The following is a 45,076-nucleotide window of genomic DNA, read 5'->3' as shown; positions in this document are numbered from 1 at the left end:
ATTACTTCTCCCTTAAAGGAAGAGGATTGAATAAAAGGAAAATTTTTTCTTGTTTCTCTTTTAAATGAGAGGAATTTCACCTTAATTATTCGGTGAAATCTTTTAGTTATCCCAGTTATTGATAACATTCTTTTTTCATCCTTGGTATAAGGAGACTAGAATTAATTGAAGGATAAGAACCAGGATAATAGTTTTTGTCTTCTCAGAGTCGATGATTTGTTAGACCTAAAAAATCCAAAATTTGTTTGGGTATTGCTGCGGGGTTTTCATATATTCACTTTTCGAGATTAAAAATTGTTCTCTGGGAAAAATCTTGATTTACTTTTGAATAAATATATTCTAGAGTAGTCAGTCCTCTGGAGTCTGGAGTCATAATGAATGGCTTTTATACTATTTTTTAGATTGAAAATTATCTTTTTAGTTAAAGGGATATCTCCTTTGAATAATTGATAATTGATAATGGATAATTGATCATTACTTCTCCCTTAAAGGAAGAGGATTGAATAAAAGGAAAATTTTTTCTTGTTTCTCTTTTAAATGAGAGGAATTTCACCTTAATTATTCGGTGAAATCTTTTAGTTATCCCAGTTATTGATAACATTCTTTTTTCATCCTTGGTATAAGGAGACTAGAATTAATTGAAGGATAAGAACCAGGATAATAGTTTTTGTCTTCTCAGAGTCGATGATTTGTTAGACCTAAAAAATCCAAAATTTGTTTGGGTATTGCTGCGGGGTTTTCATATATTCACTTTTCGAGATTAAAAATTGTTCTCTGGGAAAAATCTTGATTTACTTTTGAATAAAATATAGATATTAACCAATACTTACAGCACTTTTTAAGATGGTAAGGTACAGTTCAATATTAATCTCTATCTCCTCTTTACCGAAAAATTGTGCTTTAAAGCCTCCCCTTTTAAGCTATCCCTTATAAGGAACTCCTGAAAACCTTGTGGGAAGCAGGGGAGTAGGGGAGCAGGGAGCAGGGGAGAAAGGAGAAAGAATCATAGTAGATAGGAAAAATTACTTAAGTTATCAAAATAATGTACTTTTGAATACACTTTTTCTCTGACAAAAACCTTTTAAAGACTCGTACATAACTTGTCTATTTTGTCAATTTTTATGTTAAGAAAGATGTTTATAAAGCCTCCCCTTTTAAGGGGATAATAAAGAAAAATTTTCATGATTAGTCAATCCTCTTCTTTTCAAGGAGAGGTAATTGTTAATTATTAATTATTAATTATTAATTGTTGAATACTCCCTATTCCCAGTTAAACTTCATACCTAAATATGCTTCAAGTTTTTGATTATAGGGTTGAAAATAATTACTTAGACTTTCGTGAATTGATTGGGGAAGAGTAGGATAATAACCAGAATTTAATTTCTGATAATTTTTGAGTTGATGTTTGGGTAAATCTAGAAAGTTAAAAACTTTTTCCATGATAGTTGCTGGGTCTTGATAAAAGTCTTCGCTTCTTAAAATGAGGAATTGTTTTCTGGGAAAAATAGCCATCCATTTTTTGATAAATTCTACATAAACTCCATAACTTATATAGTAAGAGATATGATTCCAGTAAGCTTGCTCAAGGGTAGATTCAGACATTTGCTGAAGTATTTCTAACTGGGAATATATTGCTTCTGATAAAGATTTATTTTCCATCTTCGATCTGACTTCGTGATAATAGTGAGAAATTGCTCTATCTACTGGGTTTCGCAAAATTATAATCAACTTTATTTTGGGGAAAATACTAAATAGTCGTGTCGGGGTCTGCCAACTATTAATATAGGTAGGAGTTGCTTCTCCTGTTATAAATTTTGTTGCTTTTGGAATGGGAGGAAAATGAGCTAAGTACCAATTTATTCCTTTGTCAAAATGTCTCGACCAAAAATATATTTCTTTTTTAATGGCAGGTAAAACTTGGGGATGTTGAGTGAGATAGTTATATAGAGAAGTAGTGCCACTTTTGCCAGTGCCAATAATTATAAAGTTAGGATTTGTTACTTGTTCTTGATGCCAATATTTTTTCACGAAATTGGGATTATATTTTAAAGTTTGCTCGTAACAACCAGTACGATAAGAGGTTACTGCTGCGTCAATTTTACCTTGCTCGCTGAGAACTTCTCCTAGGTTTAAGTGAGATAAAACGGAGTGTGGTTTATTGTGAATAATTTGATGGTAAAAACTGACTACTTCATCAAGCTTATCGGACTGTTTTAAGTAATTCCAGAAACGATTATAAGACCAGTTAATTTCTGGGTTTAACTTGATGGCTTTGAGGAAAGCTAGACTTGCTTGTTCCAATTCTTCTTGTCGAGTCAGAGTTATGGCTAAATCATAGTAATATTTAGAAGATTTTGGGTTTTGTTCGATAGCTCTACGATATCTTTCTACTTCTAGTTTTAACTGTAATTTTTTCTCTAAAGTTTTCTGAAGTTGATTTGTAATTTCTTGGTCATTTACTTTCAGTTGCAGAGCCATATTATAAATAATGATTGCCCCTTTATATTTTTCTTTTTTGCTGAGGGAATTTCCTAAATATAGATATAAATCTGGATTTTGCGGTAAATGAAGCACTAATTTAGAATGAATTATCTCTGCTCTATCATTTTGAAGTGCAGAACAATAATAGTTAATTTTATCTTCTAAATTACTTTGGGATATTTGTGCGAATGCTTCTCCTAGTGTCTGATATATCCAAGGCATATTTTTTTCCAGATTTAAGGCAGTCAAAAAGGTGAATATTGCTTGATTCCACTTTTTTAATTCCATTAAAATTTCCCCGATATTGTTATAAGACCAAGGTACATCTGGTTTTAATTTTATAGCTTCTATATAACTATCAACTGCTGCTTCTAATTTTCCTTGTTTTTGTAATATATCTGCTAATTGATGATAATTTTCTCTTTGATTTGGTTGAAGTTGGATTAAGGTTTCATAACAAGCGATCGCTTCTGGATAAATCTCAATTTCTCTGTTTTTTTCTACTTCAGTTAGCTTCACTAATGCTGCTGCTAATTTACTATAAGCCAAATAAGAGTTAGGGTTAATTTGAACAATTTGACGGTAGACTGCTACTGCTTCTGACCATCTTTCAAGTTTGACTAAAGCTTCACCTAAATTATAGTAAGCCACATCTATATTAGGTTCTATTTCTATTACTCGGCGATAAGCTTTTACTGCTTCCGACCATTTTGATAATTGCATTAAAGCATCCCCTAAATTTTTGTGAGGCAAATATAAATCTGGCTTTAATTCAGTAGCACGACGATAAACTTTAACAGCTTCCTCCCATTTTTCTAGCTGCATCAAAGCTGTGCCTAATTTTTGGTAAGACCAAGGAAAATCTGGATTTAGTTCAATAAATCTGTTGTAGGCAATGACAGCTTCATCCCATTTTTTTAATGTCAGGAATGCTTCTCCTAATTTATAGTAAGACCAGGGAAATTTTGGATTTAGTTCTATAGTTTTTTGATATGCAATGACAGCTTCATCCCATTTTTCTAATTCTAGGAATGCTTCCCCTAATTTATGGAAAGACCAGGGAAATTTTGGATTTAATTCTGTAGCTTTTTGATATGCAATGACAGCTTCATCCCATTTTTCTAATTGTAGGAATGCTTCTCCTAATTTATGATGAATTTCTGCTTGGTTTGGGTTTAACTGAATTGCTCGCTCGTAACTCTCAATTGCAGCTTGCCATTGTTGTTCTTGGGTAAATAAATTACCTAAATTAATATGAGCTTCTACTAAGTTAGAATTTATGGTGATTGCTTGTTGATAATTTTGTTTTGCTAAGTCTAATTTTTCCATTGCTTGTAAAACTTTTCCCAGAGTATTATAGACAGGATAAAAATTTGATTGTATCTCTATTACTTGGTTACATAAATGGTGTGATGTTTCTAATTCTCCTCGTTCTAGATATAATTCTGCCTGTTGATATAAACCCAGTGCAATTTTTTTTGTATTCATTTTATTTATAGATACTTTCTAAATTTATGCTAACTCTAGAATTTTTAATACCCGTTTAATATTAACAATAATATCTGGTCTCCACTGAGTTTTATAAGTGGTAGTGTAAACTGTTTGCGAAGTATTCCGTAGGAAATGCTTACCTTTGAAATTGCCAATATTGCCTAAATTAATTCAACTTCTGCAAACTTCATCATTTTTTTTAACCTTGTTAAATTTACAATAATATCTGGTTTCCAAGGAATTTTACCTGAATTATCATCTTCAAAATTTTCACCTATTAAGTAATAGTGTGACAACCTACATAAATTGCTAATTTCCCAGTAAAAATTAGTAATATACTTTGGAGAAAAAATCTCAATCACTTTTGTTCCTGGACTACAAAATACGAGGTTTGTCAGTCCACCTCCATGAGGTGCTACTATCACTTTTGCAGCTACCATATATAATGCTTGTTCTGCAATAGACATTGATTCTAGGGAAAGACTAATAAAACCAAATTTTTCTAACAAATTAACTACTTCTTCTTCATTAAGAACTCGTCGCCATGATGCAAACTTTCGACTTATATATATTCGTTCTGGCTTACTAGATGATTTTATGATAGTTTGTGATTTGATAAATAAACTTCGCAAAAACTCACAACCCCATTTGCTGACTCTCAGATTTCCTTTCTGAGATTTATAGGAAGAAGGTACAACTAATTTCTGAGCTTTTATATGAGGAAAAAATCGGCTTTCTATGATTTGAGATTGTTTAATTCCCAGAGCAGCAATGGTTTCTATTTGAAACTTTTTATCACATCTGGTAAAGACAAATTTATCTATTATTAGGTTAGTTCGACGCAGCAAATCTATCCGTGTAACTACATCAAACATCCAGTGGAAATACATGAATCCTCCCCACTTTGCTGATAAAAATGCCACTGTACCATCTATATAATTAATCGGAGGTAATTCCTCAGAAGATATAATCACTTCAGAACAACCTGTAGAAACATCTCTTACCAACTTATTGTCTGAAGTAATAACTGCACTTGTTGCTAAATCAATACTACCTCTACCTTCGGGAATTACTACTACAAAAGCTTCCGCTGAGTAGGATTTTTTATCTAGGAAATAATGATGTTTTTTTTGCTCTATTGTTTGAGATGATAACAGATTAAATTGAGTACTTGAATAGATGTTTATCCGAGTAATATTTTTTTGTGCAGACTCAGAAGTAATTTCCCAATCTTCTGTTAAGTTTAAAAACTTTCTTAGCCAATTATGCGGTAATTTTTGGTTAGTTTTCCAGAGGTGAGCTTCTTTGTGGCGTTCTTGTTTTTTGAGAATAAATTCTATTTTTTTATGAACATCGTAATAGTCTGGTCTAATTTTTAGAGCTTGAATTAAACATGGTATAGCTTCTGATAAATTCTCTAGTTGAAGATAAACATTTCCTAATGCTGCATAGTGCCAACAAGATTTTGGATTAATTTCTATGGCTTTTTGATAATTATAAATTGCTTCATCTAATAATCCTTTTTCTTGTAAAGCGTCTGCTAATCTTCTGTGAAATAAATGATTATTTGCTTCTAACTCTATAGCATGACGGTAAGCAATTATTGCTTCATCCCACTTGGTTAATTTCCTTAGTGTTTCTCCTAAGTTGTAATATGACCAAGAAAAATTTGGATTAATTTCTATGGCTTTTTGATAACTAGAAATTGCTTCATCTAATAATCCTTTTTGTTGTAAAGCGTCTGCTAATCTTCTGTGAAATAAATGGTTATTTGCTTCTAATTCTATCGCACGACGATAAATAATAATTGCTTCATCCCATTCTTGAAGTTTTACTAGCTTTTGTCCTAAAGCGTGGAGCCATTTTATATTATTTGGTTCAGTTCCTAGCAAGCTTCGGTAATAATCTATAGCTAGATCGTGTGGTTCCAATTTTGATAAATTATCTCCTAATCTCTGATAAAACCAATTTAAGGTGGGATTAATTTCTATGACTCGTTTACAACTAGAAATAGCTCTGTCTAAGTTTCCTTTTTGTTGCTGAATTTCTACTAATTTACGGTGAACTTCCCAAACATCAAATTTGATGTCTATTACTTTCTGATAATATTTTTCTGCTGATTCTAATTCTCCTTTTTCTTGGAGAATATATGCCAATTTTTTGTAAGACCAAGGAAAATTTGGATTAATTTCTATAGAGAGGTGGAAACTACTAATAGCTGCATCTAACTCTCCTATTTCTTGAAATATTTTTCCTAGTTTATGGTGAGATACCCACAAATTAGGTTGAATTTGAATTGCTCTTTGATAATAATTTATTGCTTCAGTTAACTCTCCTTGTTTAGCAACAGCGTCGCCTAAATTTTGATAGGCATTTGCCAAAGATGGATTTAATTTTATGGCTTTTTGGAAATTAGCGATCGCTGATTCTATTTCCTCATTTTCTAGCCAACTTTTTCCCTGTTTTAAATATTCTGAGGCTTGAGGATATTGAGCTTCTAAACTTAATGCTTGTTCCTGACAATCTCTGGCTAATTCTATTTTTCCTATTTGTTGCCAGATTTTTCCTAAGTTCCCATAAAAACCTGGTAAATTTGGTTTGATGCTGATGGCTTCTTGGTAAGATTTTATTGCTAATTGCCATTGTTTTTCTTGGGCATATAAGCTGCCCAAATTTGCATGAACTTCTGCCCATTCTGGCTGTTGACTTATTGCTTTGAGATACCATTCTTTTGCTTTGTCTATTTCACCAATTTTGTGAAAAATATTTCCCAATGTTTTATAGATGGCTAGAAAATCTGGCACTATTTCTAATACTTGATTACAAGCTAATATTGCCTCTTCTAATTTTCCTTGAGTTAAATATAATTCTGCTTTTTGAGATAAATTTATTAGATTTATTTTTTTGTTCATTTTGAGCTTAGTCATACTAAATTACTTTGTAATTATTCAACTATTAGCGGTCAGTTATTCCTGCGGAATACGCTAGCATTCAGCTTTTTAAAATGAAGCAAGCATTCGTTTAACTTATACTACATTCCCAACGAGAGATTCGTACTCTGAAGCTTTAATAAAATTGCTTTTTTCTCCTTTAAAGGTAATTAAGCTGAAGTCCCCAGTTCCGACCTTATTAGACTAGCTAATAGCTGACTGCTGAGTGCTGTTTGCTTAGATTACTTTTGCTAATTCCATGATTTCTAATAGCTGTTTTAAATTGACAATTATATCTGGTGTCCATAACTATTATTAGAGGGAATAGGGAATAGAAGATAAATAAGTATAGGTCTACCTCATTAGGTTGAGAAACATTATATTATCGGAGATGTCTAATAACATCGGCTATTTCCAAATTAATTTTCATTGTTTCCAAACATGATTTTAAAGAGTTGCTCAAATCCCCGTTACAAAAATAACCTCTGACTTCTAACTTCTGAGTTCTGACTTTGTTAAAATTCTCCCACAAACTTCAAAATCAATAACTATAATGTCCCAAGCTTTTCTAACTCCAAAAGTAAGTGTAATTATCCCAGTATATAACTGCGAACTTTACATCGCCCAAGCAATAGAAAGTGTCTTGAATCAAACCTATACTAACTATGAAATTATTGTTATAGACGACGGTTCCACAGATAATACCCGTCAAGTATTACAACCATACATGACAAAAATTCGCTATTTTTATCAAGAGAATCAAGGATTATCTGCAACTCGTAACCGTGGCATTAAATTGGCAAAAGGAGAATTAATTGCCCTCCTAGATGCTGACGATCTATTTCTACCTTATAAACTGACAGAACAAGTTGCTATTTTTGATGCTCAACCAAATATTGGTTTAGTACAAAGTGGGTGGCGAGTTGTGAATGAAAAAGGAGAAAAAATTCAAGATATTGAACCTTGGCATAAATCTCCAGAATTAGATTTAGTAAGTTGGTTAAAATGGAAAACTACTAATCCTAGTGGGATGATGTTTCGTAAAGAATGGTTAGAAAGAGTGGGTGGGTTTAATAAAAAATTACGCAGATTAGAAGATTTTGATATTGTCATTCGATTAGCTTTAGCAGGTTGTCAATCTACTTGGTTTCCTAAAGTAGCTGTATGTTATCGTCAACATAGCAGTAATATGACTAGAAATTTACTTGCTCAAACAGCAGTAGAAGAAAAAATTTTGGATGAACTTTTTTATAACCCCAATCTTCCCACAAAAATTAAACAGTTAGAAAGGGAGTTACGCTACGGTTCTCTAATTTGGAATTGTTGGTGTTTATATAAATCTGGCTACTTCGCTGAAATGGCTGATTATTTATATAAATCTTTAAAATTTTCCTCTTTTTCTGTTCTTAAAACTATCTGTAATTGGCTCTATTATTTTCAATATTATGCTGCTCTAGAAAACTATGATTTTAATTCTATATTTTTGCATCAATTACCAGAATGGCAACAATTAATAACTAAAGTTCTCCCTAATGGCTTACCGTTGGTTAGTGTTGTAATTCCTACCTACAATAATGCTGATTATATTCTTATAGCCATTAAAAGTATCCTGACTCAAACTTATACTATTTATGAGATTATTGTTATTGATGATGGTTCTACCGATAATACTTATCAAGTTTTGGAACCCTACCTAAATCAAATTAAATATGTATATCAAGAAAATCAAGGACCATCAAAAGCGCGGAATCATGGCATAGAAATAGCTCAAGGAAAATATATTGCTTTTCTGGATGCCGATGACTTTTTTCTACCCGAAAAATTAGCCGAACAAGTAGGATGTTTTGCAGAAGATTCTACTTTAACTATGGTGCAAAGTGGTTGGAGATTTGTTGATGAAAAAGGTCATACTATTAAAGATGTAAAACCTTGGGAAAATGGTGCAGAATTAGACTTAGAAAATTGGTTAATTTGGCAAGCAACTTTGCCTAGTGCAATGATGTTTAGAAGTGAGTGGTTAAAGCTGAATGGAGGATTCGATCCACAATATATTCCAGAGGATTTAGAAATAGTTTTACGATTAGCTTTAACTGGGGGAAAAGCTGCTTGGTTACCGATAGTTTGTGTCTGTTATCGACAGCGTAATAGTAGTGTTTCTGGATTAGAAAATCGACAAAAAATTACTCAAGAATTGGAAAAATTATTAGATGATTTTTTTAGCAAACCTAATTTACCTGCCTCAATAAGTCAAATAGAAAATCAAGTAAAATATCGCTCCCTACTTTGGAATTCTTGGCGCTTATATCAGGGGGGTAACTTTTCCGAAATGACTGCTTATTTGCAAAAATCTTTAACTTATACTTCCGCCTCTACTACAGAAGCAATTTCTACTTGGATAGAATTATTTACCAAACTTGCTCGTCAAGAAGGAAATCAATTTAATGCCTATAATTTTAGTCAGTTACCAGAGTGGAAAAAATTAATTAGTAATCTTTTTAATCCCATAGTACCAAGAGTCAGCGTAATTATTGCCACCTATAATAATGCCCACTATATATTAGAAGCGATCGCCAGCGTTTTTAATCAGACTTATACCTCTTATGAAATTATCGTAATTGATGATGGTTCTACAGATAATACCCGCGAAGTTTTAGAACCTTATTTAGATAAAATTCGTTATGTTTATCAAGAGAATAAAGGAGTATCCCACGCCCGAAATTTAGGTTTAGAAATGGCAGGGGGAGAATTTATTGCTTTTCTGGATGCTGATGACTTTTTTCTACCAGATAAACTGGCAAAACAGGTAGCTATTTTTGATACTCGTCCTTCTCTTGGTATTGTGCATAGTGGGTGGCGTTTAGTTAATGAAAAGGGGGAGAAAATTTCCGATATAGAATTATGGCATGGTTCCCTAAAATTAGATTTAGAAACTTGGGTAGTTTGGAAACCTGTAACTATTTCTATGATGTTTCGTCGGAGTTGGATAAAAAGTGCAGGAGGTTTTGATACTCGTTGGCATCATGGAGAAGATATAGATTTAGTATTGCGTTTATCTGTAAATGGTTGTGAGGCAGTTTGGTTGCCAAAAGTTACTTATTGTTATCGTCAACATCACCGGAATGCTACTAGAAAATCTACTCACCAAGCTGTTAGTATGATGTCTGTTTTAGATGATTTTTTTAGCAGACCAAATTTATCAGTATCTATTCGTAAATTAGAGGGAAAATCTCGTTATTATACTTTGAGTTGGTTAGCATGGCAGGCACATCGAAATGAGAATTTAGTTGAGATGAGTAAATATCTACGACAAGCTGTAAAATATACTCCTTTATCTATGACAGAAACTATTTATCATTGGATTGATAGTTTTAATAGTCTTTATCAACAATATGGTTATGAATTTGATGCTTATGCTTTAACAAATTCGGATGTTTGGCAACAGTTAATGTCAGATATTTTTGTGAAATAAGAAGGAAGAAGGAAGAGGGAAGAAGCAGGAAGATTGATTATTTGCATTCCGTTATTTTTATGAAGCAAGAAGGAGGAAGGTTGATTATTGATATTCCGTGGTAGCAGATGATTTCTTCCTCAGAAGTTAGTCAGTATTGTATAGCGCTATGCGCTATATAACAAGCAAATAGACATCTCCAATCATAAAAGATAAAATTCAATGATCGCACATAAATGATCAATTCTTTCTCCCTACTCCCTACTCTCTATTTTCTGGAGATGTCTAGTAGCTTTGATAGATATCAATTGGGTTTTATATAATATTACTAGCTTTATATAAATGATGATCTTAACTCTACAATAAAGTAATTATCGTTCTCTATTCTATCTAATTCCTTTCAATTCGGTAATATGCAATTATTAATATTAGCATCACTAAAATTAGTACCACTTAAATTAGCGTCACTGAAATTAACACCATCGAGATTTGCACAGCTAAGATTTGCGCGACTGAGATTAGCTCCAATCAGGTTAGCATCTTTGAGATTTGCATGGCTGAGGTTAGCATAACTCAGGTTAACGCCACTAAGATCGATACCATCCAAGTTAACACCCCACAAGTCAGCTCCCATCAAGTTAGCACCACTAAGATTGACATCACTTAGGTAGGTATGCCAAAGGTGGGCACGATTAAGGTCACTGCCACTGAGGTTAGCACCCTTGAGATTAGCACCACTAAGATTCACACCACCCAAGTTAGCATTGCTAATATTGGCATTTTCTAGGTTGGCATCCCACAAATCTGCTACTCGTAGACTAGCACCACAGAGATTAGCGTTGCTCAGGTTGGCACGATTGAGATCGACACGATTTAGTTGAGCATTACTGAGGTCATTACCTTGTAAGTTTCTTCCTTCTATTTTGTGATTAACAATGTCCCAAACTATATACCATTTTTGGTCAAGTCTAGTTGTTTCACTGAGTTTTACACCCTTAAGTTCAGCCCAACTAAGATCGACATTTTTCAGGTGAGCATGACTAAGGTCAGCATTGCTAAGATCGACTCCCTTAAGAATAGCACCTGTTAAATTAGCATTACGAAGATTGGCATGACGGAGTTTAGCATTAGTGAGATTAACATTGGTGAGATTAGCTGTACTCAGATCGACTTGGTTCATTTTAGCGCTATTAAGTTGAGCATTGCAGAATTTAGCAGCACTCAGATGAGCATTTGTCAGGTCAGCGTTACTAAGGTTAGCGTTACTAAGGTCAGCAGCACTGAGGTTGGCACTACTGAAGTTGGCATCTCTCAAGTCTGCATCATTGAGGTCAGCAGCAGTAAGGTTGGCACCGCTCATTTCAGCATAGTTGAGTTGAGCTGACATTAGATTAGCTACACTCAAGTTAGCCTTCTCTAAATAAGCTCCAACTAGGTTAGATCCTTTCAAGTTAGCGTTACAAAGATTGACTTTTCTGAGATTTGAGTGACTGTAGTAGTTGCTATCAATATTTTGTATTTGGCAATAGAGAACATTGCGGTCGCACATCCCAAAATTAGATCCTTCTAGGTTAGCACTCCGGAGGTTAATATTGCTGAGGTCAACACCTCGAAGATCGGATCGACTGAGGTTGACTCCTTTGAGATGGTTATTTGTAGGTTGTTGGTTAACAATTTGCCAGACCAAATGCCATTTAGAGTCTATTTTTGTCAAATCATTTATTTTTGTTTCTCGGAGGTTAACGTAGTTAAGATTAGCACCACTGAGATTGGCATTACTTAGGTCGGCACCACTGAGATTGGCATTACTTAGGTTAGCATCACTCAAATTTACACCAGTTAAATTAGTATTACTACAGTCAGTATTCTTGAGATTAATACTTATAAGTTTAGCCGCACTAAAGTTACTTCCACTGAGGTTAGAATTACTCAAATTCACTCTTCTAAGTTGAGCGCCACTGAAGTTAGAATTACTCAAATTTACACCTTCAAGGTTGATGCCAATTAGATTAATATTTCTGAAGTCTTTACCGATAGCTTGCTGATTAACTATTTCCCAGATTAATAACCATTTACAATCAAGTTTTGTTTCTTTATTTAATTTAGTACCTCTGAGATTTGTATCTCTAAGTTTACTACCTCTTAAGTCTGCATAACTAAGATTTGCATTAGTTAAGTTAGCATTATTTAGGTTAGCAAGACTTATATCTGCACCACTAAGGTTTACATTAGTGAAATTAGTATTAGTTAGGTTAACACCCCTGAGTTTGGCAAGGCTAAGATTAGCATTTTCAAGATTAGTGTTTTTTAGGTTAGCATCCTTCAGGTTAGCACCTCTTAAGTTAGCTTCTTTGAGGTTAGCATCTCTAAGATTAATACTACTTAGATCGGCATCTTTTAAATAGGCAAAACTGAAATTTATACCTTGTAGGTCTAAACCATTAAGGTTTGCTCCCCTCATGTTAGCTCGGATAAAATTCCGTTTTCCAGTAGTGTATAACTCTAGTAGTTTAGATATATCCCAAGTATATTGGGACAATGCCAATTTAGCTTTAGGTTGTTGTTGTTCTAGGAGTATTGAATATGCGACCCATTGCACTTCTGCTGACCGATCCTGCAAGGCCATAAGTAACAAATCTAGTCCTAAATCTCCGTATTTGAGAGTTTCAGAAACTGCTGCTATTCTCAATTGTACTTCACCATATAGTAAACATTCTTTGACTGCTTCAATGTTATTGAGAATAGGGGTGGTAGATAGGGAAGATGATGTGACTAAGGTAGTATCCAGTGGAGGGATTTGATTCAAGTCGTTACTCATTTTTCTGGGCTTGATATATATATGCAATAACTTTACCTGAAAATAAAAATTTTGACATATTTGGTGAGTAGTTCTTCGAGGCTCACTTACTTTCTCTACTTTTGGAATCCTCTCAATAAATATTGATAAATTTATCTAAAATTAAATGGTACAATTATAGTTTTATCTTTAATAAATTTGACTTTAGCAGTATAGTTTTATTTTAAGAGTATTTGATTTTGACAAATTGGAGAGAATTTCATTATTTTTCAATTAACTATTTAAGTATTTAATGAAGTTCTAAATAATTGATGCTAAACAAGATTAGTAGATAGAGTACAATGTAAATTATGGGTAAGCATTTCCTGCTGACTGCTGCGCAAACAGCTATTAGCGGTCAGCGCTTCCCTACGGGATGCTACGCAAACAGCAATGAAAATGAACCTAAATAGCTCAAGTTAGCTGATGCCTTTGCTTTTTCCCAGACTTTTAATTCTTGCTCAAGCTCAATCCTAATCCCTACTCCAAATGCAATAAACTAGGAACGCTGAGAGCTGAGAGCTGAGAGATGACGCCTGAATGCTGACAATTATGGAATGGATTCAATTACTGTATTTTATCTAAGTAAAACAGTAAAAATAATATAAGTTACAAAAAAAAAGAGGAGAAATAATATAATATTGGTTATACATTTATTCTTTTTGAATTTAATTGATAGTTAAGTAAAATATTTACCAGTTAGGATAATTAAAAATATGATAACTAAAATTTTACCCCTAGTAAAAGACTCAGAAAGTTTAGAAAATCGCCTCAAAGAAATTCCCCAAACTCCGGGAGTTTATTTAATGCACGATAGTAGCGATCGCATCCTTTATATTGGTAAATCAAAAAAGCTCAGAAATCGAGTCCGCTCCTATTTTCGAGAAAGCAAAAACCACAGTCATCGTATTAGTTTAATGGTACAACAAGTGGTGGAAATTGAATTTATTGTCACAGATACAGAAGCAGAAGCTTTAGCATTAGAAGCTAATCTTGTAAAACAGCATCAACCATATTTTAATGTCTTGCTCAAGGATGATAAAAAATATCCATATTTATGTATAACTTGGTCAGAAGATTATCCCAGAGTTTTTATTACGAGAAAACGACGATTAGGTAAAGCTCAAGACCGTTATTACGGTCCTTATGTAGATACCAGACTTTTAAGAAATACCTTACATTTAGTCAAACAAATTTTTCCTCTACGTCAACGACCAAAACCTTTATTTAAAGACCGACCTTGCCTAAACTATGATATTGGTCGCTGTCCGGGAGTTTGTCAGGCATTAATCACACCAGATGAATATCATAAAATTGTGCAAAAAGTCGCAATGGTTTTTCAAGGCAGAACAGGAGAATTAATTGATATATTGAATACTCAAATGGCAAAAGAAGCAGAGGCTTTAAATTTTGAAAAAGCGGCAGCTATTCGTGACCAAATTAGAGGTTTAGATTCTCTAAATGCTGACCAAAAAGTTTCTTTGCCAGACGATCGAGTTTCCAGAGATGCAATTGCCTTAGCTAGCAATGATAAATTTGCTTGCGTTCAATTATTCCAAATTCGAGCAGGTAAATTAGTCGGTAGATTAGGATTTATTGCTGAAACACCTAATTTAGTAACTGGAGAAAGTCGGGAATTAGGAGCAATTTTACAACGGGTTTTAGAATCACATTATCAAACAGTAGAATCTGTAGAAATCCCTGTTGAAATTGTTGTACAACATGAGTTACTAGAAAGTGAATTTTTGACAAGTTGGTTAACAGAAAAGAAAGGTAAAAAAGTAGAAATTTTCGTGCCTCAACGCCAGGGGAAAGCAGAATTAATAGAAATGGTAAAAAAGAACGCTGAATATGAGTTGGCACGGTTGAATAAAATGAGCGATCGTAACACTAAAGCAATGACTGACTTGGCAGAAATATTAGATATGCCAGAATTACCCCACCGTATTGAAGGTTATGATATTTCTCACATTCAAGGTTCAGATGCAGTGGCGTCGCGAGTCGTTTTTATTGACGGTTTGCCAGCAAAACAACATTATCGACACTACAAAATTCAAAACCCAGAAGTGCAGTCTGGTCATTCTGATGATTTTGCTAGTATGGCAGAAGTAATTCAAAGGCGGTTTCGCAACTATGAAAAACAACCAACTCCAGAGAAACCAGACTTAATAATGATAGACGGTGGAAAAGGGCAACTTTCAGCAGTGATGACAGTGATGCAAGAAATGGAACTATTAGAAGAAGTGCGGGTAGTGAGTTTGGCAAAACAACGGGAGGAAATTTTTCTACCAGGGGAGTCGCTACCATTAACAACTAATGCGGAACAATTAGGGGTACAGTTATTGCGGAGATTGAGAGATGAAGCGCATCGGTTTGCCGTGAGTTTCCATAGGGATAAAAGAAGTCAAAGAATGAAGCGATCGCGCCTAGATGAGATTCCTGGTTTGGGACATCATCGGCAAAAATTGTTATTGGGACATTTTCATTCTGTTGATTATATTCGGATGGCAACAGTGCAGCAGTTGGCAGAGGTATCAGGAGTCGGACCAAAGTTGGCGCAGCAAATTTATGATTATTTTCATCCTTCTTAGAATCAGGAGTCAGGAGTCAGGAGTCAGGAGTCAGGAGAAATGGGAATGAGCGAGGAGGTAGGATTAATATCATGTCCGGTTGAATACTTATAATTAAGATAGTAGGGGAGCGGGGGAGTAGGGGAGTAGGGGAGCGGGGGAGTAGGGAAAACAGAAAGATTTACTGTTGAAGCATTCATTATAACTTTTTTCATCACGTTCTTATCCGGACATGATATAAGAATTGTCAATTTGGGATTTTTCTGCCCAACAAAGCCGCCTAAAATACTAATTGAAGAGCTGAAAACCAGGTACTTTTTTCGACCCCAAAAAGGCACTTGTCTTTAATATGTCAATGCTTTTAGATTAGATCAGTAATATCATGTTCGGACGGGTCAGTTATAAATAAAATTTCAGAACTGACAATACCGAATAAATACTGAAATTATCTTGAAATACTGAAATTATCTTGATTTTTCTCCTTTCTTCCCTCCTGACTCCTGACTCCTGACTCCTGACTCCTCGCTAAGTTATTTATAAGTATTCAACCGAACATGATATAAGAGCTAATTCTTAAGCTGTCCACAATTTTGATTTGCTGGAATAGCTTCTGCCATTTTTTTCGGGTTGGGCAAACTTAAGGTGGTCATCAGTTGCATAAAATTAAGGCGATCGCGACCCACAAAACGGGGGTTAAACCGTTTTTCTTCGCCAATGCTAGAAACAGTCTGACCTTTGTAGTCGTGAGCAGGATAAACCAAAGTATCATCAGCAAGAGTAAATAACTTTTGAGTAACTACATCATATAATATCCCTGCATCTCCTCCTTGAAAGTCTGTACGACCACACCCTCTAATTAATAGAGAGTCTCCGGTCAATAAATATTTTTTATTTACTAAATAAGCAAGATGACTATCCGTATGACCGGGAGTCGCGATCGCCTGAATCTGAATTTCTCCCACTGCCAATATTTCTTTGTCTTCGAGAAAGCGATCGGCACAAGTCACCTGAGCATTTTTCGGTACAACACCTAAGCATCCTGTTGCAGTCTTGAGTTTACCAGTTCCTGTTATATGGTCAGCATGAATATGGGTTTCCAGACAATAGCGTAGTTGCAATTCTAATTCTGTTAATAATTTCAAGTCTCGTTCCACCTGTTCAAGCACTGGATCGACCAAAACAGCAGTTTTAGTTGCCTGGTCAGCAAACAGATAAGTATAGGTACTTGTTGTTGGGTCAAATAGTTGTCTAAATAACATTTTCTGATCTTATAGCTAGTTTTTTTTAGGCGTCTGGTCAGCAAACCGATTCTACTAATTATACCATTTTGAAAAAAGAATGTTACGAATAATAAGCTCCATCACGCATACTTTATATGAAAGTATATTTGACGAAAAAGATAACTTACAACATCAAAAATGGTATTAAATCTATTCCCATACGACTCCTGAATTCTGTTTGCGGAGCATTCGGTAGGAAATTCTGAATTCTAAGAGATACCCTAGCTATTTGTAGCAAAAATTTATCAATTTGGTATTACAGCACTTTTGAGGATAGTGAGGTACAGCTATAAGACTATTTATTTCTATATTCCCTGTTGCCAGATGAGCTGTTGCCTGTTGCCTAGAGCAATAAAACTTTGTACCTCATCAACTAGAAAACTGCTGTAAATATAGCAGTGCAAGGAAAAGGCGCGGATATATCAAAAACTTAAAACTCAAACAACGCCAGATTTTTCCTTCTTCCTTCTTCCCTCTTCCTTCTTCCTTTCTTCAATACCATTAATTTTGATATTTTTACCCACGAAAAATTTGTTCAAAACTCACTCCTTTTAAGTTAACATCCTCAAGATTAGCATCAGTTCAATCTGCATTAGCTAAATTACAAATTTCTAAATTTGCTCCTTGTTAATTCGCTTTTTTAAAAGAAGTATTACTTAAATTTAAACCAGATAAATTAGCATTTTTTAAATTCGCTCCGTCAAATATTACTCCAGTTAAATTAATCAACTTAATCTGACTAAAATTTACCCTTAATAAATCCGTATTTGTAAAATTAGCACCTTGAAAATTTACTTCTTCTGTAAGTAGCTCCATAATAGCACTATCAAAAAAATTATCTAAACCTGTTGCACCTGAAAAATTTGCCCCGCTAAAATTTGCCCCATTCATTTCACCTAAAGTAAAATGTGCTTCCTGAAAATTTGCCCCTCTACAATTAGCATTTCTAAAATGTGAATCCTCATGGCAAAAAGAAGCTCCACTAAAATTAGTATTAATACACACAGTATCATTAAAATAACCTCCAATAAAACAAGTATTACTTAAATCTGCACCTATCAAACAAGCACCTGCTAAAAAAGCGTGTTCAGAACCACTTAAATTAGCATTTTTAAGATTAGCATTAGTAAAATAAAATTGATATAAACCAGAATTACTAAAATTAGCACCTTCAAGATTAGCTCCAGTTAAATTGACCCGTAAATCATCATCATCAGAGTCGATAAAATTAATCTCAATATCACTCAGATCGACTCCCTTTAAATCCCGATTTTCTCTTCCTAAATTAACTAATTTCCAAACGAATCGCCATTTATAATCAATTTGTGTCGTTTCATCAATCTTACTTTCTTCTAAAATAACACCTTGAAGTTTTGCACCCCTTAAATATGCACCAATTAAATTTTTTTTATAAAGGTTACAACCCTTTAAGTCAGCATTTCTTAAATTAGTATGACTTAAGTCAAGTTCTGCCAAATATTCTCTAATATTAAACCCTGATTTTTTAAGCTCATCTAAAAAATTTCCGACTTTTTTTTGCTTAATTTAATTGATAATTTTCTGTATTTTAGGCAACGATATTTCTAATAAATATTCGTAGTAAATAGGTGAAAATTTAGAAATAAAAAACCCTCTTTTATGTTTATAATTAACTAACTCATCAAATATTGTTTCCGCCTCATTTAAAGAAACAGGAATTTTTGTATTGGTGTCACTCTTAAGCTTACGACCAGTTCTACCATAGGAAAAATCAACCTGATATTTGTTCCAACCATGGTAAACTATTTCCACTTCATAAACCTTATCTGACTTTTCATCTTGATAACGAATATAAGCCTTTTTTATCAACATGATTTCAGTTTTTTATCCATACTCTCCTATATGCTTTTCAACCCCTTGATAAATGTTTTTTACAGCAAATGCCACTTCTCAAATATTAGTAATACCGATACAATTATCACATAAATAATGACAATGATAGTTAAGACTTTAACTACTATCAAAAAAAGCGATCATATTGTATTATAACAATAGTAAGTAGGTAGCTCTAATTAAACATTAAAAAATTGTAGGGGCGGGTTTAACCGAAAGCCTTGACTTAAGCGCAATCTAGTTCTAAAAACCCGCCCTCTAATATTGCGTTTATTTATGCCCATCTACTTAATAAAAGTAAGTCAGGACTTACGCAAATTAACCTTGAAAACGCCATATGTAGAGGCGAATGGCATTTGCTAACGCAAAGCTCCGCTAACGCCCTCACTTGATTTAGTGTTCATCCGTAAGTCCTGTAAGTAATATATTGGATAACAGAATGAAAATAGCAATTATCGGTTGTGGTTATGTAGGCACTAAAGTTGCCAAATTGTGGAGTCAAAACGGTCATCAAGTAACAGTGACTACTACTACTCCAGAAAAAGTTTCAGAACTAAAAAATATAACCTCACAAGTAGTAGTAATGAAAGGCAATGACCCCCAAGCGATGCAGGATGTATTGCAAAACCAAGACATGGTATTATTGAGTGTCGGTTTTCGCTCTCATATTGGCATGGAGTACAAACAAACCTATTTAGAAACTGCCCAAACTCTAGTTGCCACCTTGAAAAAAACTCCCAATATTCAACAAGTAATTTACACAGGTAGTTACTCAGTTTATGGTGACAAAAATGGTGAATGGATAGATGAAAATTCCCCCGCTAACCCCTCCACTGACAACGGAAAAATTCTCCACGAAACAGAACAAGTATTATTATCTGCATCCACTCCCCAGCAACGAGTTTGTATTCTCCGTTTAGGGGGAATTTACGGTCCTGGTAGAGAGCTAATAAAAATTTTTAGTAGGTGGGGAGGCAAAACTCGCCCTGGTACTGGTGATGATGTCACAAACTGGATTCATTTAGATGATATCGTCGGTGCTGTAGAATTTGCTATAGACAGACAGTTGCAGGGTATTTACAACTTAGTTAATGATGTACCAATCAAAGGTAAAGAATTACTTGATAGTTTACATAAATATCAAGGTTTAGAAAAAGTTTCTTGGGATGGTTCTCCCTCATCAATGCGACCTTTTAATGCTAGAGTATCAAATAAAAAATTGAGGGATGAAGGTTTTGAGTTAGTTCATCCGGAAATTGTGTTTTAGGCATTGGTAAATTAGTGTATGATATTAATCTTGATTCTTTAGGAGTCAGGAGTCAGGAGTCAGGAGTCAGGAGGGAAGAAAGAAGAAGAAACCCCGAGTAGAAGGAGAAAGTTTTTTTTGCCACGTAGACGGAACGGAGTTCTATCGCGCTCTTATCCGGACATAATATCATACCTCTTTTCACCAACGCCGTGTTTTAATAAGGGAGGACTCAGGAATCAGGAGTCCAGTAGTGGCGTGACACAGCTAAAATGCTGGATTATATCAAATCCGTTTAATTCGGTATAAAAAATGTTCCATCTTCAACCATTACCAAATATTTCTCCTACTCCCCTACTCCCCTACTCCCCTACTCCCCTACTCTCCTACTCCCAAACCCTATTTAACTATTGCCTAATTCTTGAGACCTTTCTGTTGCCGCCACCACTGCTTCAATTAAAGCAGAACGAAAACCCAAACTTTCTAATTCCGCAATTCCGGCAATAGTTGTTCCTCCAGGACTTGTTACCCGGTCTTTCAACTGTGCGGGGTGCATTCCCGACTCCTGTAACATAACTGCCGTACCTAAAACTGTTTGTAATGCTAACTGATAAGCGATCGCTCTAGGCAAACCAGCACAAACTCCCCCATCTGTCAAGGACTCAATTAAAATTGCCACATAACCAGGTCCGGAACCAGATAAACCCGTAACTGCATCCATTAAAGTTTCTGGAACTTCCACTACCTGTCCTACTGACCGTAAAATGCGAGTAGCTAACTCCCGATGTTCCGGTTGAACATGCTTACCAGGAGCGATCGCGCTCATTCCTGCACCCACTGTCGCTGGAGCATTAGGCATGACTCTTACCATAGGTCGCGATGGGAAAGCTGCCTCCAACCTTTGTAGAGGTACACCTGCCATAATTGAAATTACCAATATAGTCTCGCCACCAACTTGCCAGTCTGCCAATTCCAATGCTATGGTATCAAATATTTGAGGTTTAACCGCCAGTAACAAAGCTTCCGTTGTAGTAGTCACCACCAAACGATTATCAGTAGTTACCTCTACACCATATTCCCGTGCTAAAAAATCTCGCCTTTGTTGCTGCGGGTCACTAACTAAAATTTCTGAGGGTTGATAAATTTTTTGTTCCAGCAGTCGGGATAATAAAGCTTCACCCATTACCCCACCACCAATTAAACCAAACTTTGCAGTTGTCATTTTTCACGTTGCTGAATAGCGTGCATGATATTAGTCTTAACTACTTAGGAGTCAGGAGGGAATTAAAGAGGAATAGAAGAAGAAAGTTTTTTGGTCGCGGAGCGCGGAACGGAGTTCTATCGCACCCCCATAGGGATATGATATCATACTTCAAATCACCAACCCCTTATTTTTCAACTAAAATGTATGAATAGGGAATTGATAATGGGTTCCTATACCGTTTCACGGAAGTTAGAAGTCAGCACGGGCGAATGGCCATTCGCCCGTACAGAAGGCGCGAAGTAAAAGTTGATAGACTTAAAGTATTAACTACACAGTAATTTCAGCCTATTATTCCACATCATTCAGTTGCTGACTATTTGTGACATCCTTAGAGTGAATTGGTATTAGATAGATATATATAATTAGCGCTAATTATATTTGTTTGTGACCCCATACCCAAAATTCCTCAGCTATTATTGCATCATTTGAATTTGATCTGGTTGCCAAACTTGAGACCCAGAAGTTCCCACACGAGGGCGTGTTTGAGTCTGAGGCATCTCGTTGATTACACCTGCTTGAGTTCTGACTTGTACGCAGCTTGGTGTAAACAGAAAAATACTTTCTCCGATACGTTCCTGATGACCATCCAGAGCATAAGTACCACCTGCTACAAAGTCCACTGCCCTTTGAGCTTGGTCTGGGTCCATAATAGTCAAATTTAAAACCACGGACTTGCGCTCCCGTAGAGCACGAATTGCTTGAGGCATTTCTTCAAAAGTTCGTGGTTCCATAACCACAACTTCTGACATTCCATTTAAAGCGCCAGGCATTCCAATTACATTGTTCATAACCGATCCCATTCCAGATTCTGATTTAACAGCTCCAGTAATACCTGTGCTGCTTGTCGTTGTTGTCGCAGTAGTGGCCCTATTTCTTAATCGGCGACTATTGCGATTTTCCTCTTCTGCTACTGGTATAGCAGCAGGAGGTTGCTGTTGTGGAGGATAAACACTTTGATATTGTTCTCCTTCCACTTCATCGTAATCATATTCGTACTCAACTTGTTCGTTGAGTCCTACAAAATCTTTTAGTTTGGAAAAAAGACCATTCACCATTAAATTACTCCTTCGCTACTGTCAAATTCGGACTATTGTCCCAAGGTAGCTTAATCGTGGGTAGTTTACTACTATTTTTACTTTTTAAGTTGTATTTGATAGCATATCAGTCCTTTTGACTTCTGCTTCATAAAACTGACACAACACGTCACAAAAAGTGACGAATTGATGTTTACTTCCTGCTTCTTGTGAGACCGTCGGCAGTTACTCATCCACAGGCATTAACGGTCAAACCTACCGCACCTCTTGAGTGCGTCTTACATTCTGAGGTCTCCTCAGAATTACGCACTCGCTTTTTTAAGTTAATTGACGCATTCAAGTCGCGGTCTATTGATCAGCCACATTCTGGACAATCATAAGTCCTCAGATTTAATGACTTCTCCCCGATAATTTAAAGATACAGGCATTTTAAGCGGATGCTACGCAACGGGACAAATACATATTGCTTGCTTGCTTGTTCTGAGCTGTCACCCAGACTTATCCTGGTCAGACCAGTCAAAGCGCCCCTAGAAACTCACTTGTATTCACATTGTTAGCTTTTGGCAGGTTCTATCACTATGCCAAAATGGTACACTCACTATCCTGTCATTGCTTGCGTTGAATGTATCAAACGTTGTTTCTTAATTTACCGGGATTTCTCCGTACTAGGACAGTTCCAAGTGCAGATGAACTCCTTACTCAAACCTTAATTTTATCACTTCGGCGGGATAAATCCCGAACCGTCATTTTCATCCCCTGCCTAAAGGCGAGGAGCTTTCAACCTTCTTGTGTGTAATCCTCCTCTCACCAAATAGAATTCTACCTAGTCTGACCATAGTTGTACCAGCAGTTATGGCTAAATTATAATCTTCTGACATTCCCATTGAAAGTTCCTGGATATTTAGATTAGACAAATTTTTTTTGCTAATTTCCTGGGCTAACTCCTGAGTTTTCTCAAATACTGATAAGGTTTGCCCATGATCTAATCCTTGGGGTGGAATAGTCATTAGACCCTTAATTTTAAGATTTTGACATTGATTTAACTGTGGTAAGTCAGTAATTAATTCTGGTATACTCCACCCATACTTATTAGGGTCGGGTAAAATTTTGACTTGCAGGCAAATATTAGGACTACAAGATAACTCTTCTGCTAAACGGTCAAGGCGTTTGGCCAGTTTTAAATTATCTACAGAATGAATCCATTGAAACTGCTGTAAGGCTTTTGCTGCTTTATTTCCTTGCAAGTGGCCAATCATATGCCAGGTAATATTTGCTAAATCTCGTAGTTGGCCTTGCTTTTCTTCTGCTTCTTGAACTTTATTTTCTCCAAAATCTCTTATTCCTGCTGCATAAGCAGTACGAATAGCATCAACTGATACCTGTTTAGTTACAGCAATTATGCGTATTGATGCAGGTAAGTTAGAGCGGATTTTAGTAATACGTTCAGTAATTGACTCAACCATTTTATCTTGAGATTTGAGAATTTCTTATTATCTTTGTCTGTGGCGGGCTTAATAACCCACCGTCAACGGGAGTGCTTAAAATTGCTTGGGGTGATAAGACACGCAGGTGGGCGGTCGTTGACTATACCCATGCAATTTTCCCTTCTGCCTTCTTCAAGATTAGGCCGGACAATATAGTTAACTTTACTTTACTTGAGTAGAAGCAGAGAACAGTTTAATTATTGAAAAGTATTTTTGTGAACTGCCTGAAGTTTTTGGTACTCAGTTGCTTGACCATTTCGACGCAGTTGGCGGAGGCGAATTTCCACCATTAAACGTGCGTCTGAACGACCTAAAGGTTCAAATTTAATACCTCCTATTCCATTTGTCACTAAAAAAAATAAGCGTTGAGCATAGAGGGTAGTAAATAATTCTTGGTGATCCTCAACTAAGCACACTCTGTATAAGAGGCCAAAGTTAGGATGGTTCATATAAGTTTCGTTGGTCATTTAGGCTTAAAAATCAGCAGATAATGACAGGATTTTTAAATAACTTAGTGGCCTTTGTCAATTGAAAGCCCCTAATTGTTTTAGATTTTAGATTTTACAGCTTAACAGATAAATTTAGGTTTTTGTTTTTTTCTGTAAATTATTAAATGCTCTTAGAAGTAAATAGACCCAGAAAATATATTTTCTGCAATTATAATTATTTGATATTCAACTCAAATATCAATCTATAATTTTTGTCTTAAAAATTATCAACAAAATCAATCAGTGACTAGGTATCCCACAGCACTTTTTGAAATTTTTTTACTTTGAATACATTTACAATACCAGATAAATAATTATCTATAAGAATATATAATTTTGTTTTAATTTTGTCCTCCCCAAACTAACCTAACCCACCAGAATAACACTAAGGTAACCAATACTAACCAGTCCAATACCTTTAACTGTAGATCATGCCATTGTACTTTATGTTGATCGGGAGTTGTAAAACCTCGCACTTTCATTGCACTGGCAATTTGATCTGCTCGCAATAGCAAATTTTCTAATAGTCTTTCTGCTACGATTAGCCATACTTGAGAAGCTTGTCGCAGTCCTAGTTTTTTCCAGTTAATTGCTCTAGTTCTAACTGAACGAACTAAATTTTGTATCTCCTCTAAAACTAGGGGAATAAACCTTAAGGATAACGTTAAAGTTAAACTTATTTCTGTTACAGGTAAATTTAATTTATTCAAAGGTTGCATTAAGTCTTCTATTCCTGCTGTAATTTCTTCTGACCCTGTGGTTAAAAGGTATAAGTTCGTGCTATAAATAACGGTGAATAATAAGGTGGCAATCCTAATACCTAAATCTACTGAACGACGAGTTATAGTTAGTGGTCTTTGTTGAAAAAGGACGTATTTATAAGAGGTAGGTTGAGGTAATTCAGTTGGTTTTTGCTGTTGTGTTTGAGAAGTTGATTCAGTTGAAGTTTCTGTTTTTACCAATCCAAAAAAATTGGAAAAATTTTTAGCTTCTGGTACTGGTGGTAAATTATTAGTTTGTTCAGCAAAGGTTAGTTCATCTTTTGGTAAACGGGGTTGATAGTTAATTGAAAGTCCATCAGGGGCAATAGCTGCACTCATGACAAAAACTAAACAACAAAATGTGAGCAACCAACCCATTTGTCGTTTCCAAACTCGTAAAGGAATTGAGGCACTAAATGTTAATAAAATTAACATAGCTACTAATATTAAACGCCAGATTGAACTACTCAAAACTGGGCTGATTAGAAAGCTCATTAGCCAGATTAATTTAACTCTCGGGTCGAGTTTATGTAGCCATGTTATGGGTTTTTCTAAGTATAGTCCTAGAGGAAGCGATCGTAGTAAATCCATTTTTATTTAGGTTATTTCAGTTATCAGTTATCAGTTATCAGTTATCAGTACCTCTGCAATAAGGAGGCTTGAAATTTGAATCTCCCTGATATCCTCCTATTTCCTGTTTCTAATATTGATTTTATATTAAGTATTCAACGGACATAATATTATTTAGCCAATAAAAAAATTGGCAAATATATTAATCTTTAAACTTTGAGAAAAAATTCTGCATCTTCTCGCCTTCCTATTGCAGGAAGTACTGTTAAAATAGTTCTTTCGGAAGAGGCTTAACTAATAACTGAATTGACAATTATAGCAGTCTAAACAAAGGTTAGGACATACAGCGCTTTTCGTTGTTATGAGGTACACCCGCGCGGGCAAGATGCCTAAACGCAGGCAAGATGCCCACGCTACATGATTTTCACGATTTATCCTGTACATCATTTGCCCGAAATCTGCTGTATCAAAAGCTTAAAACTTAGACAAAGCAAGCTTTTCCTTCTTTCTTCTTCCTTCTTTCTTCTTCCTTCTTTCTACTCCTAAACACGAGTTGCTCTATTAACAGTATTATGCTCTACTTCCCGAGCTTTTTTGCCACGCCAAAGTAATCTTATAGGTGTTCCTGTAAATCCTAAATGTTGACGAAACTGACTTTGTATATAACGACGATAATTATCAGGAAAACGCTTGGGGTCATTCACAAATAAAGCAATTGTTGGTGGTTTACTTGTCACTTGAGTTCCATAATAAATTTTTCCTTGACGACCCTGACGAGTCGTTGGAGGAGAATTCCAACTAACAGCTTCCTCTAAAACTTCATTAATCACTGAAGTTGTGACCCGACGCTGATATTCATTAGCGGCATTATCTATTAAATCTAGAATTTTCTCTACTCGTTTTCCTGTAGATGCACTAATAAAAATCATCTCTGCCCATTCCATAAAATATAGTCGCGACCTTACTTCTTGTTCATAAGTATAAATAGTATAGGCATCCTTTTCCACAGCATCCCATTTATTTACCACAATAACGCAAGCTCTACCCTCCTCAATAATTCTATCTGCCAACTTTTGGTCTTGCTCTGTTACCCCATCTAAAGCATCAATTACAAACAGAACAACTTCAGTACGACGAATAGCTTTGAAAGCTCTATTAATACCAAAAAATTCTGCACCATATTCCACATTTTTCTTTTTTCTAATACCAGCAGTATCAATCAAACGATAAGTTTTTCCATTACGTTCTACTACAGTATCAATAGCATCTCTTGTCGTACCAGAAATAGGACTAACAATTGCACGATTTTCTCCAAGAAATGCATTTAATAAACTAGATTTACCCACATTAGGACGACCAACAATTGCTACTCTAATCTCATTTGTTTCTGGAATTTCTGTAATAGGTGGTAAATGGGTAATTAACTCATCCAATAATTCTCCAGTGCCATTGCCATGAATACCAGAAATGGGATAAGGTTCTCCTAAACCCAATTCCCAAAACATCGCAGCTTGGGTTAATCCTTCTGTCAGAGATTCGCACTTATTAACTGCTAGAAGGGTAGGGACAGGTTGTTGACGAAGCCACCTAGCTATTTCTTCATCTCCTCCAGTTGGGCCTGCTTGTCCATCTACTACAAGAATAGCAACACTTGCTTCTGTGAGAGCGGCCATAGCTTGTTCGCGAATTAACGGTAAAAATTCTGTATTATCATCAAATATCAAGCCTCCTGTATCTACAACTTGGAATTCTCGGTCTCGCCAATATGCGTTACGGTAAGTGCGATCGCGAGTTATTCCTGGTTCGTCATGGACAATTGCATCTTGGTTTTCGGCCAAGCGATTTACTATTGTGGACTTTCCCACATTTGGTCTGCCAATAATAGCTACTATAGGTAAGGACATAGTTAATTTTAATTAATTTAGCTAAATATAACAATATGATTTTAGTTGTGAGATATTGAAGACTTTTAGGCAATAGGCAACAGGCAACAGGCAAAAGGGAAGAAGAAAAAAACGAATATATATGAATAAGATAACTGCCATATTCTATGCTTTAAAGGAACACCTCAATTCTCACATCTGATTCCTGATTGCTATATAAATTATTCAAACTTTTATTATAGCAATAATTTTGTTGAAGCAAGTTTTATATCATGTCTGTTGAATTAGACATCTTCAGAAAAGAGGGAATAGGGAATAGGTGGAAATAACTGATAATTGATTTGATTTTTGGAGATGTCTATGAGTGGTGAAAAAATCATCTTCTCACTTTAACGGCAAATCTCTTTTCCTTATTCCTTATTCCTTATTCCTTCTTACTTATTCCTTCTTACTTATTCCTTCTTCCTTCTTCCTTCTTCCCTCTTCCTTCTTCAATATGAATACACCAAGTCATGCCATTATTAATCTAGCTCTTCTTGCTAAACCACAACTACCACAAGCTAATCTTGCTATTGTAATAGGTGGAATTTTACCAGATATTCCAATCTTTATTTTCTACTTTTGGGCAAAATTTATTGTCCGGTTACCAGAAGCAAAAATTTGGTCAGAAGCCTATTATCAACCATTAATACAAAATCTTGTTGCTACTTTTCATTCTATTCCTTTAGCGATAATTTTATTACTAATTTATTACTATTTTTGCTGGGAAATTATGCAAGTTATTTGTATTAGTTTGGTGCTTCATTCTCTGTTTGATTTACCAGTACATAATAATGATGCTCATAGACATTTTTTCCCTTTAAGTAATTATCGATTTATTAGCCCTATTTCTTATTGGGACCCGAAACATTATGGAGCAATTGTTGCCTTGATAGAAATTTTACTGGTGTTATTAGCAACTTTGTGGATATTTCCTAGCATTAATTCTGCAATCGGAAAAGTATTGATAGTTCTAGTTAATATTTTTTATTGTAGTAGTTATATTTATTTTTATAGCAGAAGGAAGAAGGAAGAAGGAAAAAGGAAGAGAGAAGAAGTGAAAAAGGAAAAATCTGGCTTTGTCTGAGTTTTAAACTTTTGATATGTCCGCGCCCTTTCCTTCCACTGCTATATCTTCGTTCTTAAAATTTTCACCTACCACCTAATATTAAATCTATTAGTATCGGTATAAAATCTTTTGAAGTTAGGAGTCAGGTAGTAGGGGCGTTAATGATAGTTATGCGAAGCTAACGGCCGTTTGCTCAGGTAGAAGCTCTCCGCTTTACATGTCGCGGAGCGTTAACGGAGTTATGCCACAGCAAAACGCCCGTACAGGAGTCAGGAGGAAAAACAGTTATAAAGATTTGGTAATTGTGAAAATGGACAATATTTTTATACCTAATTAAACGGATTTGATATAAAACCTAAAACCTTCTTAAATCGTTCTCAAATTTTCACCTACAACCTACCACCTAAAACCTAAAACCTTCTTAAATTAATTAAGAACGCCGAATATTAAAACAACACCACTCTCCTCGTTTCCAAAGAGTGGCCACAACCCAACCATTTTCTTCCAAAGTATCAGCAATTGATTTAGCTTGTTCTAGTAAAATTCCACTAAGAACGCCCCAAGTTGTAGGTTTAGCGATCGCTTCCAGACGTGGAATTATATCAATAATTACTTCAGCTAAAATATTACAAACTATACCATCTACCGGACCAGAAGCTAACTTAATTAAATGCTCAATATCCCCATGTTCAACAATTAATTTTTCAGCCGTTATATCATTTAATTTCCGATTACCAATAGTGGATCTAATTGCTAGTGGGTCAATATCAACTGCATATATCTGGCGTACTCCTAATAATGCTGCCCCAATGGACAAAATACCACTACCACAACCAATATCAGCAATAATAGCTTCTGGATTAGGTTCCAACCCCAAGCGCATTTCTAATGACTCCAAACATAACTCCGTAGTAGGATGAGTTCCTGTACCAAAAGCCGCTCCTGGGTCTAAACGAAGAATAATTCTATCTAAATTTTCTGGTAAATCTAGCCAAGCAGGATGAATTAGAAAGTAATCGCCAATTTCTTGAGGTTGCCAATATTGTTTCCAACTACTTGCCCAGTCTTCTTCCTCAATTAAATCCCAATTCACTACTGGAGTTGGTAGATTCATACATAGGGCATCCTGACGTAAGTTTACGGCCAAAGCTGACAAGTCCAACATTTGAGCTTGTTCTTCTGGTATATAGGCCCAGATCAAGCAATGATTCTCTTGGACTTGACTCGCAGTACCTCGGCAACCAAAAGTATCTAGACGCCAAGCAATGACTTCCTCGAGACTTGGGTGACACAACACTCTAATTTCCCACCAGTTATATGCCATAAAAATTTCAGCTTTTCTACATTGTTATTTTCTAGATTAGGTGTTAAGTCCTAGGTCGTAGGTCTTATGTCTTAGGTCATAGGTCGTAGGTTCAACAATTAATCATTAATTATTAATGATTAATTATTATCTATCCTTGAAAAGAAGAGGATTGACGCGGAGCGTGAAAATTTTTTCTTCCCTTGGTCTATTGGATATGGTTAGGGAACCCATCCATCCCACCCTACGGTAAGCTGCACTTTTTCCTTCGGAATGCTGCGCAAACATGTCGGCGACTGCCGTTAACGTGCGTTGTGCGCCAGCAAAACGACCGCTTTTTTTGTCCTTTAAAGGAGAGGCTTTAAACCTTAATTATTCGGTAAATTTTGTCATAATTCATAATAGAGTATATAACCTACAACAGCTTTTTGAGATATTACTCTTACCTATAACCTATAACCGAAAAATCGTGGTCTAAAGCCTCCCCTTTTAAGGGGATAAAAAAAAGAGAATTCCGTATTTTCTTGCCTCCTTATTGCAGAGGTACTGTTAGCGTAGCTCCTCCGGAGGAGGCTAACTGTTAACGCAGTTGCTCTGGAGGAGGCTAAGAGATAACTGAAATGACCTATTACCTATTAGACATATCCAAATAATCAAAAATAAAATCAATTATCGTACATGAATCATCAATTATTTCCCCCTACTCCCTACTCCCTACTCCCTATTTTCTAGAGATGTCTATTAAAGAGCAACTGTATAAGCATCCCTAATTCCTGGTTCTTTGAGAATTTCAGTTAAAATTCCTTCCGGCAATAAGTCATCAATACTTAATACCATAACCGCATCACCCCGAACAATTTTACGACCCACCTGCATACTGGCAATATTCACATTAAAACTACCCAAAAGTGAACCAATTTTACCAATAATTCCGGGCATATCTCGGTGTAGAGTCAATAACATATAAGGACTTGGGGGGACATTAATTGGAAATCCATCAATATTAGTAATCCGAATCTCATCTTCTCCAAGTAAAGCACCTCTAACGATATGGTCACCCAGAGAACCCTTTGCTTCCAACTCTAACGAACCAGTATAGTCCCGGACTGAAGCATCCTTAGTTTCCACTACTCGAATACCTCTTTCCTTAGCTTCAATTGAAGCATTTACATAGTTTACACGCTCTCGCAGAGCTTGAGAGAGTAAACCTTTGAGAGCTGCCACTACTACTGGTTTACTATCCCCAGTGGCCAAATCTCCTTGAAGACGGACATTCAGAAAATCAATTCGTCCACCTGCCAATTGACTAACTAAATTACCAAGAGTTTCAGCCAATAACAAATAGGGCTTAAGTTTTTCTAATGTATCTGGATACATACCAGGGATATTCACTGCCGATCTAGCAGGTAACCCCAACAACACATCTCGAATCTGTTCCGCAACATCTATTGCCACATTCACCTGAGCTTCAGCAGTAGAAGCTCCCAGGTGAGGAGTCATCACAATTTTTTGTCCTAGCTCTCGTAGTGGGGACTCAGCTTCTAGAGGTTCATTTTCATACACATCTATAGCAGCACCAGCAATTTTACCTTCTTTTAAAGCTTCAGCTAAAGCAGCTTCATCAATAATGCCACCTCTAGCACAATTAATAATACGAGCTGTGGGCTTCATTTTTGCGAAAGTTTCAGCATTAATAGAATGATAAGTTTCATCAGTTTTGGGTATGTGGAGAGTAATGTAGTCCGACTCTTGGACTAATAAATCCATATCTACCAAATTACAACCCAATTGGTCTGCCCTTTCTTTAGAGATAAATGGATCGTAGGCTAGAATTTTCATACCCATAGCTTTCGCCACTTTAGCTACATGGGAACCAATTTTACCCAGACCAACAACACCAAGAGTTTTTTTGTAGACCTCTACCCCAATAAACTTTTTACGGTCCCACTTACCACTAACAACTGACTGGTTAGCTTCTGGAACGTGGCGAGACATAGATAACATCATGGCAAGAGCGTGTTCTGCTGCGGCAATTGTATTTCCTTCTGGGGAATTAACAACTACAATACCTTTGCGGGTTGCTGCTGTTACATCTACGTTGTCTACCCCTACTCCAGCACGACCAATAATTTTTAGTTGAGTAGCAGCTTCAATAATTTCTTTAGTAACTTTAGTACCAGAGCGAATCATTAAAGCATCATATTCTGGTATAATTTTGACCAATTCTTCTTCGGGTAGACCTGTTTTGACATCTACCTGAGCTACTTGGGAGATAATATCAATTCCAGTTTTATCTATTGAATCGGATACAAGAACTTTTGGCATAGGAAATTAGTTGAATAATTAAGTTATTTGACTGTTTGACTTACTGAAACTTTCGCTTCAGTTTGATTTTTGAGTTTCTCAAACAGCAGGATATTTTGTCAGACTATAAATTGTAATTAATAATGTTTATTTAGCAAAAACATTAACTGCTGACTGAACCTTACCTTCAGAGTACCAGTATGGGCCTATAATTTTATTGATTGTCAGAAATATTTTAGATTGCCTTGACCAAATTTTATGAATTATCTCGTTGCTGTATTACCAGACCGCATTCAAGCTGAAGCTGCCTATTCTGCTTTGGAAAAACAAGACTTGCCAATGAAGCAAGTGGCAATATTGGGCCGGGGCTATAAAACTGCTGATGAATATGGCCTAATCGATCCTAATGAGCAGGCCCGTAAACAAGCAAAACAAATGGTTACTTGGCTTGCACCTTTTGGTTTTGCTGCTGGTGTTACTTTTAGTTTGATTACGGGATTGAATACTTTTGCCTGGGCAGGGGAATTTGGTAATCATTTTATTGGTGGTATATTGGGAGCTATTTCTGGTGCAATGGGTGGAACTTTTGTTGGTGGTGGAGTGGGTCTAATTTTTGGTGGTGGTGATGCTGTTCCCTATCGTAACCGCCTTAATGCTGGTAAGTATTTGATTGTTGTTGAGGGTTCAGAAGCTCTGATTCGTCTAGCAACTCGTACTTTATATCAGTTTAAACCAGAAAATATTCAAGGATATACTGCAAATTAGGAGTCAGGAGTCAGGAGTCAGGAGGGAAGAAGAAGGAAGTTTTTCGGTAAGGGCGAATGGCATTTGCTAACGCAAAGCTCCGCTAACGCCCTTGCTATATATAGAGTCCCTGCGTAAGTTCTGATTACTTAATTCCTTCTTATTTGAAATCGGGTTATATCAAATCCGGTCGCGGGCATTTTGCCCGCACTACAGACATATATTAGCGTTTGCGGAGTATTTCGTAGGAAAGTTTTGTGTTAGCAAACATTAATATTTGTACCTCATATACGACCGAATCTGCTGTAATTATCACTCTCATTGTTCCTGACTCCTGACTCCTGACTCCTGACTCCTGTGAAATAAATTTATTCAGCAAAAAAATTATGTTACCAAAAGAAGAACTTCTCAAAGGAATTGAAAATCGCGAAACTATCACTCGCATCATCGATCTAGCAGAACAAGCTATCAGAACTTGGGAAATTACTCAGAGTGATTTTTTATCACCGCCAGAAATATTTGAGTCGGAAGCAATTTTTCAAAAGTTGACAGAAGTAGAATTAGTTTCCTGGGGTGGTTATCCTCAAGCGGAACGAAAAAGATTAGCGATCGCTCGTTCAGATTTGCCTATTGATACTTCGAGTGTAGAATTAACAGCGATTAATATTGAGGGAAATTTTCTGTTTGATACTGCTACTCACCGAGATTTTCTTGGTTCCATGTTAGGTACGGGAATTGTCAGAGAAAAAACTGGGGATATTATTGTTTTGGGAGAACGTGGCGCTCAGGTAATAGTAGTGCCTGAATTGGTGGAGTATTTAGAAATGAATCTGCAACAAGTTCGGTCTGTTCCTGTTAAAGTTAAACCTCTAGAATTGAGTGATTTAAGAATAAGAGAACCAAAAAAGAAAGAGTTAACAACTGTGGAAGCTTCCATGAGATTAGATGCAGTTGCTTCTGCTGGTTTTGGAATGTCTCGCAGTAAAATGGTTAATTTTATTGAGGGGGGAGATGTGCGGGTAAATTGGAAAGAAATTAGTCAGGCAAGTTATACTGTGAAAACTGGAGATTTAATTGCTATTCGAGGAAAAGGAAGGTTAGAAGTAGGGGATATTGCGATTACGAAAAAAGAACGTTATCGAGTGAATTTAACGCGATATGTTTAGAAGAAGGAGTCAGGAGACAGGAGTAGATTTCTGTTGCGCGGATTGCTATATATTTACTCCTTTTTCCTTTATTAGACATCTCCAAAAATCAAAAATAAAATCAATCATTATCCAAAAATTATTAATTATTCTTTCCTGTTCCCTGTTCCCTATTTTCTATTCCCTATTCCCTCTTTTGGAGGAGATGTCTATTATAAAAATTATTTACCGAAAAATTCAGGTATAAAGCATCTCCATGAATGGAGAAAAAAGCGGTCGTTAGCGTAGCTTCCCGTAGGGTGGGATGGCGAGGTTTCCTCGCCATATCCAATCGACCAAGAGAAGAAAAAAAATCCTTTGATCCAATCCTCTTATTTATAAGAAGAGGTAATTCTAAATTCGCGCATTCTAAATTCTAAATTCTTGACAATGGCTAAAGACATTTTCCATCAACAGGTTTAAAATGCTTTAATCAAGGATGGATGGAATATCACCCACGATCATTTTACAATTCGGATTAGTGAAGCGATCAAATTACAAATAGATTTGGCAGCAGAAAATGCTATTGCAGCAGAAAGAGGTTCTGAAAAAATTGCTGTAGAAATTAAAAGCTTTATTGCAGACTCAGATATTAGTTCATTTCATACTGCATTGGGACAATATCTTAACTATTGTCAAGCACTTGAAGAACAAGAAGCAGACCGAATTGTTTATTTAGCTATTCCTGTAGAAACTTATCAAGATTTTTTTCAGCTTCCTTTTATCCAACGTTCTCTTAAACGTTATCAAGTTAAACTGATTATTTTTAATCCTGAATTGGAGGTGATATCTCAATGGATAAATTAGAACAATATCGACAATTTGTTCAGGAAATTTTGAGTTCACACGCAGAAATAGCAAATACCAATAATACAGTAAAAGATGAATTAATATTTGATACAGAACGTGACCATTATCAATTAGCTTATGTAGGTTGGCAAGGGGATAAACGAGTATTTGGTCCTGTGATGCACTTTGATATTATAGATGGCAAAATTTGGATTCAATATAATGGTACGGAAGAATCTGTTGCTGAGAAATTAGAGCAGATGGGTGTACCTACTTCAGATATAGTTATCGGTTTTCATTCTGCTTTTAAGCGTCAATTTACTCGTTACGGGAAAAACTGAATGTAAGCACTTAGTTATTATTGATAATTATAACGGGACTTACACAAATTAACGTTGAAAACGCCATATGTAGAGGTGTTAACGATAGTTATGCGAAGCAAATGGCATTGACTAACGCCAAGCTCCGCTAACGCCTAAATCTTTTTTTGTATAGGATGAATTAGTCTGAACTACATAACTTTTGTACCTTTTAGTTTTGATCCTAAAAAATCTCACTTTTGACTTTTGACTCTTGAATTTTGACTTATCAATTATGACAAAATCTACAGATAAATCCAACAAAATTATTACTATTGGAGACCAAGCAGCAACAAAAGATGAACTTGGTTTTACTCCTTATGTAATAGCTATGGCAGAATTTTTAACTAATGAAAATACAAAACCTCCACTGACTATTTCTATCGAAGGTGAATGGGGTAGTGGTAAATCTTCTTTTATGAAACAGTTGGAAAAGGAGATTCTCAAGAAGTCTGAAGAATTAGATAAAAAAGATTTAGTAGAGGTTTGGCAGAAAATTAAAGAAGACCAGATTATTTTCACGAATCTATCAAATATTTGGAAGTTTTTCAGATTAGGATTAAAGCAAAAAACTCAAACTGTTTGGTTTAATGCTTGGCGACATGAAAAATCTGAGTCACTTTGGGCGACTTTTGCTCTTTCTTTTTTAGAACAATTATCTAAAAATCGCAATATTCCTGATTTTTTCTATAATTTATACAGTCGGTTTCAGCTACTCAGGAATCGTTTTGATTTTCAAGATAAACCGTTTAAAGCTATTCAGACCTTAGCGATAAGTTCTGTAATTTTTAGTATTATTCTAGCTATTCCATTTGTGTATTGGAAAGTTGGCGTTGAGAGAATTCCTCAGTTGTCTGAAACTTTGGCATAACTTGTTAATACAGATTCAAAGGAAGAAGATAAAAATAAAAATTTAGAGGGTCAAAAAAACCAGAGTGAGAAAAATAAAAATGACAATCAAGAATCGGAATCAACCAATAATGAAGGTTTAAATAATCTACTTTTAAGCATATCGGCGTTTTTAGGCTTGACAGGAGGTTCAGTTGCTGCAATTGGAAAACTTTTGGGAATAATAAGAGATTTAATTGGTGACGATAAAATGGATTTAACTCAATATCTTGAGTCTCCTGATTATAAAAAGGAAGCTGCTTTTATTGAAGAATTTCACGAAGATTTCTCTAAAATTGTTAGTGCTTATGTAGGTAAAGATGAGAAAATTTATGTTTTTATTGATGACCTTGACCGTTGTGAGTTGGGTAAAGCTGCGGATCTATTACAAGGTATAAATATGATGATTTCTGATGACCCAAATTTGATTTTTATTTTGGGAATGGATCGGGAAAAGGTGGCAGCTTCGATAACTTTTAAACAAAAAGATGTGATTCCTTTTCTAGCTTCAATTGCTCAAGAAAATCAAAAGTGGGAAAATAGAAATGATAGGTCTATCAAACAAGTAGACTATGGTTTTAGTTTTCTGGAAAAGTTTGTGCAATTATCATTCTCTGTTCCTGAATCTTCTCCAGATACGTTAAATAATTTTTTGGAAAAAGTATCTGGAAGTCAGATAAAAATAGAGAGTGATGAAGAAAAATACTTTTTTGGAATTCCTCATAGTTTTATTACCAAAAATTTTAACAGATTATTCTCACCAAAAAAAGAGGCAGAATCAGAAGTAAGAGAATCTCCAATTTTAGAACAAAACTCAGAATTTGAAGAAACAGAGCTTTCCTATCCAGAATTACCTATTTTTCCAGTTATTGAAAAAGATTTAGAACCAGAAAATCTTGCTAACCTGATTGAAATAGTTGCTCCTTTTTTTGATAATAACCCCCGTCGTTTAAAACAATATGTTAATGCCCTGACATTAAAAACTTATATTGCTTATTATTCTATTGGAGTTACTTTTGCTGAGAGGCAAACTATAACCATAGAACAGATGGGTAAGTTTACTGCACTGACACTCAAATACCCCCGTCTTCTTGTTGAACTTAAAAATAACAATCAACTACTTGCTGAGTTAGAAAAATCTGCTATCGATCAATCTCCTGAATCAAATAACTCTATAATGCCATTAAAGGATAAAGGAAATGCAAATTATTGGATTAATAATTACCCAAAAATTCAACAGTTACTTTGCTCTAAAATGAAATCGAATAATAATGATTATATTTTTGAAAATGGAGCGGTTAAAAAACTACTGCAAGTTTTACCAGAAGGGATATCTCCTAAATATTTCAAACTTCGTCAGTTATTAGCAGCAGAGAAGTGGAAAGAAGCTAATGATGAAACTTTCGATCTGATACTTCAAGCTAATAAAATTAAAAAATACTTATCAGTATTTTGGATAGAAATGATAGTAGGGTTTGTGACAGGAGCTTTAGTAGGAACAGTAATAGCAGCAACAGTGTTGACAAGGACAGGAGCATTAGAATTTTTAGTATTAGTATCAGTGTTAATAGTAGTTTTTAGAGTATTACTAAAAGTAATAGAAAAAGCAGAGGGAGTAAAACGAGTAAAAAAATCAAAAATGGAAGTGGAATTTAGTGAACCTCTCCCTTCAGGAATATTAGCAGGGACAGTATATGGATTTGTAATAGGATTCGGAGGAGTAGGAGTAATAGTATCAATAGAACTACTACAGGTATTTGCAGGAGTATTGGTAGGAACAGTAATTATATCTCTATTATTGCTATTATTGCGCTTAAGATTAAGCGACTTTGAATACTCACAATACTCAAAAGCCATTGAAAACTTATCTTCTGATAACCTTCGTGCTATAGATCAACTTTGGGTAAAATATAGCGGGGGTAAATTTGGCTTCAGTGTTCAAAAGAAAAAGAAAATTTACCGTAATCAGGATAAGACAAAAGACTCGGAAATAGAGGTTTTGAATAATTTGTGCGAAAGTTTGGGTTGGCGAAAGCAGGGGGAGTGGTTATTATACAATGACCTTAACTTGGAATTAGAGGGTGTGCTGCCGTGTTTATGGATTGCGGAAATACCTAGTTTGAAAACAAAGCAGAAGAAAGAGCACAAAAATTTCTTAATCAGAGAAATAAATTCAGACAAAGAAATAAAAGAAAAAGTCTTAAATTTGTACAAAATCTTAAAATTGTACTTAGATATTCTCAGCAAAGACTTGTAGAAAAAAGTAAATGCTTTTGGAGACCAAACCCCTACAGTTTTTTTTCACGAATCATTTATTATGGCTATAAAACCTTACTTTTAACTTTTAATTTCCCTGAAAAAATCTTACTTTTAACTTTTGATTTTTGACTTTTGAATTCCTTAATTTACTCCACAGCAAAACCTGTATATTTTCGTTTATAAGGCGCATGAAAAGCCAGAACAATATCTGATGATGGAACTCCTAAATCTACTAATTCACCAGCAATACCAATTTCTGTACCATCATGTTGTATCCAGATTTTTTCATTTTTAATATCTATTTGTAAAACACAACCTCGTATTCTTTCATTCCCATCCCAACCGACATTTAAAAGTTGATAATGGTCTCGTTCCCGGTCAAAAATTGTTTGTACTTCTACCTCTCCATAAGATGGTTTATATTGTCCGTATTCTTTAATTATTTGCTCAACATAATTTCTGTATTTTTCTAATTTTTCCATTCTATAATTACCTCCTGCTCTACATTATAAATAATTAATTTAAGGCGTTGTTCTGCAATGAATCCTTAAGTAAATAGTAACCTAAAAAAACGTAATATCTTCAGAAACGGCTAAATATAAAATTCGCTTCGGATCTTTTTGGTCAAGAATAAAACGGTAATTCAAATACTGACCTAATGCCGTATGAAATTCATAAGTTATTGATTTTTGAATAAAACTTTTAATTTCTACAGCAATTTTTTTTCCATCTTTTTCTGCACCAACAAGTTTTTCCGCACCCAGATCGACATACATATCAACCCCACCAAATTCTAAAAAAAGAGGATCGTCAGTAATAATCCAATTTTCTTTGATTAAGGCATTTTTGACAGCATTATGAAAAACATCTTTGGCAGCCATAATTTTACACCGAAATTTATATTAATTCGCTCTTATGCCTATAATAAAAGATTATTGACACTTTGTAGGTTGGGTTGTTCGCGTTAGCGTTGCGAAGCATGGAACCGAAACCCAAAAGATTTGAGCTTGGTGTTGGGTTGCGCTGTCGCTTAACCCAACCTACTGATTGCTCTAAAATCACATTTTGATTAAGTCGAAAACATTCAACCATTATCTTTTGGGAATCAATCAAAACATATTCTTTCAAAGTATAAATACGACGATAATTTTGAAACTTTTTACCGCGACAAATAGCTTCAGTACCTAGATACAAAACTTCAGCAATTAAGCAAGGATAATAAATAATTTTACTTGCATAATTTTACTTGCACCTCTATCTTGTTCCTTAATGCTGACAATAATAAAAAAGTATTGAAACTTTGTAGGTTGGGTTGACAAAGGAAACCCAACAATATGTTATATCTGTTGAGTTTTACCTTAAGGCAATCTACTGGACTGAGATAGCTAAAAAGTTTATTGTTTTAGGATGCATTAGAGGGTTAAAATTTAAGCTATCAGAATTGTTTCAAAATCGGTCATAACGAACCATTGCACTGTTTGAGATATGTTGCTCCACTAAATTATCCGAGTATAATATAAGCAATAAATCTAGAGGTAAAAATATGCCACGTTTATATGACCGAGCTTATAAATTATTAGAGGTAGAAATTGACAGATGTGCCAAAGAAGATTTAGTTGGGGAAGTGGGAAAAAATATAGTAATGAAAAGATTGGATAAGTTAACTTTCCAATCAGGAGAACCCCTAAAAGAAGCAGAGTTAAGCTATTTAGTAAAAGACCAATTTCCTAATTTTAGTGAGACAGTTATTCAGAAAGCAGCTAAAGCAAATAAACCATCTGGAATGTTGAGTAAAATTGCCTGGATACCTGCTGCATTAGTGGGAATGGCAGGGATGGTTTGGGTGGCAAATTTACCCTATCCAATGATTCGTAAACCTGTGTCTAGAATAGCACCAATAGTTTTGATTCCTAGTTATATAAATATGGATTACAATTATCGGGAGGCGATCGCTAATGTTGAACAAGCAGACCAATTAATTAATAAAGCAACTTCTAGTGCAGATATTAATTTTGGTGCTGAGAAAGTTGCTTTGGCGCAAAAACATCTGGATGAATTGCCAGTTTGGTTTTTAGGTTATTATCCTCAAAGATACTGTACCTTTTTTAGTTGTTCTTGGAAATTTACACTAGATGAATTTGAAACAGCGAGAAAACAGGTAGGACGAATGGAGGCAAAGATATTTCAAGAAAAGAATGCTCAAACATTGTTAACAGAAGCAGAACAAACAATTGCTACAGCTAAACAACAATATCTGGAAGCTGAAACTTCAACAGAAAAAAATGAGGCGATCGCTAACTGGCAAACTGGAATAGATAAGTTAGCACAAATTCCTCCTACTACTGTTGCTGCAAAAATGGCAAAACCACAATTAGCAGCAACTAAACGAGATTTTCAAGCAGAGGTGGGTTTAGCTAATGGTAGTAAACGCAGTGATGTGATAATTGAAGCAGCGAGACAATTTGTTTTGCAAGCAGGCAAAATTTCTGAAAGTGAACCCCATCCAGAACAAAAATTGCAACTAGCGGTGAATTTATGGGAACAGGCGATTAGTCAATTACAGAAAATCTCTGTAGATAATCCAAGTTATGTAGCAGCACAAACTAAATTGGCAGAATATCAGGTAAAACTGAGTGAAGCTAAAATGCGTTTACAAGTAGAAACGGAGTCAGGAACAGCTTTTAAGCGAGGTAAAGATTTAATTGCAGATTGGCACAAATATGCTGTTGATAATTCTGATCGAGGTTTACTTGCTAGTAAGTTACAGGAAATTATTAATCAGTTAGAGAATGTTCAACCAGGAACAACTTATTATGAAGAAGCTCAAGAATTATTGAAATTTACTAAGAATAAACAGAAAAATTTATAAGTTGAAATTAGAGGCAAACAGGGATTTTTTCACGGATGCACGGATGAGGTTTTTTATTCCAAATATTAGGTAGAATATTTTCCAAAATTCTCTACCTAATAGACATCTCCGATAATTAAAAATCAAATCAATTATCGTCCATAAATCATTAATTATTTCCCCCTACTCCCTACTTCCTACTCTCTCTTTTTCGGAGAGGTCTATATAGATAGGCGTTCAAAAGTCAAACTTCTGTTTCAAAATAAATCAGTATTTTTACAGATATTTTTACTTTATGCTGCTAAATTTATCAAGAAATATTGATAGTTTTGCTGATGACTAATTAAAAAATTACGCTTAAACTAAAAATGATTATAATCTAGAGGTTAAAATATGCCACGTCTCCATAACTATGCTTACGAAATATTAAGTGAAGAAATCAAAAAATTATCAAAAGAAGACCTCACAGGTGAAATAGGCCAGAAAATAGTTCTGAAGCGATTGGAAAAACTACGGATGCAATCTGGCGAACCTGCTAAATTAGAGGAATTACGAGAACTAATTGTAGACCAATATCCTACCTTTAGCGAAAAAGTTCTCAAAAAAGCAGCAAGGGAAAATCATCCCGCAGGAAAAGTAATTTTATTTCAGTTAGCAGGTTTAGCTGCTCTCGGAGTAGCAGGTTTAGTCTGGGTAGCAAATTTACCTTTTCCTATGGTTCGGAGACCAGTGGCAAGAGTAGCACCGATGGTATTGTTACCAAGCTACATAAGCATGGATCGTAACTACCGAGAGGCGATCGCTAAAACGGAACAAGCAGATCAACTGATCAATAAAGCAACTTCCAGCGCCGATATTAATTTGGGAACGCAGAGAGTTGCTGAAGCACAAAAACACTTAGATGGTTTACCAGTATGGTTTTTAGGTTATTATCCTCAACGATATTGCACCTTTTTTAGTTGTACTTGGCGATTTACTCTAGATGAATTTGAAAGGGCGAGAAAAAGGGTAGGACAAATTGAGGCAAAGGCGTTTCAAGAAAAAAATGCTCAAACATTGTTAAAAGAGGCAGAGCAAACAGTTAAAATATCTAAACAGCAGTATCAGCAAGCGACAACTCCCACAGAAAAAGAGCAGGCGATCGCTGAGTGGCAAGTAGCAATAGATAAGTTAGAACAAATTCCACCAACTACTCTCGCTGGAAAAATGGTGAAACCTAAATTAGCAGCGACTAAGCGAGATTTCAAAAAAGAGGCAAGTTTAGCTGAGGGAAGTAAGCGGAGTTTCACTCTAATGGAAGTAGCGAAAAAATTTGGTTTTGAAGCAGCTAAAGCTTCCCAAAATGCACCCCATTCAGAACAACAATGGCAACTGGTAGCGAGTTTATGGGAACAAGCAATTAGTCAATTGCAGAAAGTATCAGTAGATAACCCTAGTTATTTAGAAGCACAGACAAAATTAGCAGAATATCAAGTTAATTTAGCTAATGTGAAAATGCGACTACAGTTAGAAAAACAGTCAGGGCAAGCTTTTAAACAGGCTAAAAATTTGATAGCAGATTGGCAAAGGTATGCTGTTGATGATAATTCTAATCAGGGTATACTTGCTAGTACAATTCAATCTATTATTAATCAGTTAGAGAATGTGAAACCAGGAACAACTTATTATCAAAAAGCTCAAGAATTATTGAAATTTGCTAAGAATAAACAGAAAAATTTATAAGTTGAAATTAGGGGAGCAAGACAGGGATTTTGTCGCGGATGCAGGGATAAACTTTTTATTAGGTAGGGGATTTTACGAAATCGTCTACCTATTTTTTTTATACATAGTTTTTCTGTTGAGAAATTGAGAGATAATTAAAAGTTACTGCCAAAGTAAGCTCCTTTTTTGTGTTATATTGTCATATTATTATGTAATGCTCAAATATACCCATTCCTAGGAAGGAGCTTTTGGTTTATAGTTTCAACTAACTAACAATAGAAGAAATGATCAATAAAAACCTCCTAGAAAGAATCACTATTAACCCAAACATCTGTCACGGAAAACCCTGCCTCCTGGGATTGCGTTATCCCGTAGAATTTATACTAGAATTGCTGAGTAGTGGCATGACTATTGAGGAAATTCTTGAAGACTATGATGATTTAGAAAGAGACGATATCCTTGCTGCTTTACAGTAGACTGTTACCTTAAACTCAGAGATTATCTGAAATTGAAAAATCAATTAATAAATAACTAAGGAACAATAATTTTTATGTCAGACACAATCTTTTCTAATTGTTCTAAACCTACCTGAACTTTTGGGCGAGTTTCATCAAGCCATTGTTCATAATCTTGTTTTTCTAATAGCTTTAAAGCCGAATCAATAACTTCCTCAATATTGGTATATTTTCCCTTGGCAATTTGGGATTGAATAAACTTTTATTGTTGTGGACTTAAGATGATATTCATAACTACATAACCTGATTTTTTATTAAATTAAATCAATATTATTATGAGCAAAATCAAGCATTTCTTCAGCTTCATTAATAATGCATTGAGTCTGTTCTATTGTAATATTAGGATTAAGATTATAATCTGCTTCTGTACGTTTTTCTTGAGCATTAATTAAATAGCGATGATATTCTACAGGCAAACGTTTTGTCCTAGCAAATTCTCGACCAAAAGCAGAGATAACAGCAGAATGACTAGAAAATGTTAATCCTTCTCCTAACAAAAAAGCCTCCGCAATATAAAACATACTATAGTAAGCCCTCGCAGCAGCAAAAGCAGCCAAGTTATGATCGACTAAAAGTTGAGCAGCTTGTAAGCTCTCCCTAGCTTTTTGTAATCATTGTTGTTGTTCAATATTCACAGGAAAATACCTTCTTGATGAATATTCAATAATAAGGGACTTTTCTCTTGTTGAAATTGAGATTCACTCACATAAACACAACTTACTAACATCCCATATTCGATACATATATCGGAAATAAATTCAATGATTTTTTGATGCTTATTATCGAGATTATTATTTTCTTTTAAAACTACTAAAACATCAATATCTGAGTCAGGTTTTGCGTCACCCCTTGCTTGAGAACCAAATAAAATTAAACTAATGAAATTATCTTGATAAATTTGTTTAAATTCCTGCTTTACCCTGGTCAGAATTTCTCCTAACTTTTGATGTTGTCCTAAATTTTCAACTGTACATAAAGGAATATTGTCCATTTCAGATGATAACTCCCTTGTTTCAATATTCTAACTGCTAATTCTACTACTCAAAGCTAAATTTCCTAAACATTTATCTACCATAGCATAAGTAAGAATAAATTAGCTATATCATACCAAATCCAGTAGTATTGGTACAATTCAATATTGTCAGAATTTGGAGACAAAACCCCTACTAAACAAAAAAAGATAAATGAGCGATCGCCATTCCGGTCAGCTAATAATTTAGTTATTATTATTTTGGGATTCAAGGAGCATTTAAAAACTATTAATCAAGCTCAAGCTACTTTTGACCTTAGTATTAATATGGTTAATTTATTTCCTAATATCGAGTTAGTTGAACCGAGTGAATATTTGAAAATGACTCTGAAACGTAATCTCAAAGTTGCTTTTGATAATAATACTGAAAAAGCTCGTTTCCTGACGGAATGCTCCGCAAACGGAG

General features: G+C 35.1%; 33 protein-coding genes and 2 pseudogenes. 14 read left to right on the top strand and 21 right to left on the bottom strand.

Features of this window, described 5'->3' with window-relative positions; all coding sequences use genetic code 11:
* Positions 1-1,260 precede the first annotated feature (1,260 nt).
* Complete coding sequence (locus F6K27_RS11460; RefSeq protein ID WP_287275146.1) at positions 1,261-3,969, bottom strand: tetratricopeptide repeat protein; 2,709 nt, start codon at positions 3,967-3,969, stop codon at positions 1,261-1,263.
* Positions 3,970-4,133: 164 nt separating this feature from the next.
* Positions 4,134-6,899 carry a tetratricopeptide repeat protein gene (locus tag F6K27_RS11455; RefSeq protein ID WP_287275148.1) on the bottom strand — a complete coding sequence of 922 codons (2,766 nt, stop codon included), beginning with the start codon at positions 6,897-6,899 and terminating at the stop codon, positions 4,134-4,136.
* Between the two features lie 556 nt (positions 6,900-7,455).
* On the opposite strand from F6K27_RS11455, the gene F6K27_RS11450 reads away from it, so the two are divergent.
* Positions 7,456-10,371, top strand: a complete 2,916-nt coding sequence (locus F6K27_RS11450; RefSeq protein WP_287275149.1) for a glycosyltransferase family 2 protein — start codon at positions 7,456-7,458, stop codon at positions 10,369-10,371.
* 379 nt (positions 10,372-10,750) lie between these two features.
* On the opposite strand, the gene F6K27_RS11445 is transcribed toward F6K27_RS11450, so the two are convergent.
* A complete protein-coding gene (locus F6K27_RS11445) occupies positions 10,751-13,168 on the bottom strand; it encodes a pentapeptide repeat-containing protein (protein WP_287275151.1) in 2,418 nt (805 codons plus the stop codon).
* 734 nt (positions 13,169-13,902) lie between these two features.
* Here F6K27_RS11445 and uvrC point away from each other — a divergent pair.
* The gene (uvrC, locus tag F6K27_RS11440; RefSeq protein WP_287275153.1) at positions 13,903-15,777 is read left to right on the top strand and encodes an excinuclease ABC subunit UvrC; all 1,875 of its coding nucleotides are present in this window, start codon (positions 13,903-13,905) and stop codon (positions 15,775-15,777) included.
* A 545-nt stretch (positions 15,778-16,322) separates the two neighbouring features.
* Here uvrC and F6K27_RS11435 read toward each other — a convergent pair.
* The 3 genes from F6K27_RS11435 to F6K27_RS11425 form a co-directional block, all read right to left on the bottom strand.
* On the bottom strand, positions 16,323-17,015 hold the full coding sequence (locus tag F6K27_RS11435) for an MBL fold metallo-hydrolase (protein ID WP_287275155.1): 693 nt from the start codon (positions 17,013-17,015) through the stop codon (positions 16,323-16,325).
* Between the two features lie 648 nt (positions 17,016-17,663).
* Positions 17,664-18,512 (bottom strand): pentapeptide repeat-containing protein, encoded by an 849-nt coding sequence (locus F6K27_RS11430; RefSeq protein ID WP_287275158.1) that lies wholly within the window; start codon positions 18,510-18,512, stop codon positions 17,664-17,666.
* A gap of 69 nt (positions 18,513-18,581) precedes the next feature.
* The gene (locus F6K27_RS11425; protein WP_287275159.1) at positions 18,582-18,887 is read right to left on the bottom strand and encodes a WGR domain-containing protein; all 306 of its coding nucleotides are present in this window, start codon (positions 18,885-18,887) and stop codon (positions 18,582-18,584) included.
* Between the two features lie 460 nt (positions 18,888-19,347).
* Between F6K27_RS11425 and F6K27_RS11420 the strand changes: the two genes are divergently transcribed.
* A complete protein-coding gene (locus F6K27_RS11420) occupies positions 19,348-20,175 on the top strand; it encodes an SDR family oxidoreductase (RefSeq protein ID WP_124155372.1) in 828 nt (275 codons plus the stop codon).
* Between the two features lie 382 nt (positions 20,176-20,557).
* Here the strand turns inward: F6K27_RS11420 and proC are convergent, their stop codons facing one another.
* From proC to der, 6 genes are all read right to left on the bottom strand, one after another.
* The gene (gene proC / locus F6K27_RS11415; protein WP_124155373.1) at positions 20,558-21,376 is read right to left on the bottom strand and encodes a pyrroline-5-carboxylate reductase; all 819 of its coding nucleotides are present in this window, start codon (positions 21,374-21,376) and stop codon (positions 20,558-20,560) included.
* 455 nt (positions 21,377-21,831) lie between these two features.
* Entirely contained in the window at positions 21,832-22,470 is a 639-nt protein-coding gene (locus F6K27_RS11410) for a cell division protein SepF (protein ID WP_192901305.1), read from the bottom strand.
* Positions 22,471-23,201: 731 nt separating this feature from the next.
* Positions 23,202-23,915, bottom strand: a complete 714-nt coding sequence (locus tag F6K27_RS11405; RefSeq protein ID WP_287275160.1) for a YggS family pyridoxal phosphate-dependent enzyme — start codon at positions 23,913-23,915, stop codon at positions 23,202-23,204.
* A gap of 218 nt (positions 23,916-24,133) precedes the next feature.
* Positions 24,134-24,403 (bottom strand): transcriptional coactivator PipX, encoded by a 270-nt coding sequence (gene pipX, locus F6K27_RS11400; protein ID WP_124155376.1) that lies wholly within the window; start codon positions 24,401-24,403, stop codon positions 24,134-24,136.
* A 362-nt stretch (positions 24,404-24,765) separates the two neighbouring features.
* Positions 24,766-25,776, bottom strand: a complete 1,011-nt coding sequence (locus F6K27_RS11395; protein WP_287275161.1) for an energy-coupling factor transporter transmembrane protein EcfT — start codon at positions 25,774-25,776, stop codon at positions 24,766-24,768.
* 521 nt (positions 25,777-26,297) lie between these two features.
* Positions 26,298-27,659: a ribosome biogenesis GTPase Der gene (der, locus tag F6K27_RS11390; protein WP_287275162.1), complete on the bottom strand. Its 1,362-nt coding sequence runs from the start codon at positions 27,657-27,659 to the stop codon at positions 26,298-26,300.
* 475 nt (positions 27,660-28,134) lie between these two features.
* On the opposite strand from der, the gene F6K27_RS11385 reads away from it, so the two are divergent.
* Positions 28,135-28,764 (top strand): hypothetical protein, encoded by a 630-nt coding sequence (locus F6K27_RS11385; RefSeq protein ID WP_287275163.1) that lies wholly within the window; start codon positions 28,135-28,137, stop codon positions 28,762-28,764.
* 412 nt (positions 28,765-29,176) lie between these two features.
* Here F6K27_RS11385 and prmA read toward each other — a convergent pair whose 3' ends face one another.
* Both prmA and serA read right to left on the bottom strand, forming a co-directional pair.
* Positions 29,177-30,070 (bottom strand): 50S ribosomal protein L11 methyltransferase, encoded by an 894-nt coding sequence (prmA, locus tag F6K27_RS11380; RefSeq protein ID WP_287275164.1) that lies wholly within the window; start codon positions 30,068-30,070, stop codon positions 29,177-29,179.
* A gap of 720 nt (positions 30,071-30,790) precedes the next feature.
* The gene (gene serA / locus F6K27_RS11375; protein WP_287275165.1) at positions 30,791-32,374 is read right to left on the bottom strand and encodes a phosphoglycerate dehydrogenase; all 1,584 of its coding nucleotides are present in this window, start codon (positions 32,372-32,374) and stop codon (positions 30,791-30,793) included.
* Positions 32,375-32,611: 237 nt separating this feature from the next.
* On the opposite strand from serA, the gene F6K27_RS11370 reads away from it, so the two are divergent.
* Complete coding sequence (locus tag F6K27_RS11370; protein WP_287275166.1) at positions 32,612-33,118, top strand: hypothetical protein; 507 nt, start codon at positions 32,612-32,614, stop codon at positions 33,116-33,118.
* Between the two features lie 202 nt (positions 33,119-33,320).
* Here the strand turns inward: F6K27_RS11370 and F6K27_RS11365 are convergent, their stop codons facing one another.
* A complete protein-coding gene (locus tag F6K27_RS11365) occupies positions 33,321-33,476 on the bottom strand; it encodes a hypothetical protein (protein ID WP_161564317.1) in 156 nt (51 codons plus the stop codon).
* Positions 33,477-33,483: 7 nt separating this feature from the next.
* Between F6K27_RS11365 and F6K27_RS11360 the strand changes: the two genes are divergently transcribed.
* The 5 genes from F6K27_RS11360 to F6K27_RS11340 all read left to right on the top strand — a co-directional run bounded on the left by F6K27_RS11360 (position 33,484) and on the right by F6K27_RS11340 (position 38,574).
* Complete coding sequence (locus F6K27_RS11360; RefSeq protein WP_287275167.1) at positions 33,484-34,263, top strand: photosystem II S4 domain protein; 780 nt, start codon at positions 33,484-33,486, stop codon at positions 34,261-34,263.
* A 450-nt stretch (positions 34,264-34,713) separates the two neighbouring features.
* Entirely contained in the window at positions 34,714-35,088 is a 375-nt protein-coding gene (locus F6K27_RS11355) for an element excision factor XisH family protein (protein ID WP_287275180.1), read from the top strand.
* On the top strand, positions 35,076-35,411 hold the full coding sequence (locus F6K27_RS11350; RefSeq protein WP_287275168.1) for a XisI protein: 336 nt from the start codon (positions 35,076-35,078) through the stop codon (positions 35,409-35,411). The genes F6K27_RS11355 and F6K27_RS11350 overlap by 13 nt, the downstream gene beginning before the upstream one ends.
* A 253-nt stretch (positions 35,412-35,664) precedes the next feature.
* Complete coding sequence (locus F6K27_RS11345; protein WP_287275169.1) at positions 35,665-36,300, top strand: P-loop NTPase fold protein; 636 nt, start codon at positions 35,665-35,667, stop codon at positions 36,298-36,300.
* A gap of 192 nt (positions 36,301-36,492) precedes the next feature.
* Positions 36,493-38,574: a GUN4 domain-containing protein gene (locus tag F6K27_RS11340; protein ID WP_287275170.1), complete on the top strand. Its 2,082-nt coding sequence runs from the start codon at positions 36,493-36,495 to the stop codon at positions 38,572-38,574.
* 148 nt (positions 38,575-38,722) lie between these two features.
* Here the strand turns inward: F6K27_RS11340 and F6K27_RS11335 are convergent, their stop codons facing one another.
* The 3 genes from F6K27_RS11335 to F6K27_RS11325 form a co-directional block, all read right to left on the bottom strand.
* The gene (locus F6K27_RS11335) at positions 38,723-39,058 is read right to left on the bottom strand and encodes a XisI protein (protein WP_287275172.1); all 336 of its coding nucleotides are present in this window, start codon (positions 39,056-39,058) and stop codon (positions 38,723-38,725) included.
* A gap of 81 nt (positions 39,059-39,139) precedes the next feature.
* Positions 39,140-39,457 (bottom strand): XisH family protein, encoded by a 318-nt coding sequence (locus F6K27_RS11330; protein ID WP_353735171.1) that lies wholly within the window; start codon positions 39,455-39,457, stop codon positions 39,140-39,142.
* Positions 39,458-39,473: 16 nt separating this feature from the next.
* Positions 39,474-39,782 (bottom strand): Uma2 family endonuclease, encoded by a 309-nt coding sequence (locus F6K27_RS11325; protein WP_353735971.1) that lies wholly within the window; start codon positions 39,780-39,782, stop codon positions 39,474-39,476.
* 337 nt (positions 39,783-40,119) lie between these two features.
* Between F6K27_RS11325 and F6K27_RS11320 the strand changes: the two genes are divergently transcribed.
* The 3 genes from F6K27_RS11320 (at position 40,120) to F6K27_RS11310 (ending at position 43,601) form a co-directional block, all read left to right on the top strand.
* Positions 40,120-41,445 carry a hypothetical protein gene (locus tag F6K27_RS11320; protein ID WP_287275174.1) on the top strand — a complete coding sequence of 442 codons (1,326 nt, stop codon included), beginning with the start codon at positions 40,120-40,122 and terminating at the stop codon, positions 41,443-41,445.
* Between the two features lie 372 nt (positions 41,446-41,817).
* Positions 41,818-43,146, top strand: a complete 1,329-nt coding sequence (locus F6K27_RS11315) for a hypothetical protein (protein ID WP_287275176.1) — start codon at positions 41,818-41,820, stop codon at positions 43,144-43,146.
* Between the two features lie 263 nt (positions 43,147-43,409).
* Complete coding sequence (locus tag F6K27_RS11310) at positions 43,410-43,601, top strand: DUF433 domain-containing protein (protein WP_375339374.1); 192 nt, start codon at positions 43,410-43,412, stop codon at positions 43,599-43,601.
* A gap of 55 nt (positions 43,602-43,656) precedes the next feature.
* Here F6K27_RS11310 and F6K27_RS33615 read toward each other — a convergent pair whose 3' ends face one another.
* From F6K27_RS33615 to F6K27_RS11300, 3 genes and pseudogenes are all read right to left on the bottom strand, one after another.
* On the bottom strand, positions 43,657-43,836 hold the full coding sequence (locus tag F6K27_RS33615) for a type II toxin-antitoxin system ParD family antitoxin (RefSeq protein WP_353735970.1): 180 nt from the start codon (positions 43,834-43,836) through the stop codon (positions 43,657-43,659).
* A 58-nt stretch (positions 43,837-43,894) separates the two neighbouring features.
* A pseudogene (locus F6K27_RS11305) lies at positions 43,895-44,239 on the bottom strand (HEPN domain-containing protein); the annotation flags it as partial.
* Between the two features lie 32 nt (positions 44,240-44,271).
* The gene (locus F6K27_RS11300) at positions 44,272-44,631 is read right to left on the bottom strand and encodes a nucleotidyltransferase domain-containing protein (RefSeq protein WP_124154447.1); all 360 of its coding nucleotides are present in this window, start codon (positions 44,629-44,631) and stop codon (positions 44,272-44,274) included.
* Between the two features lie 147 nt (positions 44,632-44,778).
* Between F6K27_RS11300 and F6K27_RS11295 the strand changes: the two are divergent.
* Positions 44,779-45,076 (top strand): annotated as a pseudogene (locus F6K27_RS11295) (hypothetical protein); the annotation flags it as partial.

Origin of the sequence: Okeania sp. SIO2F5, from assembly GCF_010692685.1 — a bacterium.
Taxonomy (GTDB): domain Bacteria; phylum Cyanobacteriota; class Cyanobacteriia; order Cyanobacteriales; family Microcoleaceae; genus Okeania; species Okeania hirsuta.
Note: the sequence above shows the minus strand (reverse complement) of the source record. Positions and strands in the feature narration are given on the sequence as shown.

Coding starts and splice junctions, on each gene's coding strand:
- F6K27_RS11300 (WP_124154447.1), bottom strand. CDS start 44,631: ATGGACAATATTCCTTTATGTACAGTTGAAAATTTAGGACAACATCAA.
- uvrC (WP_287275153.1), top strand. CDS start 13,903: ATGATAACTAAAATTTTACCCCTAGTAAAAGACTCAGAAAGTTTAGAA.
- pipX (WP_124155376.1), bottom strand. CDS start 24,403: ATGACCAACGAAACTTATATGAACCATCCTAACTTTGGCCTCTTATAC.
- F6K27_RS11460 (WP_287275146.1), bottom strand. CDS start 3,969: ATGAATACAAAAAAAATTGCACTGGGTTTATATCAACAGGCAGAATTA.
- F6K27_RS11445 (WP_287275151.1), bottom strand. CDS start 13,168: ATGAGTAACGACTTGAATCAAATCCCTCCACTGGATACTACCTTAGTC.
- serA (WP_287275165.1), bottom strand. CDS start 32,374: ATGCCAAAAGTTCTTGTATCCGATTCAATAGATAAAACTGGAATTGAT.
- F6K27_RS11330 (WP_353735171.1), bottom strand. CDS start 39,457: ATGGCTGCCAAAGATGTTTTTCATAATGCTGTCAAAAATGCCTTAATC.
- F6K27_RS11335 (WP_287275172.1), bottom strand. CDS start 39,058: ATGGAAAAATTAGAAAAATACAGAAATTATGTTGAGCAAATAATTAAA.
- F6K27_RS11385 (WP_287275163.1), top strand. CDS start 28,135: ATGAATACACCAAGTCATGCCATTATTAATCTAGCTCTTCTTGCTAAA.
- F6K27_RS11425 (WP_287275159.1), bottom strand. CDS start 18,887: ATGTTGATAAAAAAGGCTTATATTCGTTATCAAGATGAAAAGTCAGAT.
- prmA (WP_287275164.1), bottom strand. CDS start 30,070: ATGGCATATAACTGGTGGGAAATTAGAGTGTTGTGTCACCCAAGTCTC.
- F6K27_RS11420 (WP_124155372.1), top strand. CDS start 19,348: ATGAAAATAGCAATTATCGGTTGTGGTTATGTAGGCACTAAAGTTGCC.
- F6K27_RS11360 (WP_287275167.1), top strand. CDS start 33,484: ATGTTACCAAAAGAAGAACTTCTCAAAGGAATTGAAAATCGCGAAACT.
- proC (WP_124155373.1), bottom strand. CDS start 21,376: ATGACAACTGCAAAGTTTGGTTTAATTGGTGGTGGGGTAATGGGTGAA.
- F6K27_RS11345 (WP_287275169.1), top strand. CDS start 35,665: ATGACAAAATCTACAGATAAATCCAACAAAATTATTACTATTGGAGAC.
- F6K27_RS11320 (WP_287275174.1), top strand. CDS start 40,120: ATGCCACGTTTATATGACCGAGCTTATAAATTATTAGAGGTAGAAATT.
- F6K27_RS11350 (WP_287275168.1), top strand. CDS start 35,076: ATGGATAAATTAGAACAATATCGACAATTTGTTCAGGAAATTTTGAGT.
- F6K27_RS11315 (WP_287275176.1), top strand. CDS start 41,818: ATGCCACGTCTCCATAACTATGCTTACGAAATATTAAGTGAAGAAATC.
- F6K27_RS11395 (WP_287275161.1), bottom strand. CDS start 25,776: ATGGATTTACTACGATCGCTTCCTCTAGGACTATACTTAGAAAAACCC.
- F6K27_RS11370 (WP_287275166.1), top strand. CDS start 32,612: ATGAATTATCTCGTTGCTGTATTACCAGACCGCATTCAAGCTGAAGCT.
- F6K27_RS11310 (WP_375339374.1), top strand. CDS start 43,410: ATGATCAATAAAAACCTCCTAGAAAGAATCACTATTAACCCAAACATC.
- F6K27_RS11455 (WP_287275148.1), bottom strand. CDS start 6,899: ATGACTAAGCTCAAAATGAACAAAAAAATAAATCTAATAAATTTATCT.
- F6K27_RS11435 (WP_287275155.1), bottom strand. CDS start 17,015: ATGTTATTTAGACAACTATTTGACCCAACAACAAGTACCTATACTTAT.
- F6K27_RS11450 (WP_287275149.1), top strand. CDS start 7,456: ATGTCCCAAGCTTTTCTAACTCCAAAAGTAAGTGTAATTATCCCAGTA.
- der (WP_287275162.1), bottom strand. CDS start 27,659: ATGTCCTTACCTATAGTAGCTATTATTGGCAGACCAAATGTGGGAAAG.
- F6K27_RS11405 (WP_287275160.1), bottom strand. CDS start 23,915: ATGGTTGAGTCAATTACTGAACGTATTACTAAAATCCGCTCTAACTTA.